44 protein-coding genes and 1 tRNA gene are annotated in these 54,051 nt (G+C 44.9%); 25 read left to right on the top strand and 20 right to left on the bottom strand.

The window, feature by feature from the left end; genetic code table 11:
• Positions 1 to 528: 528 nt before the first annotated feature.
• Positions 529 to 1,143, top strand: coding sequence for a Uma2 family endonuclease (locus ACLGGO_RS19675; RefSeq protein WP_446420609.1), 615 nt, complete (start codon positions 529 to 531; stop codon positions 1,141 to 1,143).
• 45 nt (positions 1,144 to 1,188) lie between these two features.
• On the opposite strand, the gene bchD is transcribed toward ACLGGO_RS19675, so the two are convergent.
• The 3 genes from bchD to ACLGGO_RS19690 all read right to left on the bottom strand — a co-directional run bounded on the left by bchD (position 1,189) and on the right by ACLGGO_RS19690 (position 5,731).
• Complete coding sequence (bchD, locus tag ACLGGO_RS19680) at positions 1,189 to 3,216, bottom strand: magnesium chelatase ATPase subunit D (RefSeq protein ID WP_446420578.1); 2,028 nt, start codon at positions 3,214 to 3,216, stop codon at positions 1,189 to 1,191.
• A 105-nt stretch (positions 3,217 to 3,321) separates the two neighbouring features.
• Entirely contained in the window at positions 3,322 to 4,389 is a 1,068-nt protein-coding gene (locus ACLGGO_RS19685) for a glycosyltransferase (protein ID WP_446420579.1), read from the bottom strand.
• 127 nt (positions 4,390 to 4,516) lie between these two features.
• Positions 4,517 to 5,731 (bottom strand): sensor histidine kinase, encoded by a 1,215-nt coding sequence (locus ACLGGO_RS19690; protein WP_446420580.1) that lies wholly within the window; start codon positions 5,729 to 5,731, stop codon positions 4,517 to 4,519.
• Positions 5,732 to 6,053: 322 nt separating this feature from the next.
• On the opposite strand from ACLGGO_RS19690, the gene ACLGGO_RS19695 reads away from it, so the two are divergent.
• The 12 genes from ACLGGO_RS19695 (at position 6,054) to ACLGGO_RS19750 (ending at position 26,187) form a co-directional block, all read left to right on the top strand.
• Positions 6,054 to 7,106 carry a YihY/virulence factor BrkB family protein gene (locus ACLGGO_RS19695; RefSeq protein ID WP_446420581.1) on the top strand — a complete coding sequence of 351 codons (1,053 nt, stop codon included), beginning with the start codon at positions 6,054 to 6,056 and terminating at the stop codon, positions 7,104 to 7,106.
• A 41-nt stretch (positions 7,107 to 7,147) separates the two neighbouring features.
• Positions 7,148 to 7,309 carry a hypothetical protein gene (locus ACLGGO_RS19700; RefSeq protein ID WP_446420582.1) on the top strand — a complete coding sequence of 54 codons (162 nt, stop codon included), beginning with the start codon at positions 7,148 to 7,150 and terminating at the stop codon, positions 7,307 to 7,309.
• A 257-nt stretch (positions 7,310 to 7,566) separates the two neighbouring features.
• Positions 7,567 to 8,745 (top strand): RNA-guided endonuclease InsQ/TnpB family protein, encoded by a 1,179-nt coding sequence (locus ACLGGO_RS19705; RefSeq protein WP_446420583.1) that lies wholly within the window; start codon positions 7,567 to 7,569, stop codon positions 8,743 to 8,745.
• A gap of 185 nt (positions 8,746 to 8,930) precedes the next feature.
• Positions 8,931 to 14,615, top strand: coding sequence for a PAS domain S-box protein (locus ACLGGO_RS19710; RefSeq protein ID WP_446420584.1), 5,685 nt, complete (start codon positions 8,931 to 8,933; stop codon positions 14,613 to 14,615).
• A gap of 95 nt (positions 14,616 to 14,710) precedes the next feature.
• Positions 14,711 to 16,219, top strand: coding sequence for a CBS domain-containing protein (locus ACLGGO_RS19715; RefSeq protein ID WP_446338019.1), 1,509 nt, complete (start codon positions 14,711 to 14,713; stop codon positions 16,217 to 16,219).
• Positions 16,161 to 18,755, top strand: coding sequence for a PAS domain S-box protein (locus ACLGGO_RS19720; protein WP_446420585.1), 2,595 nt, complete (start codon positions 16,161 to 16,163; stop codon positions 18,753 to 18,755). The genes ACLGGO_RS19715 and ACLGGO_RS19720 overlap by 59 nt, the downstream gene beginning before the upstream one ends.
• Before the next feature lie 243 nt (positions 18,756 to 18,998).
• Positions 18,999 to 19,661: a phosphoribosyltransferase gene (locus ACLGGO_RS19725; protein WP_446420586.1), complete on the top strand. Its 663-nt coding sequence runs from the start codon at positions 18,999 to 19,001 to the stop codon at positions 19,659 to 19,661.
• Between the two features lie 17 nt (positions 19,662 to 19,678).
• Positions 19,679 to 21,019, top strand: a complete 1,341-nt coding sequence (locus ACLGGO_RS19730) for an erythromycin esterase family protein (protein WP_446420587.1) — start codon at positions 19,679 to 19,681, stop codon at positions 21,017 to 21,019.
• Positions 21,020 to 21,201: 182 nt separating this feature from the next.
• Entirely contained in the window at positions 21,202 to 21,783 is a 582-nt protein-coding gene (locus ACLGGO_RS19735; protein WP_446420588.1) for a transposase, read from the top strand.
• A 298-nt stretch (positions 21,784 to 22,081) separates the two neighbouring features.
• On the top strand, positions 22,082 to 24,736 hold the full coding sequence (locus ACLGGO_RS19740; RefSeq protein WP_446420589.1) for a tetratricopeptide repeat protein: 2,655 nt from the start codon (positions 22,082 to 22,084) through the stop codon (positions 24,734 to 24,736).
• 21 nt (positions 24,737 to 24,757) lie between these two features.
• On the top strand, positions 24,758 to 25,351 hold the full coding sequence (locus tag ACLGGO_RS19745; protein WP_446338027.1) for a Uma2 family endonuclease: 594 nt from the start codon (positions 24,758 to 24,760) through the stop codon (positions 25,349 to 25,351).
• 47 nt (positions 25,352 to 25,398) lie between these two features.
• Positions 25,399 to 26,187 (top strand): DNA-binding response regulator, encoded by a 789-nt coding sequence (locus ACLGGO_RS19750; RefSeq protein WP_446338028.1) that lies wholly within the window; start codon positions 25,399 to 25,401, stop codon positions 26,185 to 26,187.
• Here ACLGGO_RS19750 and ACLGGO_RS19755 read toward each other — a convergent pair.
• Positions 26,167 to 26,994, bottom strand: coding sequence for a TylF/MycF/NovP-related O-methyltransferase (locus ACLGGO_RS19755; RefSeq protein WP_446420590.1), 828 nt, complete (start codon positions 26,992 to 26,994; stop codon positions 26,167 to 26,169). The two genes, ACLGGO_RS19750 and ACLGGO_RS19755, sit on opposite strands and share 21 nt — an antisense overlap.
• Positions 26,995 to 27,046: 52 nt before the next feature.
• Here ACLGGO_RS19755 and ACLGGO_RS19760 point away from each other — a divergent pair, with 52 nt between their 5' ends.
• Positions 27,047 to 28,171 (top strand): THUMP domain-containing class I SAM-dependent RNA methyltransferase, encoded by a 1,125-nt coding sequence (locus ACLGGO_RS19760; RefSeq protein ID WP_446420591.1) that lies wholly within the window; start codon positions 27,047 to 27,049, stop codon positions 28,169 to 28,171.
• 198 nt (positions 28,172 to 28,369) lie between these two features.
• Here the strand turns inward: ACLGGO_RS19760 and glsA are convergent, their stop codons facing one another.
• Entirely contained in the window at positions 28,370 to 29,350 is a 981-nt protein-coding gene (glsA, locus tag ACLGGO_RS19765) for a glutaminase A (protein ID WP_446420592.1), read from the bottom strand.
• A gap of 249 nt (positions 29,351 to 29,599) precedes the next feature.
• On the opposite strand from glsA, the gene ACLGGO_RS19770 reads away from it, so the two are divergent.
• Together ACLGGO_RS19770 and ACLGGO_RS19775 are read left to right on the top strand one after the other, a co-directional pair.
• Positions 29,600 to 29,986 (top strand): BON domain-containing protein, encoded by a 387-nt coding sequence (locus ACLGGO_RS19770; RefSeq protein WP_446338032.1) that lies wholly within the window; start codon positions 29,600 to 29,602, stop codon positions 29,984 to 29,986.
• Positions 29,987 to 30,245: 259 nt separating this feature from the next.
• A complete protein-coding gene (locus ACLGGO_RS19775; protein ID WP_446420593.1) occupies positions 30,246 to 31,256 on the top strand; it encodes an alpha/beta hydrolase family protein in 1,011 nt (336 codons plus the stop codon).
• 12 nt (positions 31,257 to 31,268) lie between these two features.
• Here ACLGGO_RS19775 and ACLGGO_RS19780 read toward each other — a convergent pair whose 3' ends face one another.
• The 3 genes from ACLGGO_RS19780 to ACLGGO_RS19790 form a co-directional block, all read right to left on the bottom strand.
• Positions 31,269 to 31,688 carry a peptidylprolyl isomerase gene (locus ACLGGO_RS19780; protein ID WP_446338034.1) on the bottom strand — a complete coding sequence of 140 codons (420 nt, stop codon included), beginning with the start codon at positions 31,686 to 31,688 and terminating at the stop codon, positions 31,269 to 31,271.
• 28 nt (positions 31,689 to 31,716) lie between these two features.
• Positions 31,717 to 32,121 (bottom strand): hypothetical protein, encoded by a 405-nt coding sequence (locus ACLGGO_RS19785; RefSeq protein WP_446420594.1) that lies wholly within the window; start codon positions 32,119 to 32,121, stop codon positions 31,717 to 31,719.
• A 216-nt stretch (positions 32,122 to 32,337) separates the two neighbouring features.
• Complete coding sequence (locus tag ACLGGO_RS19790) at positions 32,338 to 33,519, bottom strand: M20 family metallopeptidase (protein WP_446420595.1); 1,182 nt, start codon at positions 33,517 to 33,519, stop codon at positions 32,338 to 32,340.
• A 130-nt stretch (positions 33,520 to 33,649) separates the two neighbouring features.
• On the opposite strand from ACLGGO_RS19790, the gene ACLGGO_RS19795 reads away from it, so the two are divergent.
• A complete protein-coding gene (locus tag ACLGGO_RS19795; protein WP_446420596.1) occupies positions 33,650 to 34,669 on the top strand; it encodes a hypothetical protein in 1,020 nt (339 codons plus the stop codon).
• 42 nt (positions 34,670 to 34,711) lie between these two features.
• The gene (locus tag ACLGGO_RS19800) at positions 34,712 to 35,881 is read left to right on the top strand and encodes an NAD(P)/FAD-dependent oxidoreductase (protein ID WP_446420597.1); all 1,170 of its coding nucleotides are present in this window, start codon (positions 34,712 to 34,714) and stop codon (positions 35,879 to 35,881) included.
• A gap of 183 nt (positions 35,882 to 36,064) precedes the next feature.
• Here ACLGGO_RS19800 and gloA read toward each other — a convergent pair whose 3' ends face one another.
• The 4 genes from gloA to ACLGGO_RS19820 form a co-directional block, all read right to left on the bottom strand.
• Positions 36,065 to 36,496, bottom strand: coding sequence for a lactoylglutathione lyase (gene gloA, locus ACLGGO_RS19805; protein WP_446420598.1), 432 nt, complete (start codon positions 36,494 to 36,496; stop codon positions 36,065 to 36,067).
• Positions 36,497 to 36,545: 49 nt separating this feature from the next.
• Entirely contained in the window at positions 36,546 to 36,680 is a 135-nt protein-coding gene (locus ACLGGO_RS19810) for a hypothetical protein (RefSeq protein ID WP_446420599.1), read from the bottom strand.
• Positions 36,681 to 36,754: 74 nt separating this feature from the next.
• Entirely contained in the window at positions 36,755 to 39,385 is a 2,631-nt protein-coding gene (locus tag ACLGGO_RS19815) for a DEAD/DEAH box helicase (protein WP_446420600.1), read from the bottom strand.
• Between the two features lie 203 nt (positions 39,386 to 39,588).
• Positions 39,589 to 40,215, bottom strand: a complete 627-nt coding sequence (locus tag ACLGGO_RS19820) for a Uma2 family endonuclease (protein ID WP_446420601.1) — start codon at positions 40,213 to 40,215, stop codon at positions 39,589 to 39,591.
• Between the two features lie 458 nt (positions 40,216 to 40,673).
• On the opposite strand from ACLGGO_RS19820, the gene ACLGGO_RS19825 reads away from it, so the two are divergent.
• Together ACLGGO_RS19825 and ACLGGO_RS19830 are read left to right on the top strand one after the other, a co-directional pair.
• Positions 40,674 to 41,360 (top strand): phosphoribosyltransferase, encoded by a 687-nt coding sequence (locus ACLGGO_RS19825; protein ID WP_446420602.1) that lies wholly within the window; start codon positions 40,674 to 40,676, stop codon positions 41,358 to 41,360.
• Between the two features lie 56 nt (positions 41,361 to 41,416).
• Positions 41,417 to 41,725, top strand: a complete 309-nt coding sequence (locus ACLGGO_RS19830) for a hypothetical protein (RefSeq protein WP_446336639.1) — start codon at positions 41,417 to 41,419, stop codon at positions 41,723 to 41,725.
• On the opposite strand, the gene ACLGGO_RS19835 is transcribed toward ACLGGO_RS19830, so the two are convergent.
• Complete coding sequence (locus ACLGGO_RS19835) at positions 41,722 to 42,096, bottom strand: VOC family protein (RefSeq protein WP_446420603.1); 375 nt, start codon at positions 42,094 to 42,096, stop codon at positions 41,722 to 41,724. The genes ACLGGO_RS19830 and ACLGGO_RS19835 overlap by 4 nt on opposite strands.
• A gap of 258 nt (positions 42,097 to 42,354) precedes the next feature.
• On the opposite strand from ACLGGO_RS19835, the gene ACLGGO_RS19840 reads away from it, so the two are divergent.
• Complete coding sequence (locus ACLGGO_RS19840) at positions 42,355 to 42,819, top strand: CBS domain-containing protein (protein WP_446336649.1); 465 nt, start codon at positions 42,355 to 42,357, stop codon at positions 42,817 to 42,819.
• Positions 42,820 to 42,905: 86 nt separating this feature from the next.
• Complete coding sequence (gene nblB / locus ACLGGO_RS19845) at positions 42,906 to 43,571, top strand: phycobilisome degradation protein NblB (protein WP_446420604.1); 666 nt, start codon at positions 42,906 to 42,908, stop codon at positions 43,569 to 43,571.
• Positions 43,572 to 43,922: 351 nt separating this feature from the next.
• On the opposite strand, the gene ACLGGO_RS19850 is transcribed toward nblB, so the two are convergent.
• From ACLGGO_RS19850 to hisF, 4 genes are all read right to left on the bottom strand, one after another.
• The gene (locus tag ACLGGO_RS19850) at positions 43,923 to 44,144 is read right to left on the bottom strand and encodes a hypothetical protein (protein WP_446336636.1); all 222 of its coding nucleotides are present in this window, start codon (positions 44,142 to 44,144) and stop codon (positions 43,923 to 43,925) included.
• Positions 44,145 to 44,251: 107 nt separating this feature from the next.
• Positions 44,252 to 44,324: transfer RNA gene (locus tag ACLGGO_RS19855), tRNA-Ala, on the bottom strand.
• 99 nt (positions 44,325 to 44,423) lie between these two features.
• Positions 44,424 to 44,633: a hypothetical protein gene (locus ACLGGO_RS19860; protein WP_446336635.1), complete on the bottom strand. Its 210-nt coding sequence runs from the start codon at positions 44,631 to 44,633 to the stop codon at positions 44,424 to 44,426.
• Between the two features lie 118 nt (positions 44,634 to 44,751).
• Entirely contained in the window at positions 44,752 to 45,522 is a 771-nt protein-coding gene (hisF, locus tag ACLGGO_RS19865) for an imidazole glycerol phosphate synthase subunit HisF (RefSeq protein WP_446336634.1), read from the bottom strand.
• A gap of 106 nt (positions 45,523 to 45,628) precedes the next feature.
• On the opposite strand from hisF, the gene ruvB reads away from it, so the two are divergent.
• On the top strand, positions 45,629 to 46,723 hold the full coding sequence (gene ruvB, locus ACLGGO_RS19870) for a Holliday junction branch migration DNA helicase RuvB (RefSeq protein WP_446420605.1): 1,095 nt from the start codon (positions 45,629 to 45,631) through the stop codon (positions 46,721 to 46,723).
• Positions 46,724 to 46,793: 70 nt separating this feature from the next.
• Here the strand turns inward: ruvB and ACLGGO_RS19875 are convergent, their stop codons facing one another.
• Entirely contained in the window at positions 46,794 to 47,201 is a 408-nt protein-coding gene (locus ACLGGO_RS19875) for a hypothetical protein (protein ID WP_446420606.1), read from the bottom strand.
• A 51-nt stretch (positions 47,202 to 47,252) separates the two neighbouring features.
• On the opposite strand from ACLGGO_RS19875, the gene ACLGGO_RS19880 reads away from it, so the two are divergent.
• Positions 47,253 to 47,411: a hypothetical protein gene (locus ACLGGO_RS19880; RefSeq protein ID WP_446420607.1), complete on the top strand. Its 159-nt coding sequence runs from the start codon at positions 47,253 to 47,255 to the stop codon at positions 47,409 to 47,411.
• Positions 47,412 to 47,856: 445 nt separating this feature from the next.
• On the opposite strand, the gene ACLGGO_RS19885 is transcribed toward ACLGGO_RS19880, so the two are convergent.
• The gene (locus ACLGGO_RS19885; RefSeq protein ID WP_446336631.1) at positions 47,857 to 48,258 is read right to left on the bottom strand and encodes a fasciclin domain-containing protein; all 402 of its coding nucleotides are present in this window, start codon (positions 48,256 to 48,258) and stop codon (positions 47,857 to 47,859) included.
• A gap of 215 nt (positions 48,259 to 48,473) precedes the next feature.
• On the opposite strand from ACLGGO_RS19885, the gene ACLGGO_RS19890 reads away from it, so the two are divergent.
• Positions 48,474 to 48,983 (top strand): hypothetical protein, encoded by a 510-nt coding sequence (locus tag ACLGGO_RS19890; RefSeq protein ID WP_446336630.1) that lies wholly within the window; start codon positions 48,474 to 48,476, stop codon positions 48,981 to 48,983.
• Between the two features lie 144 nt (positions 48,984 to 49,127).
• Here ACLGGO_RS19890 and ACLGGO_RS19895 read toward each other — a convergent pair whose 3' ends face one another.
• The gene (locus ACLGGO_RS19895) at positions 49,128 to 53,729 is read right to left on the bottom strand and encodes a hypothetical protein (RefSeq protein ID WP_446420608.1); all 4,602 of its coding nucleotides are present in this window, start codon (positions 53,727 to 53,729) and stop codon (positions 49,128 to 49,130) included.
• Positions 53,730 to 54,051 lie beyond the last annotated feature (322 nt).

Genomic DNA, 54,051 nt, shown 5'->3' on the forward strand with positions numbered 1-54,051 from the left:
TTGACTGAATCTTCTTTCGGTCAGTTTTGTCATGGAAACTTGGCGTAATCACCTAAATTTTAGTGAAAAAAACAGGTGAAAATTGGCAATTTCAGGATAATTTTGTTTGATAATTTGGCTTTTTTCTATTTTTCTTTAAAAAGCTCAATTTTTAAGCGGCAAATTGACTTATAGAATTAGTTTGTGAGAAATGCGGGGATCGCACGATTGCTGAATTCTTGGTTCCGGTGATGCGGAAAGAGTCGCCCAAGTAGCAAGTAGTAGCGTGGCACACCTTAATTGGTGGATTAGCATTGTAGGGGCGCATGGCGTGCGCCCGGTTTAAAAGTCAAATCTATTCCACAATTTTAGCTGTGTCAGTCCGCCATCGTGCGTTAGCGGGGCAATAATTTAGGGGGAAAATCCAATGAATTGTGTTCCCCGCGTAACGCACCAACACAAATAGATAATATAAATGATTGCGTTTTCAATCATAAATCAGGTTTTTAACTGCCTAGATCGCTAATCTCTATGACAGGAAAGGTCAAAATGGTACAGACACCAGCAAAACCGGAAACCGAAACTCTGTTACTTGAGTTACCAAAAACCATGAAGCTATATGTCACTCCAGAACAGTTTACAGCCCTAGCAGAGTGCAATAGAGAATTACACCTGGAGAGAACGGCAAAAGGAGAATTAATTGTGAATCCACCCACAGGTTGGCGAACTGGCAAACGGAATTGGAGTATTTCTGGAGAGTTGTATATATGGTGGCGAAATGCAGATGAACCGGGCGAGGCGTTTGATTCCTCAACGGCTTTCATTTTACCCAATGGTGCTACTCGTGCCCCGGATGCTTGTTGGATTAGTCAAGAAAGTTGGGATGCACTGACTGATGAACAAAAGGGAACGTTTGCCAATATTTGCCCGGATTTTGTGGTGGAGTTACGATCGCAGTCGGATACTCTGAAGTCGCTGCAAGAGAAAATGCAGGAGTATATGGAAAATGGGGCTAAACTGGGTTGGTTAATCGATCCACAAAATAGAACAGTAGAAGTTTATCGAGTCGGTTTAAACGTAGAAATATTGTCAAATCCGGCTGAGTTATCCGGTGAGGAAGTCTTACCGGGTTTTGTGTTGAATTTGTGTCGGGTGTGGGGTTAGCGCGATCGCACTTAAGGTGGGCAATGCCCACCCTACATTGCACAATCACCCGGATTTCATATCTGCGATCGCACTCCTCGTCATCGCCGCAATAGCTTTATCCGTGGCTTTGGGTAAATGGTAATATTTCCCACCCGCCTGCTTCGCCAATTCCTTAGCAAACCCCGTAGACACAAACTTATTTTCCGTATCAATCACCAATAACTGAATTCCCATTGCCCGAATTCGAGCCGCAATATCCAACAGTTCCCCCTTAATATCCGGCTTTTCGCCCTCGGCTATCGGTTCCCCCAAGGAACGGGCTAAGGAAATATTCCCTCGTCCATCGGTAATTGCCACAATCACCACCTGACCGATATCTCCCGACATTTTGGCATTCACCCCCACACGCACCGCCTGGGTTAACCCATGTGCCAACGGGGAACCGCCACCACAAGGTAACCGATCTAACCGCCCCCGCGCCAAAGCAATAGAACGGGTGGGGGGTAACAACACCTCCGCTTGTTCGCCGCGAAAGGGAATTAGGGAAACTTGGTCGCGGTTTTGATAGGCTTCAGTCAGAAGTTGCATCACTGCACCCTTAGCCGACTGCATTCGGTTGAGTGCCATTGAACCCGAAGCATCAACCACAAATACCACCAACGCCCCGGCTTTACGGGCTAGGCGTTTAGAGCGCAAATCTCCCGACTCTACGATAACCTTACGGTTCGGCTGGCGTTCCCGGCGTCCTTTCTGATAGGGTGCAGCCGCCCGTAATGTGGCATCAACGGCGATGCGTTTAACCGCACCTTTGGGTAACATGGGCTTGACATATCGCCCACGATCATCAGAAAAAATAATACTGCGGGTTCCCGATTTTCCTTGCCGCTGCGCCATTTGAGCGAAGTAGAGGACGCTGGGATCGAGAACGACTCCCTCGGTATCAAAGATGAATTCTTCGGGGATGCTGGGAGGTTCTTGTTCTTGTTCCGGTTCCTGTTGATCCTCTTGTTCTTCCTTATCCTCCGGTTCGTCTTGGTCTTGGGAAGACTCATTCTGAGGTGGTGGGGGTGGAGGTGGCGGTGGGGGTTCTTCTGGTGGGGTCTGGACGATGGTAGAACGGGGGACAATCACCAATTCCACGGCGCGTTTCAAATCGTCAGCACTAACCGTCTGACGCCCATCTAGCGCGGCTGAGGCTTTGGCAACGCGCACGGCAAACAGTTCCGCCCGATGTCCTTGGACGCCACCCCGCAGGGCTTCTTCGACGAGATAAGCAATTTGGTCATGAGTAATTTGTACCTCTTTGAGCCATTCCCGTGCCAGAATAATATCGGTTTTTAGGTTATCTATGTCTTCGTTATACTGCTCGATAAAGGCTTGGGGTGAGGTGGTGTACGCGATCGCGCCTTCGACGGCTTGCACCCGCTGATCCAGTGCCAGCACTCCATCGGCGGATAGGGTAATCGCAATTCTATCGAGTAAATGCTCCCGCAGGGGTCCTTCGTCTGGGTTGTAGGTGGCGATTAATAGGGGTTTGCAGGGATGCTGAAAACTAATCCCCTCCCGTTCGATTTGGTTGCGCCCTTCGGTGAGAACGCTTAAGAGTTGGTTGGCGATTTGGTCATCGAGGAGGTTGATTTCATCAATATATAAAATACCCCGATGTGCTTGGGCTAAAAGTCCAGGTTGAAAAATAGGTTCGCCTTGTTGCATCGATTTCTCCACATCCACCGAACCTAAGAGGCGATCTTCGGTGGTTCCCAGGGGAATTTGCACAAAGGGTGCGGGGATAATTTCTGTCTCAACAGTGGCGGGTTCAATCCCTTGGGCTAAAAGCTGATCATCCCATTCTTGAGGATAATCGGGATGGCAATTAGAGAGGGAACCCTTGACCACTTCAATGGGGGGAAGGAGGGCGTGGAGAGCGCGTGCCATCACGGATTTCGCCGTTCCCCGTCGTCCCGCGATCGCAACTCCTCCTAATCCGGGGTCAACCGCCGCCAACAGGAGCGCTAATTTAATCGCTTCTTGACCCACGACAGCCGTTAGGGGAAAATTGGTTATTGCTGTGGCAGAGTTCAGCACAGGCATAAGGCAAGTATGACACTATCAGTCTTTCAGCATACCGCGTCCTGGAGTCGTTTGGACGGTTAACGGAAAAATCTGACGAATGACAAATAATGACGATCTCCACCATTACCTTGTATTGTGTCTACCTAGTGACAAAGAGCATACAGGTTTTTTCGTCAATACTGCCTCTTCGATAATATCGGCGGCTCGTTTGACGCCACCGGATTGACGCATGAGCGTCTGTAGATTTAAAGCATTCTGTTTATAAGACTCTTGCGTTAGCACTTTTTTTATGACATTTCGCAATCGAGAAACCCTCAATTTCTTCAGGGGTATCACTTCCCCAGTCCCTGTCCAAGCCATACGTGCAGCTACGGCAGGCTGGTCATTGGTTACCGGAATTGCTACTAGGGGGACTCCATAACTCAACGATTCTAATGTTGTATGTAATCCGGCATGGGTAATGGTAAGAGTGGCTTTTTCGAGGAGTTGCAATTGGGGGGCAAAACTAACCACAATCGGATTCCCAGGTAATTGGGGTAGTGATTCGGGCGGCATAGAACCTGCCAAAGATACCACTAATTGTACATCCAATCCTTCACAGGCAGAGGCAATGGTTTGAAACACTTCAATTCGCTTATTTTGTATCGTCCCCATAGAGGCATAAATCAACGGTTGTCCCGTTAATTTTTCATAAGGAAACGAAAGGGGTTTCCGATTAGCGGGGTTATGGAACGGTCCGGTGAAATGGAAATAGTCGGGTAAATCTGTTCGCGGAAACTCAAACTCAGCGGGTTGATGACTGATTTGAACCAGTTTAGAGTAGGCATCATTGCGGGTTGCGAAGGGGGGCAATTTCCACGCTTGGCGATAGTTTTCCACGACATCCCAAATGGGTTTATCGATGTAATTGAGTACCCTATACCCTGCTTGGTTACGCCAATGTCCCCACCACGTCGGGCTATAGCGCCAAGGTGTATTCCACGGCGGAATACTTGGATGTTGATGGGTCACTAAACCACTACACAAGGTAACAAAGGGAATGTCAAGATACTCAGCGACTGTTCCACCTTCAAAGGAGGTATTATCGACCAGAAGGACTTCTACACCAACGTCCTTACAGGCTTCTGGGGCGTCTCGTAGTAATACATCTACCCATTGTCTTAAACTGAATAAACCTCTATTAAATACCAATTTAAGCCTCAAAAGCAACAGGATTGAGTGTGTCTAAATCAGTTGTGAAATAAAAGGGGATCAGGCAAGCCGTTTACTTTGGGTTTTACCCAATGACGATTTAACAACTCCAGGACTATCAATTCAACTACCCCACGCTACTAACTGATGTTCTAGCAGGAGTTTTAACGGCTAACGGTAAAATTATTTTGAACGTAGAACCTACTCCCACTTGGGAATCAAGCTGAATTTCTCCTTGCAACAGTTTAACTAACCGCGAGACGATCGCTAATCCCAATCCGGTACTATCGGGTAAGCGATTAGTCCGGGAACCACCGCGAAAGTAGGGTTCAAAAATTTGAGCTTGGTCTTCTGGGGCAATCCCAATCCCGGTATCCGCCACCGCGATCGCAAATTTATCATTTTGATTATTACACTCAACCTGGCAGCTAATGGTAATGCTTCCCGTTTCGGTGTAACGAATGGCATTACTGACCAAATTCGTGATAATCTGTTCAAGTCGCAAGGGGTCAGAGGTAACTTGCTTGGGAGCGAGTTCGTAATCTACCGTTATCTTGAGGTCTTTCTCACTGGCTGAGGGCGTTAACGTGTCTACCACGTTGTTGATCAAAGCGCAGACATCAAGCACCTCTGGCTGCAATGTTACCTGTCCTGCTTCATGACGAGAGACTTCTAGAGAATCGTTGATTAGATGCAAAATCTGTTGTCCATTTCTAAGTACGCGCTCAATGTGATCCAGACTGACAACCGTGTCTTGGGTTTTATGTTGGCGTACAAATAGATCCGAAGATATCAGAATCGCCTGTAGCGGATTTTTCAGATCATGGGCTAAATGGGCTAAATTATCTCGATGGGTTTCAACCAAGCGTGTCAATTCGTGATTGGTGAGGTTCACTTGACTTTGCAGCTTTTCTAACTCCTGCAATCGTTCTTCTGTATAACTGTTGAAACAGCGACCAATCACTTCATCCAGTGCCATATCAATGATACGGGTGGCTTGCAAAACTTGAGCGCCCGATCCCCGCAGTAGAGCCGGTTCTAAATGAGAAAAGATAATCTGGCGCAGAATCCGATACTCTCGTGCTACTTCGGTTGGATCGTAGCCTTGTTTGGCTCTAATCACACCATGTTCTAAACCTTTCTCTTCAATTGTTTGAAGTGCACCGTTTTCACAGTCACCAAGGACTTTGGCAATCGCTCGCAGTACTGAGGGTAAACCATCCAGCACCGCCTTATAGGTGAGTTCATGGGCACTTTCGAGTTCCCCATCTTGGCGAACAGCTTCCACCCAATTATTGACGATTGAGTCCAGTTTATTCAGTAACTCCTGAGAAAAATTCATACTTTTAGGCAATTAACCTTTACTATTTCCTTTTACGGGGGTTACACCCACATTGTTTGGCGCTCTCCATCTCTGCATCAGAGCGAACCGCTTCAATCCAATGCTTGACGATTGTGTCAAGCTTATTTAACAACTCTTGACTAAAATCCATAGTTAAGGTTTGCCGCCCAGTCAAAATCAATTAAGGTGAACCCATTATAAATCCAGTATAGGTCTAACTTCTGTCTTTAGGGGGTTGTAGGTGGAAGCCTGAAGATTTTATAAGAATTGTACGGTTTAGCCAGTTGATGTGCTGACGCCAATCAGTGATGGAGTCATGGTGATGAATTTTAAGATTATTAGAGAACTATTTCAGGAAACGATTCAAGAATGGCAAGAGGATAAAGCGTCACGTTTAGCCGCCGCCTTAGCCTATTACACAGTGTTTTCCTTAGCACCGCTATTAATTATCGCGATCGCGATCGCAGGTTCTATTTTTGGTCCCGAAGCGGCGCGGGGGGAAATTGTCCAGCAAATTCAAGGGTTGGTTGGTACGGAGGGAGCTAAGGTGATTGAAACGGCAATTGAAAATGCTAATCAACCCAATATTAGCAATATTGCCTCCATTATCAGTATTATTGTTCTGCTTTTTGGTGCTTCGGGAGTCTTCGCCCAACTGCAAGATGCCTTGAATACGGTTTGGGGAGTACAACCTAAACCGGGACGTCCAGTTAAAGGCTTTTTACAGAAACGGTTATTGTCCTTTTCTATTGTGCTGGGGGTTGGCTTTTTACTCTTAGTTTCCTTGATTGTCAGTGCCGTGTTATCGGCGGTGATTAATTATGCCAGTGATTTACTCTTGGGAATGGAATTTCTTTGGTCACTTTTAAACTGGGGGCTTTCTCTGAGCGTAATCACGCTGCTATTTGCGATGATGTACAAGTTTCTTCCGGATGTTAAAATTAGCTGGAGTGATGTCTGGATTGGGGCGATTATCACCGCCATACTTTTCACAATTGGTAACTCTTTGATTGGCATGTATTTAGGGCGGGGTGGTTTTGCCTCAACCTATGGTGCAGCGGGTTCGTTAGTGGTTTTTCTGGCTTGGGTTTATTATTCAGCCCAAATTCTTTTTCTGGGGGCAGAATTTACTCAAGTTTATGCGAGAAAATTTGGGGCAGAAATCGTTCCCGATAAACATGCAATTCAACTCACTGAAGAAGCGCGGGCAAAACAAGGAATTCCTCGGACAGAAACCTTAGAAAAAGCCGCAGAAAATCCAGGTCAGTCGCCAAAATCTTCCTCCAGAAAAAAGTCAGGTAATCCGGGGGCTAAAGCGTTGAAAGCCTACAATGATGTAGCCAGAAAAATGGGCTTAAATAAAAAAGAAAAGTAGGATTAAGCGGTTCTGCATTTAAACCTGAATGTCAATAATAAATGGCAAAATCCTTACTCGAAGCGGCTTTCGGGGAAAATGCCTCCATTGAAGTGGCGGAAAGTGGGGCAGAAGCATTAACGGTTTTTGCTGGTAGTCTAGAGGAGGGTGGTGACGTAGCCGTCGTTATGGCTGACTACCTTATGCCAGGAATGAGAGCATAATTAAATCGCCAAAAACCTGATCAAACCTCTCTATAATTGATTTGTATAGAGAGGTTTAGCGGTTTATGTGGAAGATTGGCGAGTTTGGGAAAATGATCGGGGTTTGAGTCTCAACCCGGCGACGATGGGAGAGGGAGGGACGTTTAGTAAAGCGAGCACACACTAGGAAATCAGAGGATATATATTGTCGATGGAGAAGAACTTTGTTCAGACTGAGCTATACTTATTCATACAAATAGATACAAGTCGGTTTAGCAATGTACGCCATCAAGCGGGAACTCAAACTGAATAATCGAGAGAAAACCCGAATGCGTGGCTGTGCAGGGTTTAAACGCTTTGTCTATAACTATTGCCTCGACCTGATTACCACTAGCTGGTCATTTGAAGACATAAAAGCTGGCGATTCTAAGCGCCTTGCTGCTATCAAAAAAGTCTTCACAACCCTAAGGATGCAGAAACCGGAGAATGGGTGGATGAAACAATATCCATCCACTATTTATCAGTCTGCATTTATGGACATTAAGGATGCGCTTGCCAGATGGCGTAAAGGTCTAGGTGGGTTTCCCAAGAAGAAATCCAAGAAGAAAGGAGACTCCTTTACTGTTTACAAAACCAGCGGAATTTACCCCAAAAAAGGTGAACCTGCGCTTCCTTTTACGAACAGGGCGGTTATTCATCCGGGTAAGCTAATCAAGCCTCCAGGAATGACAACATTCCGTTTAAAAGAACCAATTGATTTCTTTTGTAGCTGCCAAACTTTCACAGTATCAAGAGCAGCGGACAAATGGTTTATCTCTTTTACAGTTGACGCTGAAAAAATACCCCCAAGAGTCCATCCAGTACATCGGATTGGAGTTGACTTGGGAGTGAAATGTTTAGCAACTGTTTCTGATGGAACCAAGTACGAGATGCCAGTTACCACCAAAACAGCGAAAACCAAGCTCGGTAAGATTCAATGGCGTAATCGGAACAAAGTCCTTGGAAACAAGCGGCAAGGAGTAAGAGCATCTAGCAACGCCAAAAAATATTATGTAAAACTGGCGCGTCGGCATTTGAGAATTGTCAATATCCGAAAAGATACGACTCAGAAAATGACAACTGATTTAAGTCGTCGTGCTGACAACATTCGGATAGAGGATCTCAATGTCTCTGGGATGATGGCTAATCAAAAACTCGCCAACGCCCTTAGTGATAAATGCTTTTATGAAATTCGTCGGCAGTTGATTTACAAGCAAGCCCATTATGGAACCAAAGTAGAACTTGTTGACCGATGGTTTCCCAGTTCTAAAACTTGTTCTCACTGTGGGCATAAGCAGGACATGAAACTGCATCAACGAGTATTTAATTGCATTAAATGTGGGCATTCTCAAGACCGCGATCAAAATGCATCGATTAATCTTGAAAATGCCCCCGATGATAAAGTACGTTCGGCTTGAGCGGAATTTACGCCTGTGGACTGGAAGGAGCCGTCTCCCCAGGTTGAAGCAGGAACTAGACGGATAAGCTCTGACTAGAAATAGTTAACTTTGATCAAGTTTTAGAGAGCAGGAGATGAACTGCTGACGTGCATCTATCAACGTTCTCCCGCTACCCTGAAAATTATGCTCACCAGACAAGCTGATTGGGCGGGAGTAGTTATGGGATTAACTCGGTAGACTTATATCGTTATATCTGTAAACCGTGGCAAAGCATTGACTTACACCTAGCCGTGAAAGAAGCCCTGCGACAGTATCATCAAGACCAAGAATTGACTCAAAAAACAGCACAACTGGATCAAATGAATCAGGGATTAAACCAAGCCGTATTAATTACCAAACTCCAAGAGAGTGAACATTGCCTCAAACAGCTTCTCGATGCTGTACCTATGGGTATTTTTGTGTCAGAAGCTGATGGAAAACTTTACTATGTGAATCAAACTGGTGAGCAAGTTTTCGGTCAAGGAATGGTTGAGTCAATGGCGGCGGATCAATTAATGGAAACTTATCGGGTTTATCAGGCGGGAACTGATCAATTTTATCCCCAGAATCGCCATCCCTTATGGCAAGCCTTACAAGGGAAACGGGTACGAGTTGATGATATGGAAATCTGTCGCCGCGATCGCACCATTCCCCTAGAAGCCTGGGGCGCCCCAATCTATGATCGTCAGGGAAATCTGACTCATGCGATCGCGGCGTTTGCTGATATCTCTCAACGTCAGCAGGCTGAGCGGGTTTTAGCCGATTATAATCAGAGTTTAGAACAACAAGTTGCGGCACAGACGATTGCTCCGGATAGTCGCGATCGCAAACAAGCCGAAGCAACCCTGAAAATCCGCGCCCGCCAACAAGCCGCAATTGCTCAATTTGGACAAACTGCATTAGTGGAAACCGATGTCTCTCAGCTAATGGATCAAGCCGTAACTCTGCTGGCTCAAACCTTGGAGGTAAACTATGCCAAAGTGTTACAACTTTTACCCGATGGGGAGACATTATTCCTCAAAGCTGCGGTAGGTTGGCAAGGGGAATTAGTGAGTCACGTCACAATTAGCACAGAAGGCTATATTTTACCCCACAATGAACCCGTTATTGTTGAGGATTTACGCACAGAGACTCGGTTTAGGGGTTCACGCCTGTTGCAGGATCAGGGGATAATTAGCGGTATTAGTGTGATTATCCCCGATCGCGCTCAACCCTTTGGAGTTTTGGGTGCATATACCTCACAACCCCGCCAATTTAGTCAGGATGATGTTCACTTTCTCCAAGGAATTGCCCATATCCTAGCAACAGCCATTGATCGCCAACGGGCAGACATCGCCTTACGCCAAAGTGAAGCCAGAAATCAAGCGATTATCGATGCGATTCCTGATTTAATGTTTCGGCTCAACGCTGATGGGATGATCACCGATTATATCGCTCCTGGGGATAGACTAGACTTAATTTACCCAACCTGCGATCGCATTGGTAGCAGCATCCACGACTGTCTGCCATCAGACGTAGCCCAAACCTGTCTGTACCATCTACATCAGGCGTTGCTAAGGGAAGAAACCCAAATTTATGAACAGCATCATTGGAGCAATGGTAAGCTGCACTATGAAGAAGTGCGGGTTGTGGTAACTGGGGACAATGAAGCCCTATTTATTATCCGAGACATTAGTCAACGCAAGCAAGCTGAGGCACAAATTGCCTTTCAAGCCTCTTTACTGGATCAAGTCAGTAATGCTGTCATTGCCACAGATTTAGCCGGAACCATTATCTACACGAATCAATTTGCCCAGGGTTTATATCAACTCAACCCAGAAACCATACTCGGTCAATCCATTCTTGATGTTACCGTACTTCCCCAAGATCAAGCCCTGGCGCAGGAAATTTTAGCGGGTGTTCAAGAAAATGGTTATTGGGAGGGGGAATTCACGGTTAAATGCCAAGACGGTAGCACCTTCCCGGTTTATGCCACCAATACCCTAATTCGAGATCACCAAGGAAATCACATCGGCTATGTGGGTGTGAGTACTGATATTAGCACTCAAAAACAAGCGGAGGAACAACTGCGCCAAAGTAAACATTTTATCGAACAGATTGCGGCGGCTTCACCCTATTGCTTATATATTTATGACCTCATCGAAAATCGCAATATCTACAGCAATCAAGAAATTGCCACCATTCTGGGTTATACACCCGCACAAATTCAAGCCATGGGGGAGAATTTTATCTCCAGCCTACTGCACCCCGATGACTTCACTATCGTCTCAGAAAAATGGCAAAAGTTAGCGAATGCGGCGGATGGGGAAATTTTCGAGTTAGAGTACCGGATGCAGGATGCCCAAGGGAAATGGCATACTCTATGGGGGCGGGAGACTGTATTTGCTAGAACTCCAGATGGCACCGTTAAACAGGTGATTGGTACGGCAATTGATATCACCGAACGCAAACAAGCAGAAGTTGCATTACGCAACAGTGAGCAACTCTACCGTACCATGGCAAGACATTTCCCCAATGGGGCAATTTTCTTGTTTGATCATAATTTGCGTTATTTAGTCGCCGATGGTCAAGGGTTAGGTTCCTCAGGATCAGGATATAGCCGCAATGTATTAGAAGGAAAAACCATTTGGGAGGCTTTATCCGACTCAGAATCTGCCTTGGTTGAACCCCTATATCGCAACGCTTTGGCAGGGATAGAACAAACTCTGGAAATACCTTATCACAATTGCATTCATCTGGTGCAAACTCGGGCAGTGCAAAATGATACTGGAGAAATTATTGCGGGTATGGTTGTCGTGCAGGATATCACAGAACGCAAACAAGCAGAGAAATCCCTGAGAGAACGGGAAGCGTTTTTACGCAGTATCTACGACGGAATTGAAGCGGCTGTCTTTATCGTTGATGTTCAAGAATTGGGTGAATTTCGCTATGTTAGCATTAACCCAGCCCATGAACGGATGTCAGGTCTTCTCTCCTCACAAATAAGCGGTAAGACTCCCCAAGAAGCCTTCACTCCAGAAGTGGCACAGGCGGTGTCTGAACGGTATCATGCCTGTGTTGAGGCGGGAGAACAGATTACCTATGAAGAATGTCGGCAGATTCAGGGACAAAAAACCTGGTGGATTACTAATTTAACCCCTCTGCGAGACAGCAACTGGCGAATCTATCGACTGATTGGTACTAGCTTTAATATTAGCGATCGCAAACAGGTTGAGAAAACCTTGCAGCTGCAAGCCGCCGCGATGACAGCCGCTACCGATGGGATTGCGATTTTGAATCAGCAGGGGGAGTATGTCTCTCTTAACCAGGCGCACGCCGAAATCTTTGGCTATGATAACGCTACCCAACTCCTCGGTCAAAATTGGCAGGCGCTGTACGAGGCTAGGGAATATCAACGACTACTAGAAGATTCTCTATCATTATTACCTCAGCAGGGATATTGTCGCACCGAAGCCCAAGGGTTACGCCGTGACGGTAGCACATTTCCCCATGAAGTCTCGGTCACGTTATTACCCGGAGGAGAAAGAATTTGTATTGTTCGCGACATTACTGAACGCAAGCAAGCCGAAGCTGCACTACGAGAAAGTCAGCATTTTGTTCAACGTATTGCCGAAGCCTCTCCCAATCTTTTATATATTTTTGATTTAACTGAACAACGTAATATCTACGCCAACCGGGAACTGGCAGCGTTTTTAGGGTATACCGCAGAACAAATTTACTCCATGGGTGAAAATATTCTACCCACCCTCATCCATCCAGAGGATTTAGCCCGATTACCCGCCTATTTCCAACAAGTTCAAAACGCAGCCGATGGAGAAATCTTTGAAATCGAGTACCGAGTAAGAGATGCTAATGGAGAATGGCACACGCTTTTGGGTCGAGAAACCCCCTTTGCTAGAACCGCTGACGGTATGGTTACCCAGCTTTTGGGTACCGCCACAGACATCACCGAACGCCAACAGATAGAAGCCGCATTACAAGAGAGTGAACAGCGCTATGAGTTAGCAACTCGTGCGGCAAAGGTAGGAGTTTGGGAATGGAATCTACAGACTAATGAATTTTATATCGACCCCACAATTAAGGCAATTCTCGGTTACACCGAGGCAGAAATTGCCAATGATTTGAACCATTGGACAACCTATATTCATCCTGATGATCAGTCGGTTGTCCTCGCCGCCGCCCAATCACATTTAGCGGGAGTTTCTCCAGAGTACCGAGTTGAACATCGAATGATGCACAAAGATGGCTCAATTCGTTGGATTATTGTGCGGGGACAAGCCATCCGAGATGCCCAAGGAAAGGGTATCCGTATGGTTGGCACGAATACTGATATCACCGAACGCAAATTAGCTGAAATCGCCCTACAAGAGGCAAAAGAAGCCGCCGATGCCGCTAACCGGGCAAAAAGCACATTCCTGGCAAATATGAGTCATGAATTGCGAAGTCCCCTCAACGCTATTTTGGGGTTTGCTCAACTGATGAGTAATAGTGTCACTCTTCCTCGCCAGTACCAAGACAATCTACGGATTATTCACAATAGTGGAGAACATTTACTGACACTAATTAACCAGGTTTTAGATTTATCTAAAATTGAGGCGGGACGCATTACCCTGAATGAAACTACATTTAACTTGCATCATCTGTTGCGTGAAGTTGAAGATATGTTTCGACTCAAGGCAGATGAAAACGGCTTACAATTGGGTTTTAACTGTGCGGCTGATGTTCCCCACACCATCCAAACCGATGAAATTAAGTTACGCCAAGTCTTAATTAATCTCCTGAGTAATGCGATTAAATTTACTTCAGCAGGAAGTGTGGTTGTAAATGTTGCCTCACAAAGGACAAATGACCGAAGAGAGGTAGAAATATATGAGAACAGTTTAGCCAGAAAAATAACCCTTCATTTTGAAATCAAAGATACCGGATGTGGTATTGATGCTGATGAATTAGAGAGTATCTTTGAAGCCTTTGTGCAAAGCCAAAGTGGAGTGCAATCCCAGAACGGAACAGGTTTAGGGCTGCCGATTACGCGCAAGTTTATTCAACTCATGGGCGGAGAAATCACGGTGGAAAGTCAAGTTAGACTGGGTACAACCTTTACATTTGATATTCAAGCCCAGGTAATCGATGTCACTCCCAGCACACCCCAAACGACTCCCTGTCGCGTCATTGCCCTTGCACCCAATCAACCCCACTATCGGATTTTGATTGTGGATGATCAAGTGGAAAACCGTCAACTATTGATGCAATTGCTTCATCCCTTGGGCTTTGAACTCCAAGAGGCTAGTAACGGTAAAGAGGCGATTGAGATTTGGCATCATTGGCAACCTCATTTAATTTTAATGGATTTGCGGATGCCGGGAATGGATGGCTACGCTGTTACCCAAGAGATTCGACAGTGTAGAGACGTTGCATGCAACGTCTCTACACCTCCCCCAATAATCATTGCCCTAAGTGCTAGTGTAATAGAAGAAGAACGGTTAAAAGCGTTAGAGGTGGGTTGCACGGCTTTCATTGCCAAACCGTTTCACGAATCTGATTTGTTTGCAGCCATACGCCAACATCTGAAAGTCAATTTTATTTGTGACGAACCGGAGCAAAATACCGGGCAAACGGAGACAGTTGTCTTAACATATGATGATTTGGCTATCCTGCCTATTGATTGGTTAGCATCGTTGCATCAAGCTACCCTTGAGGGAGATTTTGAGCAGATGTTAAACTTAATTGATCAAATCCAGGCTCAGGATAATAATCTAGCCCATACTCTTGCTCACTTGGCTAAGAATTTCCAGTTTGAACGATTACTCGATTTAACCGAACCTTGGTCAACTATAACTGATAAATTATGAGTTAATGGAAAGGGAAGGGAAAAAGGAAAAGCTTTAAGCAAAAAAGATCCTTATTCCCTGAATCCTTACCCCTCAATAAAAAATAAATGCAAAAAATGTCATCCAGCAGTCCCCTTTTAGAACAACTATCGCAATCACGAGCTATTGATTGTAATCCCCTGATAGTTACTCCCCAGACGCGGGTAACAGACGTTATTAATTGGCTCAATGAACGTCAGATTAGTTATGCCTTAGTCGTCAAACGGAAACGGTTAGTGGGTATTTTCACAGAACGGGATTTTGTCCGCATCGCTGCCCAGCAGATACCCCTGGAAAACCTAAGGATTCAAGCCGTGATGACTCCTGATCCGGTTACCGTTTCCCTTGACCAAGATCAAGGCGTTTTTTCGATTATTTCCCTGCTACGCCAGCATCATATTCGTCATTTGCCTGTAATCGATCAAGAGAGCAAAATTATTGGAGTAATTACGCCTAAAACCATTCGAGAGGTTGTTCAACCCACTGACTTATTGAAGTTCAAACAAGTGGGGGATGCAATGAATTCTCAGGTGATTCAGAATTCTGCCACAGCGTCATTACTAGAAATTACCCAGCAAATGGTTACCCATCATAAAAGCTGCATCGTGATTACGGAAACCCAAAACGAAGCGGATATTGTTCCCGTGGGAATTATTACAGAACGGGATATTATTCAGTTTAAAAATAGGGGGATTGATTTCGCTAATACTCCCGCGAAAACAGTGATGAGTAATCCCCTAATTCCGATTAAAGTTAGTGATTCAATGATGCTGGCAAATGAAATAATGAAATGCCACAAAATCCGCCGTTTAGTGGTTGTAGATGAAGCCGGAAGACTAGCAGGAATCATCACCCAAAGTACAATCATAGAAGCGCTAAACCCCATAGAACTGTATGCTACAATTGAACTTCTGCGTAAACAAGTGGATGAGCGAACCCAGGAGTTAAGTCAACTCAATGAGAAATTGCAGCAAAAACTCTGCCAATATGGCAAGTTAGAAGCACAACTGCAACAAGCCAAAGACGAAGCCGCCGCCGCTAACCAAGTTAAACGTGCCTTCTTAGCCAATTTAAACCATGAATTTAGAACACCACTCCACGCGATTCTCGGTTTTTCTCAACTGATGCACCGTTCAAAATCCCTCTCCCCCGAAGATCAGAAAAATTTAGGTATCATCTCTAGTGCTGGTAAGCATTTGCTCGAACTGCTGGAAAACTTGTTGGAATTAACCAAAACTCAGTCCACTCACATTCCGTACAATGAAGTTAATTTTGAGCTGTCTGAGGTGCTACCCAAGGTGCCAGCCTCCCCGGTAACCATTACCTTGACGCCAAAGGATATGGCTGATTTACCCAGGGATTGGCAAACCTCGTTCCATCAAGCCACAATTGAAGGAGATTTTGATGTGATGCTGAGCCTCATCGAGGAAATTCGCGATCGCGATGAGTTCTTAGCCAATTCTCTCTCTACTTTAGCTCATGAATTTCAGTTTGAACGGCTATTAGCTTTGACCAAATCAACTACTGATGAACACGATGACTCTGGAGTCAATTCCTTTGTACAAAGGGACAATACTAGCGATTGATGATACCCCGGATAATTTGCACCTGTTAACCGAGATGTTAACCGAGCAAGGGTACAAAATCAGGATTATACCCAATGGTAAACTGGCGCTGAGATCTATTGCGAACAGTCCCCCCGATTTAATTTTACTGGATATTGTCATGCCAGACATGGACGGCTATCAAGTTTGTCAACAGTTGAAAGCCTCTGTGATCACCCAGAACATTCCGGTAATTTTTTTAAGTGGTTTGAATGAAACCTTTGATAAGGTGAAAGCCTTTGAAGTCGGTGGCGTCGATTACATTACTAAACCGTTTCAAGTGCAAGAAGTATTAGCCCGGGTTGAGAATCAATTACGCCTACAACGCTTACAACAGCAGCTAGCCCAACAAAACATCCAACTGCAACAAGAAATTCAGGAACGCCACCATGCAGAAATTGCCCTGAGTGAGAGTGAAAAACAATATCGCCATCTGGTTGAAGCGTCACAAGACTTGATTTGGTCGGTTGATCGGTATGGGTGTTACACCTTTGTTAATCCGATTGTACAACACCTTTATGGCTATTCTCCAGAGGAAATGCTGGGACGTTCGTTTACCGATTTCCTGTCACCGGAACGCCTGGAACCGGATGTTAATCTTTTTCAGTGTTTATTTCAGGGACAGTCTGTGTTCCAATATGAAACCACCCATCTAAACAAAGCCGGGGAACCCATTCAATTATTGCTCAACGCGATCGCAGTGGTTGATGACCAAGGTCAAGTTGTCGGTGTAACGGGTACAGCCAGTGACATCACAGAACGTCAAAAAGCACAAGAAGCATTACGCTTAAGCGAAATCCGGTATCGAGAACTGGTAGAATTTCAGAAACAAGTCCTCGTCTGTCGCTGGAAACCGGATACCACCCTCACCTTTGTCAACCAGTCTTACTGTCGTTTTTTTGGCAAGTCTCCGGCTGAACTGATTGGCACAAAATATTTAGAATTACTGCCTGATTTTATTCAAGACCAGATCAGGGATTTTGTCAAATCCCTAGTCAACCATGAATGTCCAGAAACCTCCGAACATATCATGATCTCTCATCAGGGAGAACTCCATTGGTTTAAGTGGACTGATCAACCGATTCTGGATGAACAAGGACATATTTTAGAAATTCAATCCTTTGGTATTGATATTACCACGCGCAAACAGGCGGAAGAAAAACTGCGCCTCTCGGAAGAAAATCTAGCTCAAGCTCAACGAATTGCCCATATTGGCAATTGGGAATTTGATGTTCTCACCAGTCAAATTATCTGGTCAGCCGAACTGTTTCGCATTTTTGGTCTGGAACCCAATCAAACAGAACCCACCTATCAACAACTCCTTGACTTTATTCATCCCAATGATCGTTCCCAATTTGAAGAAACCATCAAGCAATCCATTGAGCAAGGACTCTGCTACGAATTAGAGTTTCAGATTTTACCGAGAAATCGGACGACAGTTCGACATCTTGAGGTGAGAATTGAACCCATTTTTGATCAGCACTATCGGATAATTAAACTCTTCGGAACGGCTTTAGATATCACCCAGCGCCAAAAAGCTGAAACCGCTTTGCGACAATCTGAAGCACGAGAACGAGAAAGAGCCCATCAACTCCAACGCACTCTCGAAGAATTAAAACGCACCCAATCCCAGCTTGTGCAAACGGCAAAAATGTCGAGTCTGGGGCAAATGATCGCGGGAATTGCTCACGAAATTAATAATCCAGTTTCTTTTATTTTTGGCAATATCACTATTGGTCGTCAATACTTTAATGATTTGATTCAGCTAATTAATCTTTATCAAGAAACTTATCCCAATCCCCCGGCAACCGTTCAAGAGATAGCAGAAGCCATTGACTTACAGTTTGTCAAAAAAGATTGGCATAAACTGCTTAACTCTATCCAAGAGGGGGCGGAGCGGATTCATCAGATTATTCTTTCCCTGAGAAACTTTTCTCGACTCGATGAAGCTGAACTGAAGTCGGTGGATATTCATCAAGGGATAGAAAGCACGCTGTTTATTTTACAGCATCGACTCAAAAAGCCCGGAAATCGACAGGAAATTCAGGTAATTAAAGAGTATGGTCAACTGCCCCAAGTAACCTGTTATGCGAATCAATTGAATCAGGTGTTTATGAATATACTGGCTAATGCTATCGACGCCATAGATAGTCACTCGTCACCGGGGGTGATTACAATCAGCACCGAAGTAGCTGGTGCTAACCGACAACGACCCCCGAAAAATGGAAGCCAGCAGACCGATATTTTGAAGATCCGCATTACTGACAACGGAATTGGCATCTCTGAGGAAGTGCAACCGCAAATTTTTGATCCGTTTTTTACGACAAAACCTGTAGGCAGTGGTACGGGTTTGGGCTTATCCATTAGCTATCAAATTATCGTTGAGAAACACCAGGGGCAACTCTCTTGTTTGTCTACTCCAGGGGAAGGAACAACGTTTATGATCGAGATTCCGATTAAACCGCGATCGCAACAGCCAAGAGAAATCTGTTTAAATGACATGGATCTGGCGAAGTAAATTAGCTAAGGTTTGGGGTGTTCAGGTATCTATCTGTAGGTTGAAGAATTTCTTGCCTCTAACGAGCTAAGCTAATAGAAGCTTAAACTAATAATTAAGCCGTCTATTCAGGATTAAACCCCTTTTAATTAAAAATCAGGATGAGGGAGTTCCGAGAAAACTTCATCGTTCTCACCTGAGTTAATTCACTTAATTCGCTGATTGAATTAGTCGTATAGAATTTGTTGACAATTTGGGATAATTATGCGTTTCAAAAATAGAAAAGAAGCAGGTCAAAGACTCGCCAGCGACCTCAAAGAGTATGCCAACCGCCCCGATGTGATTGTCCTAGCATTACCCCGTGGTGGTGTACCTGTGGCTTATGAAGTGGCGAGAGGACTCAATGCGCCTTTAGATGTTTGGCTGGTTCGCAAACTGGGTGTACCAGGTCAAGAAGAACTGGCAATGGGCGCGATCGCGAGTGGCGGAACCCGTATTTTAAACCAGGATGTCGTGCGATCGCTGCGGGTATCGGAGCAAGCGATTGAGCAAGTGGCGGCGAAAGAGCAAAAAGAATTAGAACGGCGGGAAAAGGCTTACCGACGGGATCGTCCTCCCCTAGAATTGCGCGATCGCACTGTACTTTTGGTGGATGACGGTTTAGCCACAGGGGCATCGATGCACGCCGCTGCCGTTGCTTTGCGACAGCATGACCCGAAAAAAATCATTGCGGCTGTCCCCGTTGCTGCGCCAGAAACCTGCCAGGATGTTCAAGTCGAGGTAGACGAAATTATCTGCAGTGAAACACCCCAACCGTTCTACGCGGTAGGTCTGTGGTACGACAACTTTGACCAAACCACTGACCAAGAAGTGCGTGACTTAATGGAGCGCTCAGCCGGTCAACAAATAGCTGGTTCAACTCGATGATTAGGAGGACTTAGATTATGGTTATCCAAACTCAACTTACTGATGCTGTGCGTCAAGCCGCACATCCTATTTCCGGGACATCATCAGACTATGAGGCACTACTCGATCAGATTGGTGATGCTCGTTTTGTCCTCATCGGTGAAGCATCCCACGGCACCCACGAATTTTATCAACAACGAACCCAAATCACCAAACGGCTCATCCAAGAAAAGGGATTCACCGCCGTCGCTGTTGAAGCCGATTGGCCCGATGCTTATCGGATTAATCGCTATGTTCGAGGTGTTAGTGATGATTCCGATAGTATCGACGCATTAGCAGATTTTCAACGCTTCCCCACTTGGATGTGGCGCAACACCGATGTATTAAATTTTGTCGGTTGGCTGCGAGAGTATAATGATGCCTTACCGAAGGATGCCACGAAAGCAGGCTTTTATGGGCTAGATCTGTACAGCCTATATACTTCAATTGAAGCCGTTCTCAAGTATTTAGATACAGTTGATCCAGAAGCCTCCGCCCATGCGCGTTACCGTTACTCCTGTTTCGATCACTTTGGCGAAGATACCCAAAGCTATGGGTACGCCACCAGTTTTGGCATGGGTGAACCCTGTGAAAATGAGGTGGTTGATCAACTGGTGGAATTACAACGCCGTGCGGCGGATTATGCACAACGAGATGGGCGTATTCCAGAGGATGAGTTCTTCTATGCCGAACAAAATGCCCGGTTGATTAAGAACGCCGAACAATACTATCGTTCCATGTTTCGGGGTCGGATTTCTTCGTGGAATTTACGCGATCGCCACATGGCGGAAACCCTCAACCAATTGGTGACTCACTTTGAGCAACAGGGTCAACCCACGAAGGTTGTGGTTTGGGAACATAACTCCCACCTCGGCGACGCCAGAGCCACCGATATGGGCGCGGCTGGGGAACTGAATGTCGGTCAATTGGTGCGTCAGCAATATGAAGGCGATGCCTTCCTGATTGGCTTTAGTACCTACACCGGAACCGTTACCGCCGCATCCAATTGGGGTGCATCGGCAGAATGCAAGGGAGTGCGTCGGGCATTACCGGAAAGTTATGAAGCTTTGTTTCATCAGACCGGACAGCCAAATTTTTGGCTAAACTTACAGGAGCAAAACCCCGCCGTGCAAGGGTTACATCAGCCCCGTTTAGAACGTGCGATCGGTGTGATTTATCAACCCCAAACTGAACGCATCAGCCATTATTTCCAGGCGCGATTACCGGAACAGTTTGATGCGATGATCCATTTTGACGAGACTTGCGCCGTCGAACCCTTAGAACGCACCCCTCAATGGGATCGAGGTGAAGCACCCGAAACCTTCCCTATGGGCGTGTGATTTTAGCCCGGATGGGTAAGTCTTCCCGATTAAAAAGGGCACGATGATATCGTGCCCCTACCCAATCAATTATTCCTGGATTATTGTAGGGGCTCTTTCATTGCCGTGCCTTGTTCATATCGTGCCTTCACCGTATCTTGTTAGGATAAAGACAATTAACAATTCGCGATCGCCCTCGCTCCATGTCATACAACCCTGACAAACACCACCGCCGTTCTATTCGTCTCAAAGGGTACGATTACACTCAACCAGGAGCGTATTATATTACCCTCTGTACCAAAGCGCGGCAATGTTTATTTGGTGATGTGGTGAAGGGGAAAATGCGATTAAATTTCTTGGGATATATCGCCTTTAATTACTGGCAAGCTATTCCTGATCATTTTGCCCATATTCAATTAGATGTCTTTGTGGTTATGCCGAATCATTTACATGGTATTTTAGTGATTTGCGACACCCCAATCCCAGCACAACCGGGCGATAATCAGACAACTAAAACATTTAGCAAACCAGTACGCGGTTCTATCCCCACGGTGATTCGTACCTATAAAGCGGCTGTCACCAAACAAATTAATCTCCTCTGCAATACAACACATACATCCTTAATCTGGCAACGTAATTTTTACGAACACATCAACCGAGATGAAAAATCGTTAGAGACTATCCGACGCTATATTAAAGAAAATCCCGGGCGTTGGGCAGAAGATCCAGAAAACCCCCAGCATTATCCCAAAAGTCAGAATATTCTAATTGATCTTCCCTTTTAAGGGTCACGGCAATTTTAACAGGCACGGCATTGCCGTACCCCTACATTTAACCGCCCAATTTCTTGATATGATAAAAGGTTAATGGCACTGAAACTTTGCGGTTTTAGATCGCCGAAACCCTTGATATACCGTAGGGTGGGCATTGCCCACCAGCATGCCAGTCAGTACCATTCGTGCAGTCGGCGCTTTAGCGCTCACTACGAACAACGACGAGCCTAGCTTGAGTCAGCGATAGTGATTTTGAGGTAAGGTTAGAAATCAGATGGCAATGGGAGAGCAATAGGCAAAGGACGTTCTGATGAAGCTCATAAACTCGGTGACTTTGGCATTCCTATCATTAAGCACAGTTGTCTTTTCGACAATCCTATTGTCTGTTGGCGTTATCCAGCCTCAAGCCATCGCCCAAGATGCGTTACTATCTCAAGCGCTTTCCGATACCGAGGAACAAGAGTTGGAACGGTTGCGGGAGCAGCGGCGTATCCAAGAACAAGTACAGGCGGAGGCAAATCGCGCCTTTAGTCGCACCACCACCCTGTTTAATGTCCTCCTAGCCGTCTTAGCGCTGCTGTTAATTGCGGCGATTGTTGGCTTATTCCTGTTGCGACGGGCGGTAATTCGCGAGGTGGCGGATTTGGTGAGAGCGCATCTGAATGAATTAACCGACTTGGAAGGGAAAATTAACCAGGCGAATCAACAGGTACAAGCGATTCTGGAACGTACCGAAGATTTAGCTAATGATTTAAATAGAGAAGCCGATGACTTCTACGAAGATATTGGCATGAAGCAAAAAGAGTCATCCCAGCTTCTGAGTGAACTCTCGGAATCTCAACAACAGGCTCTGCGAGACTTAAATACCCATATTAAAGACGCCCAAAAAGCTTTGGCTCAAACCGATGGAGAGTTTTCCCACCATTTATCCCAACTGCGTTCTCACGTTGAATCGGAACAAACGAATACACTGGAGAACCTGAAACAATTAACCGCCCAGTTTACGCCGGAACTGGCGAAATTACAACAGGATACCCACGCCGAAAAAGATCGGGTTGTGGAAAACCTGAAAAATTCAGAAACAGCGTTTAGCAATCAACTGGCGGAACTCTTTAACCACGCCCAAAGCCAACGGGATAGAATTCTCCAGAGTTTAGAACAACTCAGTGCCGAATTTGCCCCGGAACTCTCCAAACTGCAACAGGCGGCTCAAGGGGAAAAAGCGGCAATTATCCAGCGCTTACAAAAAACAGAAACGGAGTTTGGCAAGCAATTAACTCAACTGCAAAACGAGGCACAAAAACAACGGGATAGGATTCTCCAGAACTTAGAAAAACTCCAGAAGGAGTTTACACCCCAGCTTGACCAAGTGAAAGGGTCACTGAACGAACAAAAAGCGACAATTTTACAGAACTTGCAACAGGCGGAAAGGGAGTTTAAACAGCAATTAACCCAACTGCAAACTACCACGAAACAAGAACGGGAAAGTATTCTAGAGAATTTGCAACGCCTCGCCTCAGAGTTCTCACCCCAATTGACAGAGATTAAAACGGAAGCGGAACAAAAGGCGCAACAGCAGCAAGGGACAGCCTTTGCAGATGTGGAACGCTTACGCCAAGACGTTACGCGCCACCTGGAACAATCCCAATCGCAAATTCAAGGAGAGATTGATCAAACCTTGGGTAATTTGAAAAAATTGGAGCAGGAGGTAACCCGTCAGCTTTCAACCACCCAATCGGGAGTACAAGAAAACCGCGCTCAAACCCTGCAAAGTTTGAGTCAAATCCAAACCGAGTTTACTAATCAATTTTCTCAATTCCAGTCGGCGATTCAAGAGCGAAAAGATCAGGCATTCCAAAGCCTGGAAAAATTGGAGTCTATGTTAGGCGATGAGTTAACCGATATTCAAAGCGATGCTCAAAGGCAAAAACAGGAAATCCTGCAAAAATTAGCAGAGATTACGCCCACGGAAATTGCCGAATCTGCCTTGTCTGATGTACTGCAACAAATCCAACCCCTGACGGAACAACTGGAACGATTGCATGAGAATCATCCTGAGTTTTTCTTGAATGTCAAGGACTATATTAATCAAGGGAATAATTTATTCGCTCAAGGTGACTATGAAGAGGCGATCGCACGGTATGATCAAGCCCTAGAACTACAACCCGATAACGCGAATCTATGGCATCAGCGCGGTGTCGCCTTATGGGAATTAAAACGCTACCAAGACGCGATCGCATCCTTGGATCGGGGATTGGAACTCGCCCCAGAAGCCACCGATACCTTGTATTATAGAGGGTTAGCTTTACGGGAATTGAAGCGTTTTGAAGGGGCGTTAGTGGCGTTCAATAAGGTGATTCAAATCCAGCCTGATGATTACAAAGCATGGCTAAATCGGGGAATGATGCTAGGGAGATTGAAACGCCGGGAGGATGCGATCGCATCCTTTGAGCAGGCGTTGGAAATCAAACCCGATTACCATGAAGCTTGGGTAAATCGGGGTGTGGTACTCGGCGCACTGCAACAACACCAAGAGGCGTTTAATTCCTTTGATAAAGCGGTACAAGTGCAACCTGATGATGGCGTGGCTTGGTTTAATCGCGGCTTAGCCTTGGCGGTATTAGAACGGTATGAGGAGGCGGTAACGTCTTTTGAAAAGGCGATTGAACTCAAACCCGATTCCCATAAAGCTTGGACATACAAAGGGAATATGTTGATCAAGTTAAAACGCAATCAGGAAGCGGTAGAAAGTTATGATCAGGCATTAGCCATTCAACCCGATTATGCCCCAGCTTTTTATCAGAAAGCTATCGGCTATGCTCAACAACGTCAGGTTCACTTCAGTATCGATAACTTAGAAAAAGCCATCGCCCTCAATCCCGCGTATCGTGAGGAAGCCAGAACGGATTTGGACTTGGACGCGATCGCCAAAGATGATCGATTTTGGCGCTTGATTGAACAATAAACTATTGAGACATTAAATCAAATGATAATTCAAGCAGAAGAACAAAAAAATTACACCCCTAAAGAGTACCTGGAGTTTGAAATTAACTCAGAAGAACGACATGAATTCATTAATGGCGAAATTGTATTGATGACTGGTGGAACCCCAAATCATAATCAAATTGCTCTAAATCTGAGTGGTGCGCTAAATTTCGCCCTGAAGCGTCAACCGTATCGAGTGTTCGTCACCGATCAACGGCTCTGGATTCCTCGAAAACGTATCTACACCTATCCTGATGTTATGGTCGTTCAGGGTGAATTGCAACTACAAGAAGGACGACAAGACACGATCACAAATCCTTTAATCATTGCTGAAGTGTTGTCAAAATCTACCCGAAGTCATGACAAAGCTGCTAAATTTGACGCCTATCGCACGATTCCCAGTTTTCAGGAATATCTCTTAATTGACCAATACACGATGCACATTGAACACTATTTCAAAACCGAGCGAAAACGCTGGACATTCTATGAATATGATGATGCTAATGAAATCGTTAATCTAAACTCGTTTTCATTCCAAATAACTCTAGAAGAAATTTATGACAAAGTTGAGTTTGAATCAGCCAAAGATAGTTAAACCATGAATAGATTGAGTGTAAAAACTGAAAGTGTGACCAATGACCAATGACCAATGACAAAACGATGACACCCGAACAAAAAAAAGAAATCACCGAACTACGCGATCGCAACTTAACCCCGAAACAAATTGCTCGCAAATTAGGATTACGGGCGGCTGAAGTCACCGCCTATATCAAAGAACAGGCGGAAGAAACCACACTTGCCCGTGTTGCATCAGGAGAATTAGATCCAGTTTTTGAATGCTTCGTCAACGCCAACTGTGCTGAGTATTATCTTCATGACAATACTGAACCCGTCCAAGAAACCGAGGACAATATCGACCGAGGTTTAGCCTTAGTCTGTATTACCCGCAAACCCAAGTATGACCGATTCACCGTTTGTACTTACCTGTTAGATGTATGGTGTCTCGGTGTCAAAGATACCATGGGTCCGCGTCAACTGAATTCAGTTGAATATAAACAGATGTTAGACTACGCCTATCAAGGCTTTCCCGAAGGATCTCAAAAAATTACCCTAGAACAAGCCCAATCCCTAGTTTATAGTGCAGTAGACTATGCCGAAAAATTAGGATTTCAACCCCATCAAGATTTTAAGCGATCGCGACAACATTTAGGTAAGTGGAGTGGTCAACCCAAAATTCAATTGGGTCGCAATGGCAAACCATTTTATATTAGTGGTCCCTACGATAATTCAGAAATGATTATCAACATCTTGAACAAAAATGTCGGTGAGGGTAACTATGATTACATGACCAAATTATTTGATGATTCTGATAACTCGGGTTCCTTCACTGACTCTTTGTTAACTGAATCCTTATTCGGGGAGCTTCTTTAACATACAAAAATGTCCGGCTGACTTAATCGGTAGTGACAATTGATACTTATCCGGATGGGCAGCGATGAACTCCTCGACGGCTGTTTTTACGCCCGTCGAGAAAAAGTCGTAATCATCAACAATAATATGTCCACCTTTGGATAATACCTGGTCAAGAAAATTGAGAGCCACTAAAATAGGTTCATAAAAATCAAAATCGACGTAGGCAAAACAAACCTGTTGAGTTCGATTAAATGACTGAATCGTTTTTTCAATAAACCCGGGTATAATTTGAGTCCGTTCTGAGGGAAAGTTAATATCATTTAATCGCTTTTGCACCAGATCAACAGCGGTGAGCATTGTCCCCGTGTAGGCATCCATTGATCCGAGATTAAAAATATCATCTTTTAGTGTATCTTTAGCGGAGGGTTTGGGTAATCCAGCAAAGGAATCAAAAAGCCAAATTGTTTTATCCGTCTTTTGAATTTCATACGCCATTAATGCTGATGTCGCACCTTGGGCGACGCCAAATTCACAGATATCTCCTGGCAAGTGTAAAGATTTATGTAAATAATTGACAATATAGAACGCTTCACTGACCGATGTACCTAAAAGTTTAAACAGTAAATCAGTTCTTACCTCGTCATAGTCGGGTAAATCAGTCAGAAGTATCTCTTTATAAACCCCTTCCACTTCTTTGAGCAGTGTTTTATATCGAGTATCGGGTTGATTCAGTTGTGCTAGTTGATAGCCTAACTCTTTTTTAGAATAAAACTTATATAATTTATCTAGACTGTTAAAAATTAACCGCTCCATCACGTTAAACATTAGATGGGTTTAGCTCCTAATAGTGTTCTGACTCTGTATTAAACCATAAAACGTGAACCACTACTTTGCCACAGTCGCCCGTGGATTAGAACCCATTGCGGCGCAAGAACTTGAACGCTTGGGGGCGCAGGATGTGCGTCCTGATTTTACGGGGGTGCATTTTCAGGGCGATACAGCGTTAATGTACCGGGTGAATCTGTGGGCGAGAACGATTTTTCGAGTACTCGTCGTTATCGCCGAATTTCCTTGTGCAAATGCTAAACAACTTTACCAGGGGGTACAAAGCATTCCTTGGGCGCAATACCTGAAACCGCAGCAAACCTTAGCCGTGAATGCGACAGGAAAGAATAACCAGCTTAACCATAGCCACTTTACTGCCCTTCAGGTGAAAAACGCAATCGTCGATCAACAACGTAGCCAGTTTAGTAAAAGGTCTAATGTAAATATAGAAAAGCCTGACCTTTTCGTCAATGTTCACATTCATCAAACCCGTTGTATTCTCAGTTTAGATAGTTCAGGAAGCAGTCTACATCGACGCGGATATCGACCCGCCATGGGACTTGCTCCCCTCAAAGAAACTTTAGCCACCGCACTGTTAGAATTAGCAGAATGGCATCCTAATTTGCCTTTATTAGACCCAATGTGTGGTTCCGGAACGCTACCCCTAGAAGCCAGTTTAATTAGCTTAAATATTGCCCCTGGCTTGTTTCGAGAACAGTTTGGATTTGAGCGTTGGTTAGATTTTAATCCCACCCTTTGGCAACAACTCCTCAAAGAGGCAAAAGCCTGTCAGCACCAGGAATTAGCTGCACCGATTACGGGATGCGATCGCGACGCGGATATCCTCAACCAAGCCCGGAGTAATGCCCAACACTGTGGCATTCTAAACCAGATCACCTTTATTCAACAAGACCTTTCCCAGGTAGAACCCCCAGCCGATAGCGGGATAATTATCTGCAATCCTCCTTACGGAGAACGTTTGGGGAATCCTCATGAACTGGGAGATTTATATAAACTACTAGGGGATATCTTTAAACAACGCTTTAAAGGATGGACAGCATTTATTTTAACCGGAAATAAGCAGTTAGCTAAGCGAGTAGGACTAAAACCATCGCGTAGAATTCCCGTATATAACGGTTCTATTCCTTGCACCTTTTTAAAATATGAACTGTATTAAGGCTAAGTCCCATTAAACCGCCTTGGGTTTTAACCCAAGGCTAAAAGCTAAAGTCGTCTAAAGACGACTAACCTAGTATTTCCAACAATTTCAAAACCCTACACAATCTTCATCAAAACACTTACAACCCCTCTGCGAACCTCTGCGCCAACCTCTGCGTCTCTCTGCGTTAAAAAAATATCATTCCGATGCTGAAATTTAACCCAAACCATTCAACTCTAAAGTCTGCGCCAATTGCTGCACAATAAACAACCCCGCTTTAGAATTACCCGTCTCATCTAACGCCGGAGAATAACAGGCGATCGCACCCTGAGAGGGTACGACGGAAACTATCGCGCCACTCACCCCTGACTTGGTTGGTAATCCTACCTCTACCGCAAAGCGACTGGAGGCTTGATACAATCCACAGGTGATCAGAATGTCGTTGACGATATGGCGGTGTTGGGGTGATATTATGCTCGTATCCTGCGCCAGCAGCATCCCCAGTTGAGCTAAATCCCTCACCGTTCCCGATAAACAACAGACGTGATTGTAGGTATCCAGGGCGATTTCTGGGTGATCCAGATAACCAGAGGCGGCTAATAGATTCGCGATCGCGCGGTTCCGTTCATTGGGGAGAGAACGCACCGATTTTAACATAGCCTCATCTAAAAATAACCGAGACTGCGATCGCTGATTCAGCCACTGGCGCAGGGTTTCACAACCAGACGCCCCATCCTTACCCAGTAAACGCCCAGCGAGTGCGATCGCACCACTATTAATCATTGGGTTGCGTGGCTTTCCCCGATCAGCTTGCAGTTGGGCTAAGGAATTGAATGGCTGATCAGACGATTCCATCCCCACCTGAGAAAATACCGCCTCTATCCCCAATTTTTCTAGCAAAAATAGCAGTACAAACGGCTTAATCACACTCATCAACGGAAATGAACGACGAATATCACCCGCCGCCACCCCCTCACCCTGAATCCTCTGTACCTGCACCGCCACCCAGGTAGGATTTGCCTGTGCCAGATATGGGATATAGGTGGGTAGTTGCCCCCCTTGGCATTGTACTTTTGCCTGAACGATTAAGGGATTGAGTTTATCCTGAGTCAGTGCGGATAGTCTCACTGAAGATTGATGACGATTCGGATTATTCCAGTCACTGATAGGGTGAGACATCTTATTTTTTTCAGTCATGCTATCCCCAATTCAACTTAGATTGATCAAGATTTTTCCTTTTTCCCAGGTGAATGACTCATATAGCAAAAGGCACAAGGCAGATGACAGAAGGGTTCTTGCTGATACCTAGTGTTGTCGGCTCTCAATCTGTACCTTTATGGTGATAGCTATAATACCAAAATATCCTTATTGATAGATGTTCTAACTCCTAGGTTAGACCGATAATGATTAGCTCAATAGGCAAATATAATAGGAGTTCAACAGAATATGGGTTGGTTAAAACGACTATTTGGCATGGATAAGCCAAAAGAAGCAAAGGTAAATCCTCCAACACAACAGCAGCCTGCATCTGTAGCCAGTCGCCCCCAAACTGCTCAAGCTCCAGCAACGACTAAACTTTCCAGCACTCCTCCAGAACGTCTTGGTTTACATGGAGAATATGACCAAAGTGGTTTAGCGAAGCGGGTAGCTTTAGCCTTTGATGAAGACCCTGATCTAGATGACATCAATACTCTTTATGTAGCACAAACGAGTACCACTGTGGTTTTGAAGGGTAAGGTTCCTGATCAGGCAATTTTGGACAAGATGGTGAAGGTTGCTAGAGGGGTCAATGGCGCAAAAGCTGTTGATACGACTCAAGTGACAGTGGGTTAACCTGTTAGCTGTATTAGGCTAGAGTTCCTCTCAAGATTATCTATCGACTAATAAGGCATTAGGTTAAACCTAATGCCTATTTCAATTATTTAAGCGTTTCACCGTAGGGGCGCACCGACGTGCGCCCGATTTAACCGTAAAATCTATTCCACTATTTTAGCTATGCCACGCCACTACATGGGTGCAACCTACCCGAAACACTTGACAATGGACTCAATTTTTCCGACAGTCTTAAAATAATCCGAAAATCTCACAGACAATGAGTTCCTTATCCACGAACAAACGATCATCCTTGACCCTAGTCGGGACATTATTGATTGCTTTAGGACTAGGAGAACCAACCTGGGCAACCTTTAGCGCCGAACCTTTATTCGATACAGTCAATACCTATCAAACAACTATTACGACCAATGGTGATCCCGCCGATATCTATTTCCCGATTCCCTCAAATTCTAACACCAACACCAATCAATTTCCTATCGCCCTACTGTTACAAGGAGCATTAGTAGATAAAGCCGATTACTCCAACTTCGCCAGTACCGTCGCCAGTTATGGATTTGTCGTGGTTGTCCCCAATCATGAACGGACTGTCACCAATTCCAGAACCGGAGAACCCATAACTGGTTTTCTTGCCGAACAGCAGCAAGTCAATGAAGTTCTTTCTTATATAAAAGAAAAAAACGCTAATCCGGATTCACCGATTGCTGGAATTGTTAATACCAATAAACTAGGACTACTCGGACATTCCTTTGGCGGGTTTGTCGGATTAGCCGTTATCCAAAACATCTGCGCTCCCAACGTTTGCGTAGACAAGTTTACCCAACCTCCCGAATTAATGGCTGGTATTTTCTATGGTACAAACTTTAAAGATCCCCCCGAAACAGGTTCATTTCCTCCGATTAATAATCAAATGATTCCTACCGCTTTAATCGCCGGAAGTCAAGACACAATTGCCGATTTAGTTGAAGTCACAGCCACTTACAATCAGATTCAAGATCCACCCAAAGCTTTAGTGATTGTCAAAGGGGCTAACCATTATGGGATTACCAATGAAGATAATCCCGTCCGCGATCCCGTCAGACCTTTATTAGACCAGGATGTAGCCACAGAAACTATTGCGCGGTGGAGTGCCTTATTTTTGCGATCGCATCTACTCAATGATACCGCCGCCTTTGACTATCTGTACAACAGTGGGGATGATCAGGATGAAAATGTCATCGTGATTCACCCAATCAAACCCCTTGCTGAATCGGCTTTGCCCTCCAACTAAATGAGAAGGCAATTACTGTTCAATCTTCACCGAAAGAATTTTATCGCCTTTTTGAATAGCATTGACAACATCCATATCCTCTGTCTTGCCAAAAACAGTATGGACTCCATCTAAATGGGGTTGAGGCGAGTGGCAAATAAAAAATTGACTTCCGCCAGTATTCCGACCCGCATGTGCCATAGATAATGACCCAGCTAAATGCTTATTGGGGTTAATTTCACAGTTAATCGTATAGCCAGGACCCCCCGTACCAGTTCCCATAGGACAGCCTCCTTGAATCATAAAATTGGGAATAACGCGATGAAATGTCAGTCCGTCATAGAATCCTTTTTCACTGAGATCAACAAAGTTTTTCACCGTATTCGGAGCATCTTTCTCGAATAAGTCCAGATGAATTGTACCTTTTTCCGTTTCCATAATGGCGCGGGTCATACTTTTTTCCTTGCGTGTGATATCATGATTAAGGGTCATTGAACACTGGGGAATGGGTTCCATTATTCGGCACGACCGTTCCAGCATTAAACGCCATTTGCCAAAACTCTGCTTCTAATTGAGCGATTTGCAAAAAGGCAGACTCGGCTTGCTGTTGAATCGATTCTGATGCCTCTGGCAATACCTGATTCGCTTGTTTTTCCAACAAAGTGACATACTCAGTAAATCCGGTATTCCCCCAGCGTTGTGCAAATTCATTGTAAGACCCACTCATCTGACCTGGCAATTGCCAGCCCTGATTATATGCCAATTCAATCGCCCAAAAAGCAGTAGCTTGGACGGGATAAGGCATATCCCAAAGCGTTTGCATGAAGTGACAGTATTGGTTACAGGCGGGTTGTTTTTGAGTATTTAAATTTAATGATCGCTCCATAACCTTATTCTCCCACTTAGTCGGGGCGGGTTTAGTCGCATCTGGGTGAATAATACACGATAGTAGTAAAATCCGCCCCTACAACCGATAAATTATTCCACTGGGTTGGGGCGGGTTTAGTCGCATCTGGGTGAATAATAAATGATAGTAGTGAAACCCGCCCCGACAAACCATGCCATACGCGAAGTGAAGGGTCAAAATTCAACACTCCCTTAACTACAAAACAGACTGTTGCCAATATCGGTAGACAGAATAAGCCAGCGTAACCACACCTGTAATAATCGCCGATTCATTCACTTCAAATTGGGGGTGATGTAAGGGATAATTGGGTTTATCCTTAAACCCGACGCCGAGGCGGAACATCGTACCGGGAGCATGTTCTAGATACATGGCAAAATCTTCCGCCCCCATTGAGGATTCGGGTAAAATTTGCACTCGATCACTTCCCCAGGCTTCTTTGGCAGATGTTTCTAAGATTTGAGTCAAAGCTAAGTCATTTTGCACCGAAGGCACACCTCGGCGATAATTTACCTCACAGCGAGCGCCATACATCTGGCAGACACTTGCCACAATTGACTCAATCCATTCTGGCAGATTCGCATGAGTTTCGGGGTGGAGCGATCGCACGGTTCCGGCTAAGTGGACTTGATCCGCGATTACATTCGGGGCGCGTCCACCATTAATCTGTCCAATTGTCAAGACCATCGGACGTAAAGGATTCTGAGTGCGGCTAATCGCTTGCTGTAGAGTGGTAATCACCTGAGCCGCAATCCAAATCGCATCCACAGCTTCATGGGGACGGGCACCATGACCCGATTCCCCCGTAATAAAGATTTCCAAATCATCCGCCGCCGCCGTCAGTGCGCCATAACGGACACCAATAGAACCCCCTGGAATCGACGGGAACACATGAACCCCAAAAATGGCACTGACATCATTCATCGCCCCATCTTGCACCATCCAGTTAGCACCTTGGGCGATTTCCTCAGCAGGTTGAAACAAGAAGCGCACATTTCCCGGTAATTCTGCTCCCAATCCTGACAACACCATCGCCGTACCTAAACCAACAGTGGTGTGAACATCATGACCACAGGCGTGCATTATCCCCATCTTACGGGAGGCAAATACCAGAGCGGTGGCTTCGGTAATCGGTAACGCATCCATATCCGTGCGAATGGCAACGAGGCGTTCATCAGTACCCCCGACTAACTCACCAATCACGCCGGTTTTGGCAATTCCTTCTTGGACAACAATGCCACAGGAGGAAAGCACACCCGCGACATAAGCCGCTGTTTGGTATTCTTGACCACTCAATTCTGGATGAGCATGGAAGTGGCGGCGAATTTCAATCAGACGCGGTGCAAGCTCTTGGGCTAGGTCTTTGATTCGGCTAAGCATAAACTAAACGAGAGGTCTCACTGTACCCACTGTATCTATTTATCTGTGAACCTGAGTAGTGGTAAGCTACAGTTAACCACTATTCAATAGTCTAGCTAGTACGGCGGCTAAAATCCTCCGAAGTATTACCATGACTCAAGACGATAATATCCCCAGCACTCCCAAACCTAGTGCAGAGATTTCATTTGAACTAGAAGCTAAAAGATTGATCACAGAAATCGAGACTTTTTTGGCAGATAATGAATTAGAACCAGAACTTTATAATGAAGTTGCATCTATTTTAAATTTATTATCTGATATCAATATCACGGAAAATATTCATTTGCTTTATACGGCAAAACATGCTGTGATTTTGATAAAAGCCAACTTTTTTAAGCAGTCAGTAATTTCAGTATCAGAAAAAGCAAACAATGAAAACGATGTTAAAAAACTGAAAATAAAGTGTCTAAAGAGATTATCCCAAAAAATCAAGTATGATTTATTCCTTCATAAAGTACCGTGGATTTCTGTTTTTTTAGGCTTTGGTTCAAACTCAGCACATTTAATTAGTGGATTAACCTGGTTTTTGATTGTTTTTTTTGTTATTCCAGTAACGTTTTTAGCCATACACTACGATTTTTATAATAAAGGGTATCAACAAGGTTATAAAGCTGCTAAAAATGAATTGTTGAATCAGCCTACACCTCAACCTCAATTAGAACTATCCGATTTAAATCGGACTGATGTCAATATTAATGAACTTTCTCAAGAGACTAAAATACAGGATTTGATTGAAACTCAGACTTACCCCGACGCCGATCAAGGAATTTATAAAGACATTCAAGAAATTCGAGGAATCAGATTTTTCTTAATTCCAATGGTATTTGGTGCTTTAGGAAGTGCCATTAGCGTAATAGTAAAAATCCAAAATATTGATAGGCAAAGTCGCACCGATTCAATCACATACTTTTTAACGGGTTTCTTTAAGCCCCTTGTAGGCATGGGGTTTAGTTTTTTTATTTTAGCAAGTATAGAGTCAGGTATTATTCCTATAGAAAAACCAGTCGAGCAAAAAGAATTTTTTTACATTGCCGTCGCCTTTGCCGCCGGGTTTAGTGAAAGATTAGTGCAAGATGTTTTAAGTAATACTGAAAAAAGAATCATCAAATAAATAATTGTTATAAAAAAGTCAGAACCATTAGATTTCAACACCATGAAAACCTACGATTGGATTGTTGTTGGTGGGGGTATTACCGGAGCCGCACTCGCCTATGAACTTACCCAGGCAGGGTTAACGGTTCTCTTGGTCGATTCAGACACAGCAATTCAAGGCGCGACTCGGTACAGTTATGGCGGTTTAGCCTATTGGTCAGGGAAATCAGACCTGACGAGAGTGCTGTGCGGGGAGGGAATTGAACGTCACCGTCATTTATCAGCGGAATTAGACCATGATACCCAGTTTCGGGAATTGGATTTAGTTTTGACTATTTCTGCTGACCAAAACCCAGAAACAATGGCGGCGGCTTATGCAAATTTTGCCATTGTGCCAAAATTACTCTCAGTCGAGGAGGCTTGTGAGTTAGAGCCCCTACTCAATCCTAATGCGATCGCGGGCGTTCTTACGGTTCGTCATGGTCATATTCATCCGGAACACCTCACCCAAGGCTATCGCCAAGCCTTTTGTCGCGCTGGGGGTGAACAGCAGATTGCTCAAGTGGTGGAACTCCTGCGCCAGGGGGATAGGGTTCAGGGGGTGAAAACCTCGGATAATCAAACCTATCATGCTGCCAATACGGTTATTTGTGCAGGTGGATTCAGCCGCGCCTTACTTAAAGCAGCAGGGATTCAGGTGCGCGTCTACTTCACCCATACGGAAGTGATTGAAACGTCAACGGTTGACCTGAAATTGCGGACATTAGTCATGCCGGCAAATACCCAACGCTTTCAACTTGAAGCTCAAGCTAGCGCTGCGGAGGTAGAACCCTTTTGGGATGAACCGACTTACGAACCGGTGCCACCGATTTTAGATGCTGGGGCGATTCAGTTTCTAGATGGTAGTTTACGGATGGGTCAGATTAGTCGTATTCTGACGGAACCTTTTGCAGAGGTAAACTCAGCCGCTAGTGAGTCTGCCATTCGTACTCAGGTGGGGAATGTCCTACCTGCTTTAGCTAGCCTACCAGGAACTTGGCATCACTGTTTAGTGGCGTTTGGAGCGAACAATCTACCCGTGGTGGGAGGCATTCAGGGCGTAGAGGGTGTTTATATTTTCTCTGGATTTACCAACCCTCTGGTATTTGTACCACCCTTAGCCCAACGCTTTGCTCAATGGGTCATGGGGAAGGAGGATCAAATTATCGCTCAACTGGCACGGAATTTGTAGCGAACGGGGAATACCGGAATGTAGAGACGTAGTATGTTACGTCTCTACGTCAGGGCGGGTTTAGTTACATTTGGGTGAGGTCAGAAACGATAGTAGTGAAACCCGCCCCTACATGCTAAAGATATACCGTAGGGTGGGCAATGCCCACCAGCCTCATCTGAGCGTGCCATTCTACTTAAGTTGTTAATGACTAGCCGCTGTAGCTTTTTCTTGAGGTTTGGCTGAGGATTGAGTCCCCAATTGTATTAACTCAATCTTATAGCCAGTCGGGTCTTGGACAAAAGCGATGACAGTGGAACCATGTTTCATTGGACCTGGTTCCCGCACGACTTTACCGCCACGCTCCTTAATTTGCTCACAGGTGCCGTAAATATCATCAACGCCAATCGCAATGTGACCATAGGCATCACCTAACTCGTATTGGTCAACACCCCAGTTGTAGGTTAGTTCTAACACGGTATGGTCAGACTCATCGCCATAGCCAACAAACGCTAAGGTGAATTCCCCGCCGGGATAGTCCTTTTTCCGCAATAGTTTCATTCCCAGCACGTCACAGTAGAATTTGAGTGACTCATCCAAGTCACCGACGCGCAGCATTGTATGTAGCATTCGCATAGCTGATTAAAGACTCCTTACGTTTATTCATGTTTCTTTGCTTTTCATTCTATCGAGGCGGTGAGACAGTGCAACAGGTGATTCCCTCAGAAACCAATCCCCAACGGCGAATCTTTAAATCATCGGGGTCAATATGTTCAATTCCAATATAACGAACTATCAATACCGTCTGCCAATTTAGCACACCAACTACGGAAGACCCCCTTTTATTGCAGTCGTTACTAAAGCAGATCAAATCATTCTGACTTTACATTTTACCTAGCTTTTAGTTTTTGGTAGACTATCTAGTTTTTGTTTTAGAAGTAGATTTTTAATATCTTGCATTCCTAGATTACGCTTACTGTAAACCTCTATGGCATATTCCATCATATCTTCCTCTGTATTATTGGGAGCAAAAGAACGAACGAGTTCTAAAACCGATGCAGTCCTATCAAACAGCTTTACCATTTCGTCATGAGAACAATAGCTAATTTCTTGAGTGTGGATTATTGCAGATTCATTAAGTTTCTGTCTAGGAGAAATCAGAACAGTTGAACAAGGTACATAATCAGGAATATGTCCTTCTGCTCTGACAGTTGTTTCATGTCTACCAGCTTGAGTGACTGTATTTAACGAGATACCATAATTAGCTGTTTCTTCAGTGCGTCCTTCCTCAGTTTTTGCTTCAAATACAAAGGCGTGCCAATTTCCAAATATCCAGAGTCCATCAGGTTTACCTTGTTCTTTCTTTTTCCATTTATGGGTTTTCGCGCCAAGCATTCGACCAAGTGACTCTAACCCATCTTCAAAAGGTGTAGCATCTATATTTACAATATTTGTTTGTACAGTAGCAACTTTTTGAGAGTACTTACTACCCATAATCCCCCATTCCGTTAATAAATCATTTATTTGCATGAACCATTCTCTCCAAGGAAGATTATCATTTTCATCTGCTGTCTTCTCTAGATAAGGAAATAGCTTATTTAGCCAATTATTTTCTTTAGTGGTTTTCAAGGCTTTTTCTAAACTAGAAATAGCTGAATTTCTAAAGATCTCTTTGTCAGACTCTTTCCATGCTAAAAAAGCAGAATTTGCTGCTTGATGATACCAAAAAGTGACATAAGGCTTAAGTTGTGTCCCCCCCTCTAAAGAATCTAAAACTTTTGTTGCTTCATTGAATGCTTCTTTATGTTTACCATTCCAAGATTGATAAACATAATTGATTTCATGAGGCATAGATTTTGCAAGAGCTTCAGCTACATCATCTGATACTTTCAATGAAGAATCACGAAGTTTTTGAATCTCATTCTCAGCGTCTTTCCAATCTGGAGTTTTATTAAAAAAATCTTCGCCTAGCTCAACAAAATTATCAACTTCCAACTCTGTAGAATTATCTAACCCAAATTGAACTTCTGCTTGTAACTCTGGGTGCATCCCTTGTAAATTAATAGACGTACAGCACCACTTCGTTAAATCTTCTCCAAGAAGTATAACTAAAGCATAATCGTTTTCGTCACGAGTGCATCGCCCCATTGCTTGTGTAACTCTGGTACGGATACGATTGCGTAATTGTGAGGATGCTCCAAGACGAGTCAGTAAAAATTTTTCCTGCAATCCACTACCAGTAGGCATTCCGTCTAGGACTATAAAGCGACAGTCATCACCAGGTAGATCAATTCCATCATAACGAGTAGCAAGTATGAGAACCGTAGGCTTGTTACTTTTAGTAAAAGTCTCTAAACTTTCTTCAATATCTGTTGACTGTAATATAGTGTGGGTATCCTTTAAAAGATTTGACCATGCTTGAAGAGATGTATTGTTGGGAACAAGAATAAGTCCACGCTTTCTTTTTTGAAGCATTGTAGCAGCAACTTCTTTTGGATTAATTCCCGATGACATTGCTGGTAAAAAAATCAACTTTCTTCCTATACTTCTTTTATTCCATTCTCCAGGAATAGGAATTTTAGGTATTTTGTTAACTCCAAAAACACGCTCAAGATCCCCATCTTCTCCTAATGTTGCTGACATATATATTCGTTGATGTGCATTTGAAAATGGTTGATGAGTTAACGTGGGAGGAATAATTGGACGAATTTCAAAGTTTTCTGATGAACAATATATCGAACAAGCATCAAGATGAGATGAGATAAAACCCCAAGCATATTTTAGGTCTCGGTAATTTTGATCGTTTTCGTTAAATTTAATTAATGACTCCAAAGATTCTATAATTTGCTGATGTTTATTATGACAAGCAATATTTGAAATTAAATCAACTTGTTTATTCTCAAAATAACTGCCACCATTTTTAAGATAAAAGCCTACATATTCAGGTATTACTGATTCAAGAATACGAACAACTTGATCAAATAACTGCTTGTGATCCTTCCGATTAATAGAAACTGTCCATAAAGATGCTACATAGTTATCAGCAGCATGAGCATCATCACAGATAATTGTCTCCGGATCACTAATCTTTGGATTCGTATTAAAGATACCACTATAAGTTGTAATAGCGACTACTTCAGCTCTCTGATAGTTGTAAAAATCAGTGGGATCATAATCTTTCTGCTGTCCCATCAAAACTACTGTATTAATTCCATACAAATTTGCTTTTTTATGAACTTGACTACAAAGTTGACGAGTAGGACATAAATAAACCACTCTTTCTTTTCGTATTCTCCGCCGATATTCAGCAATTAAAAGACCAATAAGTGTTTTTCCCGTACCCGTTGGTAATTCGATAGCAATATCCTTAGCATTCTTCAAGTAATCTTTTTCATACTTATTTAATATTTGACCTTGATGGTTGCCCAAAAACTTGATTGAAGGATCACGTTTCAAATCTCTGAACATGAGATCAATAGACTCAGGAACAGAGTTTTGGTTTTTCGATGTCCGAAATTTAGCCATTTTCTTCCTAGACTTATTAGTAAGTATTTAGCTTAAAGCTACTATTCTGTCACAAGAATCTTTGTTGCTGCTTAGATCAGCCGACAAACTTTAGCAATCCTAATTACCCCTAATTTTACTGCTAAATCATAAGCACTTAGCTCAGTGTCTTCCATGATTAAAAAACCATTCTTTAGTTAATTATAAGACGAGCAATACTATTTTTATAATGACTGACCTACTTGAAAAATTTGTTCTGCCCTGAGATTAAGCCCAGAGAACGTAGGGGAAATAATTACATCATTCCCTCGAAACTGATTCACTTGATACTCCCCCTCAACAAGTTGATAAACCGATACCGTCGGTTGTTTCGGACTCCCTATAAAATTGCGTCCTCCTAGCGCAGCATAATCAACAATCCAATATTCAAAAACACCCATTTCTTCATAATCTGCTCTCTTTTTAAAATAATCGTCGCGCCAGTTTGTACTAACGACTTCAACAATAAGTTTGATAGATTGAGCATTTTCAATAATAGATTCTTTTTGCCAACGGGGTTCTGCTTTTATGGCTTCTTGCTCTAAGACAATAATATCAGGCTCATATCCCGATTTCCCATTGCTAGATTTAACAATAGATTCTCTAGGAATTGTCCAAATTCCCCGCTTCCCCATCTGGACAATGGTAAGAATTAACTCTTCTATCAAAAAGCCTGTTACGTTAGAGTGTGTTCCAGTGGGTTTTGGCATTTCGACAATTACCCCATCGTGGAGTTCGTAGCGTTTTCCTGTATTAGGATACCACGCAATAAACTCTTCAAAGGTAACAGTTTGGGTCAAAGATTGAACCATAGACTTGTTCTAGGGGAGTTCTTCTAATCATTTTTAACCAATAGGGTGCAGGAAGACCCTAATTTCAGGGTAGCGGATTAGAGGACTTCACATCATCTGGTCTAACATTTCAACCACCTCATCCATCTGTCGCCAAAACTCTCGTCCAGACTCCTGCCAATCCGACCATAGTTCCTTTAAACTACGCTTATCAGTCTCCGTCCCATTCTCCAAAGCCCTCCGCACAAGACTCCATTGGCGATTTGTAAGTTGCGACGTATGACCTTATATTAAGAAGAGTGGTAATGACTGGTATGCTGGTGGGCAGTGCCCACCCTACGGTATAGCAAGGGTTTCGGTAATCTCCAAAGGCAGAAGGCGAGCGTGCCATTAATGTTAAGAATCATACTTGATTGACCTGAAACCATGACCAAAATCAGGCATGATTAGGGCAGGTCTGTTAAATGCTGGAGGAACCTATGTCATCGGCTCCGCTATTTAGCGATCGCACTCATGCCGGTGAGGAGCTAGCTCAAGCTCTGCTTACCCAAATTACTGAACTGGAAACGACTACAGGTGAAACGGTATCACCCGTGGTGTATGCACTCCCCCGTGGCGGTATTCCTGTCGCCGTACCTGTTGCTCGTCGATTAAATTGTCCTCTGGATATCGTGGTGGCTAAAAAAATTACCACCCCCCAAAATCCAGAATTAGCCATTGGCGCTGTCACCTCAGAAGGACAAGTTTTGTGGGCGCAACATCGGCTATGGAGAAGACTTCAGTCTAGTTTGCGAAACACCGCCCTGCGTCATGCTCAAGATAAAGCTCAATCTCAGCTTGCTGAATTTGCCCCAGGTTGTCCTCAGGTTAACCCCCAAGGAATGTTAGCCCTTTTGGTTGATGATGGGATTGCTACAGGGATGACTATGGTTGCAGCGACTCAAGCGTTGAAAGAGCATCATCCTCACCAGATCTGGATTTGTACACCCGTCGCACCAGCCGGATTGATCAAGTGGCTCAGTCGTTTTGGCGATCGCTTAGTTATCCTGGAAACACCGGATGACTTTCTCAGTGTCAGCCGTTTCTACGGGGAATTTCCGCAGGTCAACACAGATGAGGCGCTGGCTTATTTACAAGAGTACAATCATCTTCCCCACCAACAGTAGCCAAATTAGTTGCCCTGAATTATCTTAACCAATAGTTCTCGCTGATGAGTTTTTTCATGAGACATTTACAATTCTGTTGGCGCACATTGGTGCTTTCCACGCAGCAAAATCCACCGGAGTCAATCGAACATTTGATGGTATTGTTAACCTTGGCGTTAGGCTTAAATTGGGTCTTTCAACCTGACTGGCAATACCTTGTTCTCAGTTCTAGCTTCGCTATTGGTGCAGCAGCCTCCATGTGGGTTAGGGAAGCATTTTTACCGTCACCACGTCCACGTATGGTTATGATCGTCGCGATTACGGTTTTACTTCTCTATAGCGTCTATGCCTTTGCCAATGTTGCTTATGACGTGGCGATCACTTAAGGCTGAGGCTGGTGTAAAATTAAGCGATTGCCATTGGGGTCATAAGCGTAGATTTCCCGCCCGTGGGACGCGACGATGATTTCGCCCGGTGGGGGATATCCCAGGTTGCACAATTGTGCGATCGCGGCGTCTAAGTCATCGACATCTAAACACAAGCTAAATCCACTTTTCTCAGACTGCTCAAATTCCTGTCGATGGTTATCCCTGGGTTTAAATAGTCCGAGTCGCAATCCAGGGAGATGAAACTCGGCATAGTTGTTGGGAATATGGCAATGGGGAGATTCGGCAAGTAATTGACTATAAAACTCAACCAGTGGCTCGATATTCGCAGCCGCTATGGTAACCAAAGCCCTATGCAAGTGAATTTTCATCTAAACAATAATAAAATATTTCAGGACGTCGGATTATGTTTAAATTTTCAAATAAAAACCAGCTTATCCCCCAACAATAATTTATCACTCCTTATTGAATATTGACATAAAAATATTTTTATGCATAAAAGAAGATCTTCCAGTTCAGATCATTGAGCTCGTGTCCTCAACAGAGAAATTGAAGCGCAATTGATCCCCGCACTTGCCTAAAACCCTAAAATAGGATGAGTACTTCCTTTGAAAACACTAAGCCTGAATATGCCCAAAACCGTTGCCGAAGTGATGAGCCGTGACCCGATCACGGTTACCCCCCAAACGCCGATTAAAGAGGCGATGAAAATTCTTGCCCAACGAGGTATCAGTGGTTTGCTGGTGGTCAATGATACAGGCAAATTGGTGGGCATTATTTCAGAAACAGATTTGTTGTGGCAACAGACAGGAGTAGAACCCCCTGTCTACATCGTATTTCTCGACAGTGTGATTTATCTAGAAAACCCAGCCCGGTACGAAGAAGAACTGCACAAGGCTCTAGGGCAAACCGTTGGAGAAGTCATGACCCACGAACCTGTGGTTGTCAAGCCCGATCAACCCTTACGCAAAGCCGCCAAACTAATGCAGGACAAATCACTGCGCCGTTTAGCGGTGACTGACAACCAGGGGAAAGTGATTGGTGTCCTCACGGCGGGAGATATTGTGCGGGCAATGATTGCTGAATTGGAATAGTCATAAACCCACCGCCTAAAACTGTGGGTTTATAGTAGAGTGCCACGATTCAAGATAAATCACTGATCAATAATAAATACATTACAATGACTGTTTCTCGTGAGTCTGTTCAACAGTTGCTAAATTCCGAGGACTTTGGCAACCGCCTAAGTGGGGTAAATCTACTACGTCAGCTAGAACCATCGATAGCTTATGAATTAGTCCAGCCTATTGTGACTGACACTAATGCTCGGGTTCGGTACGCCGCCGTTAGCCAACTTGATACCCTTGGAGATCAGGATTTATCACTCACCTTGAGAATGTTACGCGATCGCCTCTTGAACGACTCGGAACCGGATGTCCAAGCTGCAGCCGCTGACGCTTTGGGCGCCCTGAAGATGACCGAGGCGTTTGATGAGATGCAACAGTTATATCACCAATCATCGGAATGGTTATTGCAGTTTAGTATTGTTGCGGCATTAGGTGAACTGGGTGAGTCCCGTGCTTTTCCCCTCTTAGAAGAAGCACTCTCCTCCGAAACCAGCTTGATTCAAACCGCTGCGATTAGTTCGTTGGGAGAACTAGGTGATCCCCGTGCTGTACCATTATTAGTTCCCTTTGCCACCGATCCTGACTGGCAAGTGCGTTACCGAGTCGCCCAGGCGCTCAAGCCCTTCGATAGTTCAGAGGCTAGAGCCGCCTTAGAAGCCTTAGCCAATGACTCGGTTGAGCAAGTGGCTCAGGAAGCCAAACGAAATTTAGAATCAATTTAGCCAGTTTGAGGTTGAGCGCTGAAGGGGTGACAAACCCTCTAAAACCCTTTAAAAGCCAACTTTTAGCGATATTAGTATCTTCAAAGATAAAGCCTTATTGGCAGATGAAGACCACAACCATGAGAAATGATCTAGCGAAGCGTTGCGCAGGGGGTATGGGGGAGGCGCTCGTCCCCCATTGGGGGGTCTGGGGGGCTAGTCCCCCAGAAAGACAAAACCGCTATCTTTGAGGAGAAGAAATGGGCTAACAGCAGGATGGCTCAAAACTTCAGCTCGCTTGTCACCCCGTGAGGGTTGAGCGTTGTTTTGGGTGTCATGAAGCGTTGATGCTAGATAAACACCCAAATCGCTTTATTCGACAACTTTCACCAGTCCACGATGCACACCATAGATCAACCGCATTAAGATAGCTTCATCATTATTTGTGAAAGAATTGTCCCAAGGAGCTGTCATCAATTCACGCCAGTCAGATAAACTGATCTGACCTTTACACATAATGTCAGCAAATATCGGTGCCAAACAGCATCGGCTCAAGGTTTGTTCGTCTAGAGGAGCTTGTTCAGTGGCATTCATGATTGTGGTTGTTGGGTTGACTTTCAAAGGATGAACACATCAATTCTACTCACTCATGATCACTCATCCCGCGATCGCGTCACCAAAACCTTATTATATGCAGTTAATGGAGCTAAGCGGATTCGAACCGCTGACCCCCTCAATGCCATTGAGGTGCTCTACCAGCTGAGCTATAGCCCCGTGCAGCATCTTCCATCATGCCTTTATTTTATCGCTTCGTCAAGTCTTATTAAATTATTGCCTCGTGAGAGATTATCGAGTTATGAAACAATAGCATCCCTAAAACGAACCTGACACTGCCGCAATGCGACTCAAGTAGCCCAAATAGCTGTCCATCAAAAAATATACCACTAACATGGCGGCGGCTGACATCGCCACCAATGTGCCAGCCAGCATCAAGGAAAACTCTCGTGTATCAAACGCCTGTTGCATTAAGTGCAGTGACCAAGCGACTAAAGCAATATCAAATATTAAAATAGCAATCAACATAATTTACGAAATGTAACATCGAATCTATTCTAGCAGTCGTCTATGTAGCTGCAAACAATCCAATTGTGTGATATAAGTCACAAGAGTTAAAGGCAGATCAGCCGGGATTTGAGAAACCTTAGATCATCCTGACGGGAACCTGATGGTGCTGCAAATGGTGCTTAATTTCCGATACGGTGAGTTGTCCGTAATGCAGTAAAGAGGCTAAGAGGGCGGCTTCGGCTTTCCCCTCAGTTAGGGCTTGATAAATGTGATCGCAAGTTCCAGCACCACCGGAGGCAATTACCGGAATTTCTACCTGTTCAGCAATGGTGCGGGTTAGCTCCAAGTCATACCCAGCTTGAGTTCCATCAGCATCCATGCTGGTTACCAGGAGTTCTCCCGCGCCACGTCGCTCGACTTCTTTTGCCCAGGCGATCGCATCAAGTCCTGTATTTTCTCGTCCGCCACGCACAAAAACATCCCAACCCGGATGACTGGGATCTACGCGGCGACGGGCGTCAATCGCCACGACAATACATTGATTGCCAAAGCGATCGCTAGCTTGATTGATAAAATCTGGATTGCGGACAGCCGCCGAGTTAATACTGATTTTATCGGCACCAGCCCTTAACAATAATTTAACAGTTTCTAAGGATTGGATACCGCCGCCGACGGTTAAGGGAATAAACACCTGTTCTGCGGTACGGTAGACAACATCAATAATAATATCGCGGTCTTCATGAGTAGCAGTGATATCCAAAAACACCAGTTCATCAGCACCGGCTTGGTTGTAAGCTTGTGCCAATTCCACTGGATCACCAGCATCTTGCAAATTTACAAAGTTGACGCCCTTGACCACCCGCCCAGCCTTTACATCCAGGCAAGGTAAGATTCGTTTAGCTAGCATGTCAGATGTCTTACGCTGTGTGATGGGATAATACTTAATCTCTTAACTAATCTAAACCTTTTGTGCCTGAGTGTCTCGGTTGCAGATGAAATGATAGGCTTAAATCATGGCTATAACGTCCTTTAGACAATCTCAAGAACCTGACCCACAACCCCCATCCCGTCAGAAAAAAAAGGGTCGCCGTAAGGAACGCCAGCAAGAGTTGGAAACAGACTTGTTACTGGCTACCGCGATAGCCGAGGAAACGGAGAACCAAGAGGAAGGGATTCGTCCCCACCGGCTAGCCGACTATATCGGGCAAAAAGAACTCAAAGATATTTTAGAAATTGCGATCGCGGCGGCGAAGGCGCGAAATGAATCATTAGACCATTTGCTCTTGTACGGACCGCCGGGATTGGGGAAAACCACGATGTCGCTAATTTTGGCGACAGAGATGGGGACAAATTGCAAAATTACGGCGGCTCCGGCTTTGGAACGCCCCCGGGATATTGTGGGGATTTTAGTGAATCTTAAACCGGGGGATATTTTATTTATCGATGAAATTCATCGCCTCTCGCGCATGAGTGAGGAACTGTTGTATCCGGCGATGGAGGATTATCGTTTGGATATTACGATTGGCAAAGGGCAATCGGCGCGAACCCGGAGTATTCCTTTACCCCAGTTTACCCTGGTTGGTGCTACGACAAGGGTGGGATCACTCACCTCCCCCTTGCGCGATCGCTTCGGTTTGATCCAGCGTCTGCGGTTCTACGAACCCGATGAATTGAGTTTAATTGTGCAACGAACCGCCCAGTTATTACAAGCGCCGGTGAGTGAAGAAGGGGCGGTAGAAATTGCCCGTCGTTCTCGGGGAACTCCCCGCATTGCCAATCGTTTACTCAGGCGAGTACGAGATTATGCTCAGGTGAAAAAGATGGACGTAATTAACCAGGATGTCGCCGCCGAAGCCTTGGAAGTATTCAATGTCGATCCGGCGGGTTTGGATTGGACAGATCGGCTAGTGTTAAGTGTGATGATTGAACAATTCCAGGGAGGACCTGTGGGCTTAGAAGCCGTAGCCGCTGCAACTGGAGAAGACGCTCAAACCATTGAGGAAGTGTATGAGCCGTATTTATTACAGATTGGGTACTTACATCGAACCCCTCGTGGTCGTGTTGCTACAGACGCGGCTCGTAAGCATTTAGGATATTGGCAAGATTGACACCGGGCTAGCTACATCGTTCATAGCAAGGGGACAGACATGAACTATGAACGATGAATCATCTCCATGGTTAACCGTGCATAGCTCGATGCTTCAACTCCTCGTGCGCTCTCTTAGGGAGCGATTCAAGTTTTTTGGGCGCTCTTCCATTTTCACGGGGAGCCTCAACCTTTGCCCAGTTCTCCTGAATGTAGTTTAGATCGTCCGCCGAAGCCACGTAGCTTTCAACATAGCCACAATTGACACAAACATACGTATCCAGTGCAGCATAGCGAGCGCTAGAGTTGCCTAATCCTAGGGTCATCGTATTCAGTGCTGGAAACTTTCGGTTTTTGTTGCTTCTAACCTGATACGATCCACAGGAGCTGCATTGACCATTCTTCATTGTCATGACTGCTTCAACCTTACAAGTTGGCTTTCCTTTTGACTTCATTAGGGAAACGGTATAATCCGGATGACCGTTAACGTTTGTTTTCATTTAGGTTGTATATAATCAGCGCCTGCAAGAGATGAGATAGAGAGGATTGGATTGAGGGAAACCTTTGGGGAAGTTGCACCTGATATCCATTTACCAGGATTCCCTAAACCCTCGCCTATCTCAACATTTTGGCTCGCGATCGCGCTGCACATTGTAGATGACTTTTTGCCAATACCCGTTTTCAGCAACAACCGGGATGGTTTCTCCTGACCTGATCGAATCTGCGATTAGCTAGCAACCAATCTCTTCCCAATACAAACAGCCGCTGACGCCGTTCTGTTCGAGGTTGGTTAAATTAGTTGGGCTGCTGATTATGCTATTCATTATACTTTGCCTCCCCCTCTTTCATCATTTCGTCAATGAAACTTGGGGTTAGTCTAGCCCACAGAATTCTGGTGTGACTGTTTTTGTAATTAAACAAGCGGCTGCCCAAATAGAATCTTTCTCAATACCTTCTGACGTTGCCAAATTTACAACCGATCACCACTATGAAATGGTAGCAAAATTAACAGATTAACATAGTCAATTGAATACTGCCAACCGGGAATTTATATCTGATATCATTACATTAACAACCTGTAGGGGCGACCCGTTTGCATCAATTAACAACACCAGTCCACTTAGGTTCGGTCAGGTCGCCCTAGTGATGGTGACTTTACCCCATGAGAATTACCGTGTCAATGACATGGATAATACCATTATCCGCTTCGATATCAGGGGCAACAACTGTCGCATTTTTGACTTCAAAACTATCAGAACAGTCAATTCGGATTGACGAACCCTCAACAGAGGTTACTGAATCGACATTAGCTAAATCAGCTTGAGTCAATTTACCAGAAACGACATGATACTTCAGAATTCGCGTCAGCTGGGGAATATTTTGGAGCAAGGTTTGTATGGTTCCCGGTGGTAACTTAGCAAAAGCGGCGTCATTAGGTGCAAAAACCGTAAAAGGACCAGGACTTTTAAGAGTATCCACTAAACCAGCCGCTTGCACAGCGGCTACTAGGGTTTGGAACGAATCCGCACTAACGGCGATATCTACAATATCAGGCATTGATTTCAACTCATCCTCTGCAAAATAATCTCTTCTCGGATTTTGACATTTTCCCATATACCGGTGTAGGGACGGGTTTTACTACTAAGTAGGTGGGTGGAAATAAACCCAACTCGATTAAGTTTTCTGAATTTCCTTGATCTGCCAAGAGGAACCGTGGCAAGTCAGGTAGTCGCACGGTAAAATCAGCGACATCAGTACTGAGGAGTCCGGATATGGGAAATTTTATTGGCATCAGCGTAACCCTTGCTACAGCAGTACTCGCGAGTCTTGCGTTTACCCCCACGTCAGCATCAGCTCAAGCCGCTTATGGTAGTTATGTCGGGGCTGGTGGTACTTTCGGTATTGAAGAAGATAGTCGCGGTGAAGGGCGGCAATTTGGGGGAGTGTTGGCGGTACGGTACAAACTCTTAGAACTTCCTGTCTCTCTGCGAGCGCAAGCCCTCATTGGTGCAGGTACGGCGGTGGTGCCGACAATTTCTTATGACTTTCCCCTCAACTGGCAAACGGATGTTTATCTGGGGGCGGGTGCGGCGTTTGCTAGTGGTGATACGCCATCACCGGTGGGAGATAAAACTAGCTTCGCTTTGCAACCGGGGATTGATTATGTTGTTCCTGGCGGTAGTACGGTGCTTTTTGGTAATGCGATTATTGCCTTTGATGCCTATCGTCAGGGAGGCGGAACGGCGGTTTCGGTGCAGGGTGGCGTTGGGTTGCGATTTTAACTAGACAGGCAAGTCATCTCGCCGCTAACCCTCCCCGTCGCCTTGGGGAGGGAACTCAAAGGGGTTTCACTGTGCGATCGCGTCGTTTGTAGTAGCCACTAAAGTGGCTTCAGATGTTCTATTTCCTAGCACGAAGCGTGCTGACTACGAACAGATCGCAATCCGATTCTGACATCCCTGAATCTCCAGTTCCAGTCGCGGTTCTGGCTGATTACAGAATAGAACACCACGATAGCCACTCGCAACCAGAGTAAAGGATAACTGCTGACTCCCCCCGGCTTCCACCGTCGCGTCTCCTAAATTCACCTGACATTTTGTCCAATCCACACGCACATCTCGATGAGAGAGAATATCAGTAACTAACACTTGATGGGTTGATTTCATCACCTTAATCGCCAAGTGACGCACCGTAAATCCTATCACCCCCTTTTCAAACTCCTCCACTCTTATTTCAGGGGGTAATCCAGTAATAGTAAGTTGCTCCTGTGCACCTGTGCTCCTGTGCACCTCTGCTTCCTTGTCTCTCAAAGGACGTTCTATTGGCGCTAATGGGGGAACTACAGAGATAGCATCTGGATTAATTACCCACTCCTGCGCTTTTTTAATCAAATTAGACTGGAGTTTTGCCGCTTTCCTCAGCTTTCCTTGATTCGTCACATAATCAACCTGTTTTTTCTTCGTCGCTATCCAACGTTCCCGGGCAAATTGACGCTGTTGTTGGTTAGTGTCGTTGACAAATTCCTCGTAAAATGATAAGGTTTCAACCAGTAATCCAACTTTTTCCAGAGCAATTCCTATCTGTGGCATCAAGAGGTAGTCTTGCCCGTCTGGAGTAGATAAAACCCGCTCTTTCATAAATTGTTCATAGTGTTGGCGTTGATCTTTGCTCAAGTTTTGGGGGATTAATCCTGAACCTGCCAATTCATAAACAATGTCGAAATTCAACGCGGCTTTTTCCTCGGTTGAACCGATGACATTAGGTAAATCGGTATTGAACAATTCGAGGGCGTCTTGCCAGTATTTCTGGCGGAAGAAATAGCGGAACAGTAGCCGCAGTAGCTTGATTTTGATCCCATCCCGCGTCGCGAGTCGAAAACAGTCTTTGACTTTGGCTAAATCATCTAACCCCACATAAACCACACAGGCTTGTTGGTATTCCTGCTTCATTTCCAACCCTTGGGCGACATAGCGCAGCCATCTGCGATCGCGGGGTTTGCCAGCTTGCCGCCATTGGTGGATAATCTGATCAGCATCGCCTGCTTGTGCTAAATACGCTAATCCTTCTGGCATGCCCACAGTAAAGGCTTTTGCCCGATGATAGTCTGGGGTTTGAGTTGCATTACTTTCGTCCCAATACTGTATCGCTTGGTGATAATTTTGAGCGCGATAGAAACAAGTCCCGGCTTGCACCTTTAATTCTGGATAACCCACTGAGGCTAAGATAGCTAGAACTTCGCCAAACTGCTGCCATTGTGATGATGGTATTTGGGAATTATTGGGAATGGTTTCAATTCGATGGGCATATTCCTTAATTCCTTGCTGCCATTGTTTTTGCTGATTAACCTGTTGATTTCCCTGAATAACCCATGATTCATGACTGATAATATACCGAGTAAAACTATCCAGCGCGGCTAAATCATCAGGTGGTGTTACCATAAACCGCGCCAGGATGCACTCAGCCGCTGATTGATGTTGGGGGTGCGAATCATACCAAGCGACTAATTCTGACCAGCACAGCCCCTGCCAGAAGCAATCCCACGCCTGATCCGATTCCCCCAACTCCAAAAAGCAATGACCCGCTTGTCGATACTGCCTCTCAAACTTCAGCGCCCAAGCCTGACAATAGTTCCCTTGAGTGATATCCCCTAAATCCCAATAGAATTGTTTGGCTCGGCGCAGTAAACTAGGATTTTGTCCATGTAATCCTTTAAGCTGAAATTCTTGCGCGATCGCACCAGGGTCATCTTCACGCATCGTCTCTACCATATTTGGCATACCCGGTGCTAGGGTTTTCACCTTATCTTGCCAACGGCTTTTGTGTTTAGCATGTCCTAACATTGCCTGTAACAAGGCTTCATCACTGGCATAGTTCCACAGTTGACGGTTTCCAGTTTCTGAATCGACAATAAATAAATAATCCGTTGCCCGACTAGCGGCGACATAGAGTTTATTGAAAAAGTATTCAACCTTAACTTTTTGGTCAACGCCTTGTAGATTCCAGACATTATCGCTACACTCTTCACCAAATTTATACAATATCACCCGTTTAAATTCCAATCCCTTGGCAGAAATGGCGCTTAAAACATTTTTTAGGGGTTCTGGGGATTGGGGATTGGGAATTGGGGATTGGGGATTGGGGCGCGAATGCTTCGCCTTTACGAATTCATGGGGATTGGGCGAAGCATTCGCGTTGAGATGTGAATAGAAAACCGATAGATTGGGGCGCGAATGCTTTGCCCCTACGAATTCATCCCCGGTTACCGGTTCCCGATAATTTAACTGAGGAAAAATTTGAGACAAGACTTCATCCGCTTGGGCATAAGCGACTTCTTCCCCTTCCTCACAGGGAACAATGATAATCGTGTCTTTAATATAGGGGATTAATTCCTCAGCACTAATAGTTTGATTGAGGATAAATGTTTGGGGTTCAGGGAAATCACCCGGATGCCATGGGGTTTGAGGTTGGAGTTCTCTAATGTCAAAGAGAACGTGACGCCAAAGCTGAATTAAATTGGTGAATTGAACAATAGACAGACTTGATCGATAATTATAGGACAAGTCCTGAAAATTAACGGTCAACTTTAATTGATCAGCCGGATCAAGGGCGGTAATCACTTCGGCATTAAAAGCGGCTTGGGTGCTAGACCAATGGAATCCGGTTGGATTTAAGGTTTGAAAGGGATCACCAGCAAAGGCAAAGGGTAAGCTAAGAATGGGTTGGTATCCCAAATGGTATTGGGAAAACAGAGACAGCCGCATAATTAGCTGTAACTCTAGGCGGGTAAAGTCTTGGGCTTCATCGCAGAAGATCGCGGTATAGTCGGAATGATAACACTTCAATTCCAAGACTGTGGCAATTAAATCTTGGTCATCCCAGTAATCTAGTTCCGTGGTTAGATGCTTATACCAGTGTTGCCAAATGGTCTCATAGATTCCCTGGAATTTCTCCACATCAATCGTGCGTTCTTTCCGGGGAACTTCCTCGTGATAGTCTTCCGGCGTCATGTAGTCTGATTGACCATATCCTTTAATAAAACTTCGGATAATGTGCCAACAAATTTCTGGGGAATAATGGCGGGATTCGGGGAGATGCAGGATCAGTTTGGCAAGGGCGGGTTCGGCATGGGTTCCCTGATACAATTGTTTGAATCGATGGAAGGAGATATAGTATTCAGGATTAAACCGTTTTCGTTCTTGGGGTGGAAGTAAGCTTAACAGGAATTTACCGAAGGGTTGAAAGGCGCGATCGCAGTTGGGGATGTCATCGCCGGGACTGCGTTCAGCGACAAAGCGGTGGTGGGAATGTAGGAGTCGGTTGACCCCATCTCTGGCAATTTCCAATAGCCGTTCATTGTAGGTGAGAAACAGGGGTTGACCCGGAAGCGGTTCAAGACGGCGATGTCCTTGGGGGGTATAGTGTTTACGGTAGCAGTAGTCGGCAAACAGATAAATCAGCATCGTGGACTTCCCACTACCCGCCCGCCCATTAATGAATAGGGGGAGTGAATCGGTTTGGGGGGTAGCGCCAGACACCAATTGGAGAATCTCCTCTTCTTCTGGGGAAAGGGCTAGATTTGCCTCTTTACCCCGTTCAATCGCCAACCAACTTTCCTCATCGGCTAATAGGTACGCCGGATAGGAACGACGGGCGAAGGGGGTTAATTCATGGATGGTTTGGGGTTGGGATAAATGGTTGGATGTGTTTGCACCGTTGAATAGGGTGGTGCGCTGTCCCACTTCCCTAATCTCGGCGCTGGAGGGGGGGTGATCAAAGGCGGCGATGAGAAACAGCACACCCCGAACACTCGCATCAGTGGTTTCAATTTGGCTGTAGAGGACGTAACAATTGTTTTCCCCCCACAGGTTGACATTTTCTGGAAGCTGGGGTTGATCAGGGGAAATGATTAGGGTGTCGGCGAAGCTATCGGTTTGGATGACACCACTGTGACTATTGCCATTTCCTATAGATGTCGCTGTATGGGTATTAATCTGGGAAATAATCTGATAGTAGGTTTTCCACGCCTGTTGCAGTTTAACGGTGGTAAACTGTCTCACCCATTCTTCGCTTTCATAGATCATCCAATCGTCCGGGACAATGTCTGGTTCCCATCTTGGTGGCTCCAGCCAAGGACGCAAGGTTTCTGGGAGTTCGGGTAAGGGTTCAACTGAGGGTTGCTCAGATTGGGCTTGGGTGAGCCAATCGCGAATCTGTTGTCGGTCAAGTTGGGGTTCCCAATGGGTCTGACCATAATGAATGGGGGCTTCGAGGAACTGTTCATAGTCGTGATCGCCCCGTTTAAAGATATCAATAAAGCACAACAGTTGCTGATTATCCAGATGCAGGATACGACCAATCAGTCGGCGGTTGAGGATGCGGCGCTTCAGGTAAGGATAAACCCGCTCAAACCGGGATTGCACTTCATCGAGTCGTTGAGTTTGCAGTTGGGTACATAGATCATCGATGCGATCGCCAATTCCATAGCGTTCTGCTTTCTCATTAAACTCACAGGTGCGATAGATGTACATTCAAGAGTTCCCGTTCTTGTGCTATATAAAACTCATACAATGGACGACATAATCGGACATTGATGTTTACTTACTGCTTCAACCAGGGCTGTCGGCAGGCAACAGTCCCCAGTCGTTAAGTTCCGAGCTAGCCACCCGTACTTTTTCTTTTGGTGCGTTCTCAGTAGGGGCGAAGCATTTGCTTGTCAAAAGTAATGCAAGTAATCGCTCTTTGAACTCCGCCAATGCTTCGCCCTTACAAACTGTGTCAAAAGTAATGCAAGTAATCGCTCTTTGAACTCCGCCAATGCTTCGCCCTTACAAACTGTGTCAAAAGTAATGC

It is taken from the genome of Coleofasciculus sp., assembly GCF_046565525.1.
In the GTDB taxonomy this organism is placed as follows: Bacteria; Cyanobacteriota; Cyanobacteriia; order Cyanobacteriales; family Coleofasciculaceae; genus Coleofasciculus.

Excerpts from the sequence above, each read along its gene's own strand:
- ACLGGO_RS19675 (WP_446420609.1), top strand. The coding sequence starts at position 529 with ATGGTACAGACACCAGCAAAACCGGAAACCGAAACTCTGTTACTTGAG.
- bchD (WP_446420578.1), bottom strand. The coding sequence starts at position 3,216 with ATGCCTGTGCTGAACTCTGCCACAGCAATAACCAATTTTCCCCTAACG.
- ACLGGO_RS19690 (WP_446420580.1), bottom strand. The coding sequence starts at position 5,731 with ATGAATTTTTCTCAGGAGTTACTGAATAAACTGGACTCAATCGTCAAT.
- ACLGGO_RS19695 (WP_446420581.1), top strand. The coding sequence starts at position 6,054 with ATGAATTTTAAGATTATTAGAGAACTATTTCAGGAAACGATTCAAGAA.
- ACLGGO_RS19700 (WP_446420582.1), top strand. The coding sequence starts at position 7,148 with ATGGCAAAATCCTTACTCGAAGCGGCTTTCGGGGAAAATGCCTCCATT.
- ACLGGO_RS19705 (WP_446420583.1), top strand. The coding sequence starts at position 7,567 with ATGTACGCCATCAAGCGGGAACTCAAACTGAATAATCGAGAGAAAACC.
- ACLGGO_RS19715 (WP_446338019.1), top strand. The coding sequence starts at position 14,711 with ATGTCATCCAGCAGTCCCCTTTTAGAACAACTATCGCAATCACGAGCT.
- ACLGGO_RS19720 (WP_446420585.1), top strand. The coding sequence starts at position 16,161 with ATGAACACGATGACTCTGGAGTCAATTCCTTTGTACAAAGGGACAATA.
- ACLGGO_RS19725 (WP_446420586.1), top strand. The coding sequence starts at position 18,999 with ATGCGTTTCAAAAATAGAAAAGAAGCAGGTCAAAGACTCGCCAGCGAC.
- ACLGGO_RS19730 (WP_446420587.1), top strand. The coding sequence starts at position 19,679 with ATGGTTATCCAAACTCAACTTACTGATGCTGTGCGTCAAGCCGCACAT.
- ACLGGO_RS19735 (WP_446420588.1), top strand. The coding sequence starts at position 21,202 with ATGTCATACAACCCTGACAAACACCACCGCCGTTCTATTCGTCTCAAA.
- ACLGGO_RS19740 (WP_446420589.1), top strand. The coding sequence starts at position 22,082 with ATGAAGCTCATAAACTCGGTGACTTTGGCATTCCTATCATTAAGCACA.
- ACLGGO_RS19745 (WP_446338027.1), top strand. The coding sequence starts at position 24,758 with ATGATAATTCAAGCAGAAGAACAAAAAAATTACACCCCTAAAGAGTAC.
- ACLGGO_RS19750 (WP_446338028.1), top strand. The coding sequence starts at position 25,399 with ATGACCAATGACAAAACGATGACACCCGAACAAAAAAAAGAAATCACC.
- ACLGGO_RS19755 (WP_446420590.1), bottom strand. The coding sequence starts at position 26,994 with ATGTTTAACGTGATGGAGCGGTTAATTTTTAACAGTCTAGATAAATTA.
- glsA (WP_446420592.1), bottom strand. The coding sequence starts at position 29,350 with ATGACTGAAAAAAATAAGATGTCTCACCCTATCAGTGACTGGAATAAT.
- ACLGGO_RS19770 (WP_446338032.1), top strand. The coding sequence starts at position 29,600 with ATGGGTTGGTTAAAACGACTATTTGGCATGGATAAGCCAAAAGAAGCA.
- ACLGGO_RS19775 (WP_446420593.1), top strand. The coding sequence starts at position 30,246 with ATGAGTTCCTTATCCACGAACAAACGATCATCCTTGACCCTAGTCGGG.
- ACLGGO_RS19780 (WP_446338034.1), bottom strand. The coding sequence starts at position 31,688 with ATGACCCGCGCCATTATGGAAACGGAAAAAGGTACAATTCATCTGGAC.
- ACLGGO_RS19785 (WP_446420594.1), bottom strand. The coding sequence starts at position 32,121 with ATGGAGCGATCATTAAATTTAAATACTCAAAAACAACCCGCCTGTAAC.
- ACLGGO_RS19790 (WP_446420595.1), bottom strand. The coding sequence starts at position 33,519 with ATGCTTAGCCGAATCAAAGACCTAGCCCAAGAGCTTGCACCGCGTCTG.
- ACLGGO_RS19795 (WP_446420596.1), top strand. The coding sequence starts at position 33,650 with ATGACTCAAGACGATAATATCCCCAGCACTCCCAAACCTAGTGCAGAG.
- ACLGGO_RS19800 (WP_446420597.1), top strand. The coding sequence starts at position 34,712 with ATGAAAACCTACGATTGGATTGTTGTTGGTGGGGGTATTACCGGAGCC.
- gloA (WP_446420598.1), bottom strand. The coding sequence starts at position 36,496 with ATGCGAATGCTACATACAATGCTGCGCGTCGGTGACTTGGATGAGTCA.
- ACLGGO_RS19815 (WP_446420600.1), bottom strand. The coding sequence starts at position 39,385 with ATGGCTAAATTTCGGACATCGAAAAACCAAAACTCTGTTCCTGAGTCT.
- ACLGGO_RS19820 (WP_446420601.1), bottom strand. The coding sequence starts at position 40,215 with ATGGTTCAATCTTTGACCCAAACTGTTACCTTTGAAGAGTTTATTGCG.
- ACLGGO_RS19825 (WP_446420602.1), top strand. The coding sequence starts at position 40,674 with ATGTCATCGGCTCCGCTATTTAGCGATCGCACTCATGCCGGTGAGGAG.
- ACLGGO_RS19830 (WP_446336639.1), top strand. The coding sequence starts at position 41,417 with ATGAGACATTTACAATTCTGTTGGCGCACATTGGTGCTTTCCACGCAG.
- ACLGGO_RS19835 (WP_446420603.1), bottom strand. The coding sequence starts at position 42,096 with ATGAAAATTCACTTGCATAGGGCTTTGGTTACCATAGCGGCTGCGAAT.
- ACLGGO_RS19840 (WP_446336649.1), top strand. The coding sequence starts at position 42,355 with ATGCCCAAAACCGTTGCCGAAGTGATGAGCCGTGACCCGATCACGGTT.
- nblB (WP_446420604.1), top strand. The coding sequence starts at position 42,906 with ATGACTGTTTCTCGTGAGTCTGTTCAACAGTTGCTAAATTCCGAGGAC.
- ACLGGO_RS19850 (WP_446336636.1), bottom strand. The coding sequence starts at position 44,144 with ATGAATGCCACTGAACAAGCTCCTCTAGACGAACAAACCTTGAGCCGA.
- ACLGGO_RS19860 (WP_446336635.1), bottom strand. The coding sequence starts at position 44,633 with ATGTTGATTGCTATTTTAATATTTGATATTGCTTTAGTCGCTTGGTCA.
- hisF (WP_446336634.1), bottom strand. The coding sequence starts at position 45,522 with ATGCTAGCTAAACGAATCTTACCTTGCCTGGATGTAAAGGCTGGGCGG.
- ruvB (WP_446420605.1), top strand. The coding sequence starts at position 45,629 with ATGGCTATAACGTCCTTTAGACAATCTCAAGAACCTGACCCACAACCC.
- ACLGGO_RS19875 (WP_446420606.1), bottom strand. The coding sequence starts at position 47,201 with ATGAAAACAAACGTTAACGGTCATCCGGATTATACCGTTTCCCTAATG.
- ACLGGO_RS19885 (WP_446336631.1), bottom strand. The coding sequence starts at position 48,258 with ATGCCTGATATTGTAGATATCGCCGTTAGTGCGGATTCGTTCCAAACC.
- ACLGGO_RS19890 (WP_446336630.1), top strand. The coding sequence starts at position 48,474 with ATGGGAAATTTTATTGGCATCAGCGTAACCCTTGCTACAGCAGTACTC.
- ACLGGO_RS19895 (WP_446420608.1), bottom strand. The coding sequence starts at position 53,729 with ATGTACATCTATCGCACCTGTGAGTTTAATGAGAAAGCAGAACGCTAT.